This is a genomic window from Rufibacter radiotolerans, assembly GCF_001078055.1.
Classification (GTDB): Bacteria; Bacteroidota; Bacteroidia; order Cytophagales; family Hymenobacteraceae; genus Nibribacter; species Nibribacter radiotolerans.
Map to the genome: position 1 here is coordinate 2,362,234 of NZ_CP010777.1, position 57,671 is coordinate 2,419,904.

A 57,671-nucleotide genomic window follows, 5' to 3' on the forward strand; every position below is an offset into this window, starting at 1 on the left:
CCTGCTGTATTTTAAGTCCAGCCTGATCAAACAAGACGGGCATGAACTACTCTATATTGCCGCCCGAGCCGCCTCAGCCGAGGTAATGCCCGTAGGCGACATGTTCGCCTCAGAATCCAGTTACCGAAGCATCTTTGAAGACAGCAATGAGCCCTTGTTCATCCTTGACAAGAGCGGCATGTTCATTGACATCAACAAAGAAGCTCTGGGCTTCATCCAGATAGAGAAACAGAGCCTGCTGGGCAAGAGCGTCTTTGAGGCCTTTGACCTGAACCCCTCAGAAAAAATCGCCTTCCGGAAACGGATTCTAAAGGCTTGCGAAGGGAAAACCCAGCGCTTTGACTGGTGGTTTAAGGGAAATGACGGGACTCTGTTCCCGCTGTGGCTGTCTTTCAGGTGCGGAAAATACTTTGGCCAGGAAGTAGTGCTGGGGACCGCCAAGCCCATGGAAGACATGAAAGGTCACGCCGAGGCAGGCAGGCAGCGCCAGGAGCAGCAGGAGTTCATTAGCAAGCTTACCCCCAAACTCATCAACCTTAAAACCGCCGAGGATATTCTTTCGGTGACCCTGGAGGCCCTGTTGCAGCACCCCAATATCAGCGGCGGCGGCGTGTACGTGTTCCAACCGGCCAGCCGCATGGTGCAATTGGTGACCAGCAAGGGGGAAAACTCCATTTTACTGCAGGAACAGAGCGTATTGGCCTTAAAAACCGAATTCCTGGCCCAGTTGGAAAATAAAAGCAAAAACCGGTCTTTGCTGAGTATCTCCCGCAATTTCCAGCACTTATTCAACAAGCGCGAAGTGCTGGCCATGCCCATCTGCTCAGATAAGCGTTTCCTGGCCACCATCATTCTCCTGATTGATGATGCCAAGAACATGACCAGCACGCTCACGGAGTTCATTAACCTGGTGGGGTTTGAGATCAACTCTATTCTCTCCCGCTTTGAGCTCCAGCAGGAACTGCATTATTCAGAAGGCAAATACAAGACCCTGTTTGAGTCTTCTAATGACGCTATTTTCCTGCTGAACAATACCCAGATTGCCGACTGTAATTTCCAGGCCACGGTTTTGTTGGACTGTGACAAACAGGATATCATAAGCAAGCGGTTGGCAGACTTTTCCCCGGGCCTGCAGGCAGACAATTCCTCGTCCGTGGAAAAATCCCTGCAGATGATTGAAGGCACCCTGGCCGACGGGCAACCCCGCAGCCTGGAATGGCGGATTGAAAAAAGCGATGGCAACATCATTGATACTGAGATCAGTTTCAGTGCTATTCAGTTGGAAGGGGTGTCTTTTGTGCAATGTATAGTACGGGATATCACCTCTCGCAAGGAAGCCCAGGCGCTAGTGAGAAGGCAGGAGGTGTTGCGGGAATCCATGCACCAGTTCCGTTCCTTCCTGAGTCAGGTGAACCTGGCTTACGTGAGCATGGACCTGGACCTGCGTGTTTTGTACGTGAATGACTATTTCCTGCAATACACCGGCTACAAGCGGGAGGAAGTGGTGGGCCAGAACTATTATGAGCTCTTCGTGACGGAAAGGGAAAGACCCGGCCGCATACAGGAGATCAGAAAGGCCCTGCAGACGCAGTCGTTGCGCAGCTACTATGAGTGGGACCTTATCACCAAGTCCAAATCGGTAAAGATCCTGCGCTGGAACATCATGTTTGAGATGGACGCCGAAGGAACGGTGATTGGTATTACCGCCGTGGGTAAAGACATGACCGACAAGCGCATTGCCATGGAGGCCCTGAAAGACAACAAGATACGCCTGCAGGATCTTTTTGACAATGCCCATGACCTTATCCAGAACATCTCCACCGACAATAAATTCATCTTCGTAAACCGGGCCTGGAAAGAGAAACTGGGGTACAATGACTTTGACATTGAGAACCTTACGCTCAATGACATTGTGCACCCGTATTACAAGGCCAAGCTCATTTACCAGCTCCGCAACCTGTACAAAGGTGAGGATGTCAACAAGATAGAAACGGTTTTCCTGACCAAAAGTGGGAAGCCTATTCACTTGATTGGCAGTATTAACTGTAGCTGGCAAGACGGCAAACCTATTGCTACGCGTGCCATTCTCCATGATATCACAGACCGTATTAAGGCGGAGCGCCTGCAGAAGGTATACTACAGTATTGCCAACCTGGCCATCAGCTCCAAAGATTTACCGTCTCTATACAGCGCCATTCACCGGGAACTGAGCAAGATTATAGAGACGCACAACTTTTACATTGCGCTGTTTGATGAGGAGAAGAACGCCATCAACTTTGTATATTATGTAGACCAGCTTTCCAACATACCGGCGGCCCCAAGGCCATTCTCTCTGGGCATGACCGAGTACGTAATCAAGACCGGAAAGCCGCTTTATGCCTCTAAGGCAGATTTCATGAAGCTGGTGGAGGAAGGGAAAATTGAGGTGAACGGCATTGTGCCGGAAGTAATGCTCTCTTCCCCTCTTTCCATTGGCGAACGCATTATTGGCGTGATTGCGGTACGGGATTACAAGAACCCGGAAGCCTATGTGAAGACCGATATTGAGATCCTGCACTTCATCTCTAACCAGGTGGCCTTGGCCATTGAAAGGAAACGGAATGAGGAGCAAATCACCATTCAGAACGCTAGGTTAAAGGCTATTTTTGAGAGCGGTAACCACTTAATGTGGTCCATCAGCCGTAATTTCCAGCTTACTTCCTATAACCAGAATTTCTTCAATGATGTCTATTCCTGGTCTGGCAAGACAGCCACGGTAGGCATGAAACTAAGTACGCTTACGGGGGCTTTCATCTCAGAGGAGACCTTTGGTTTGATCAAGAGTGCCTATGAATTGGCGTTTGCTGGGGAGCCGCAGCAGTTTGAGATTGAGCTGGACAAAGGGAACGGCGTCAGTCAATGGCGCGAAGTGTTGCTGAACCCTATCTACCTGGAAGACGGCAGCTTTGAGGACGTTTCGGCTATTGCCCTGGATATCACTGAAAAGAAAATCTCCCAACTGGCCCTGGCCGTGAACGAGGAGAAATTCCGGCAGATCTTTGAATCCTTCCAGGACCTGTATTACAAAACCAGCCTGGATGGGGAATTCCAACTGATCAGCCCATCGGTGCAGGAGGTATTGGGCTATTCCCAAAGCGAGGCCATGCGTCTGAACGCCAGCAACCTGTATGTGCACGGGGAGGACAGAGAGCAACTGCTGGCCATGCTTTTCAAGCAAACCAGTGTACGTAACTTTGAAACCACGCTGCGTACCAAGAACCACCATGAGATTGAAGTCCTGATCAACTCGCGCCTTATTTTCAATGAAAACCGGGAAGCCATTGCCATTGAAGGGGTTTGCCGTGACATTACTGAACTGAAAGACACCCAGCGCGAACTCATCAGGGCCAAAGAACTCGCGGAGACCTCTTTGCAGGTGAAAAACCAATTCCTGGCCAACATGAGCCACGAATTGCGCACGCCTATGAACGGTATCATTGGCATGATTGACCTGTTGCACCATACCGTAGCCAATGAGGAGCAGCTGGATTATATTGACACCCTGCGCAAATCTTCAGATGCCCTGCTGGAAATCCTGAATGACATTCTGGACCTTTCCAAAATACAGGCCGGTAAGTTGCAGTTGAACCTCACGGGCATAGACCTTTTCTACAGCCTGGAGAAGATTCATTCCCTGTTTGCCAACCGGGCTACGCAGAAGGACCTTTCCTTTACCTATGATATTTCTGAAGACACACCACGGTACATCATCACAGATGAGACCAGGTTGCTGCAGGTGCTCTCTAACCTTACCTCTAATGCCATCAAGTTCACCAATGAGGGCAGCGTGCACGTACAGGTAAGCAGATTGGGCGGTGAAGGAGACAAACACCTGCTGGAGTTCCGGGTGAAGGATTCGGGGATTGGTATTAGTGAGGAAGACATTCAGTTACTGTTTACCAATTTCACCCAGTTAGACAACTCCTCTTCCAAATCATTTGGCGGCACGGGCCTTGGCCTGGCTATCTCCAAGCAACTTAGTGAGTTGCTAGGCGGAAGCATTGGCGTGGAATCTGAGGCAGGCCAGGGCAGTACCTTCTGGTTTACCATTGTCTGCCAGGAAGCCGAGAACATCACCCAGATTAATGAGCAGCTGATTTCTTCTAAGGAATTGGAGGAAGTGGGCCATTTTGAGCCTTCTCCTTACCTGCTGCTGGTAGATGACAACCAGATCAACCAGAAAGTAGCCCTCAAGCTACTGGAGCGCATGGGCTGCCAGGCCGATGTGGCCTCCAATGGGTATGAGGCCATAGACTTGGCAAGCCAGAACCGGTATGACCTCATCTTCATGGACATTCAGATGCCGGAAATGGACGGCGTAACGGCTACCCACGAGCTTAAAAAGCTATTGGGCACCAACTGTCCGCCAATTGTGGCTATGACAGCCTACTCCATGAAAGACGACGCCGAAAAATTCATGAATGAAGGCTTAGATGATTATATTTCAAAACCGGTAAAGATCTCTGACCTGTATGACCGTATTTCGCGGTGGTATGGCCATAACGTGGAGTCAGGCGCTCAAACAGCTGAGCCTGTTAGTGCCGCGGCCCCAGAGCAGAATGGCCTCCAATTAGACATGAATGTGGTGGACCAACTGCGGAGTATTGGCGGAGATGAATTTGCGTTGCAGTTATATGTGGACTTTGAAGAGGAAACCGCTGAACTTTTAGAAGAAGCCAGAAAAGAAGTGGCCGCACAACATTATACGGGCATTTTAAGTACACTGCATCAAATTAAGGGTACAGCTTCTACCCTTGGCCTGGATTCTGTCTCCACTATTGCCAAGGAACTGGAACATGATATCCTAAAAGGGAAATTAACATTAGTAAGTAATACCTTTTCTGATTTAGAGTCAAGTTTTACTAACTTTAGGACAAACTATAGAAACAAAATCTTATCAAACTAACCATGGCCGATTCTAAAACCATTTTAATTGCAGAGGATAGTTCTGTAATTCTGAATCTTACCAAGAAAATCCTTGAACTCCAGAACTACAAAGTAGTATCTGCCAAGAACGGCGGCGAGGTGCTCAAGAAGATTCAGGATCAGAAAATTGACGCTATTCTCATGGATCTTAACATTCCGGTGAAAAACGGGATGGAATGTACCAGAGAGATCAGGGCCAGTGAAAACCCAGATATTAAAAATATTCCTATCATTGCCGTGACCGGGAATGCCAACAACTACACCCTGGAGCAATTCAAGGAGGCTGGTATCAATGCTTACCTGCCTAAGCCGTTGGATTTTGACATGTTGGTACAGACGGTGAAGGAGTACGTTCACTAATAAGAAGTAATTATAGTCCTAGTTTATGCAGCTGAAGTATACCCGGCCTTTTTTGACCCGGTTAGAAGATATTTTTGCAGAGTCGGAGTACATGCTGCGTTATGAGAAAGGCACTTTTAAGTCGGGGTTCTGTCTCCTGAAAGACACCAAGGTTGCCGTAGTAAATAAATACTTCCCCCTGGAGGGGAAAATCAATTGCTTAGTGGAGATTCTCCGGGCCGTGGAAATCAGCCCGGAGAGCCTGCGCCCTGAAAGCCAGGAGCTTTTCCTGGCCATAAAAAACCAAACCTTAACCACCCCGTGAAAGTAACTTTCTTAGGAACTGGCACCTCTCAGGGCGTACCCGTTATAGGCTGCGAATGTGAGGTGTGCCGGTCCTTAGATTACCGCGACAAGCGCCTGCGGGTATCGGTGTTGGTGGAAGTAGACGGCAAAAGCCTGATCATTGACTCTGGGCCAGATTTCAGGCAACAGATGCTCAGGGAGCGGGTAAAGCGGTTAGACGCCGTCCTGTTCACCCATGAGCACAAAGACCACACCGCCGGGTTAGATGATATCAGGGCCTTTAATTTCCTGCAGCACATTGACATGCCCCTTTACGCCGACCAGCGGGTCTTAACCCAGTTACAGCAGGAATTCAGTTATATTTTCACTAATTCCAATTACCCGGGGGTACCTAAGGTAGAGCTTCATCCTATCCAGAATGAGCCTTTTGACGTGGAAGGCATTACCGTCACCCCTATACTGGTCATGCACCACCGGTTGCCGGTCTACGGCTTCCGGATTGGCGATTTCACTTACATCACAGACGCCAACTTTATTTCAGACGTAGAGAAGGAAAAGATCAAGGGGTCTAAGGTGGTGGTGGTGAACGCGCTCAGGAAAGAACCCCATATTTCCCATTTCTCGCTTTCAGAGGCCCTGGCCATGCTGGAGGAGGTGCACCCCACGCACGGGTATCTCACCCACATCAGTCACCTGTTGGGCCAGCACCGGCTGGTGGAGCAGGAATTGCCCGCTCACGTGCGCTTGGCTTATGACGGCCTTTCCTTTACTTTATAACCTGTGCATCAGAATTTCTTCTTTTTACGAAAACTAGCCCATAAACTGGATGCTACCATGCGGGGTTTTACCCTGCAGGCGGCTTTTAGCCAGGAAAAAGATGAGCTAGTGCTGGCCTTTGCTAAAGAGGGGCAGGAGTTTTTCCTGAAAGCCATTCAGACGTCCACCTTTTCCAGCCTCCAGTTCCCGCAGTCCTTCAACCGGGCCCGGCAGAACTCTGTGGACCTGTTTCCGGCTTTGCTAGGCGAAACGGTGCAAGAGGTGCGCGTGCACCAGCAGGAACGCAGCTTTTACATTAGGTTCACCCACCAAAAAGTGCTGCTGTTCAAATTGTTTGGGAACCGCTCAAACGTGGTGTTGTTTGTAGAGGAGGAGGCGGTAGAACTTTTCCACCGCAAGCTGATAAAGGACCTGACGCTGGATTACCGGCACATGGACCAGTCTTTCCAGTTGGAAAAGGAAACCTTCCTGAAAGACCCACTCCAACTGCGCAAAATGTTGCCAACCTTAGGCGATCTGCCTTGGGCTTATCTGGAGGAGCATGGCTATGGTGCCTTGACGCCTGAGCAGCAGTGGCAACTGGTGCAGGACATGTTGCAAGTACTGGAAAACCCTACCCATTATTACCTCACTACCTACCAAAAGCTTCTGCGCCTTTCCCTGCTTCCAGTTGGGAGCATACAGGAGACGTTTACTGACCCCATACTAGCTTTGAATGCTTTTGTACCTCAATACCGGTCACAGGAGTATTTCCAGAAGAACTACACAGCTACCCATAAGCAATTAAGCAAGCAGTTGGAAGGTGCCCAGAAGATCTGGTATCAGATACAGGAACAGCTGGAGCATTGGCACCACGGCACCCCCTACTCCCGCACCGCCGACGTGATCATGGCCAACCTCACCAACATCCCCGCCGGCAGCAAGGAGGTAGAGTTGTATGATTTCTACCAGGACGCCAACCGACTTGTCAAACTACACGCCACTGAGACGCCCCAGAAGACGGCTGAGCGGCTGTACAAGAAAGCCAAAAACCAACAGATAGAATTACGGCTTCTTCAGGAAAGGGCTTCCCGGAAGGAAGAGGAAGTAGAACGCCTTTCCTCTCACCTGAAACTCTTAGAAGGCCTGCATACCGCCCAGGAGCTACGGCAGTTCCTGAAGCAACACGCCCCAGCAACGGTCGCCCAACAGGTAGATTTGCCTTACTATGCCTTTGAGGTGATGGGATTTAAAGTATTGGTGGGCAAAAACGCCAAGTCAAACGACAAGCTTACGCTTAAACACACGCACAAAGATGATCTTTGGCTTCATGCCAAAGATGTGCCCGGCTCTCATGTGATCATTAAATTCCAACCTGGAAAGCCGTTTCCTATGCCGGTGATAGAAACCGCGGCACAACTGGCCGCCTTTTACTCCAAACGCAAGAACGACAGCCTGTGCCCTGTGCTTTATACGCCAAAAAAATACGTTAGGAAGCCAAAAGGCGCCGCTCCTGGTTCTGTGTTTGTGGAGCGGGAGAAAGTGGTTCTGGTGAAGCCGGAGAACCCTTTACGATAGCCTCACTTCTTTGACAGTCTTCTATTTTCTGGTTTGGGGCTATTTTTTAAGAAAACGGCTGTAAAACGGGAATCTATACTATGCGTTTCTCTCCCATTAAACTGAGGTTTAAGTCAGCGCAATGCTTCGGCCCACTTGAAAGTAAACCGGCCTAAAAGCAAAAAGCCCTGTAACTATTAAGTTACAGGGCTTTTGTTCATTGTGCGCGCGGGGAGATTCGAACTCCCACACCCGTAGGGCACCACCCCCTCAAGATGGCGTGTCTACCAGTTTCACCACGTGCGCAAAACTAAAAAAAGGCGTTAAAGCTTATTCAGCACCTCTTTTGTGGTACAAATTTATCTTATCCTTTTGGTTCCTGCAAGCCCTTTCTGAAATCTTTCCCCGGAAATCATGACAAAAAAAAAGCCTCATCTTACTTTTGCTCCGCATCTCCCACATTTGCGACTTTTTACTAACAGCTCTTATAACCCCCCTTTAATACGAACCATCGTATAGGCTGAGCCAATTTTCACTCCTAGAACGTCTTGGGGTAAGGGCAGAAATGAATCACCAAAAGTCACTCTTAAAACTTTTTGCGATTACTTCTCTTTGGATAAAACCTAAACATATAAGCAGGCTTGACTTCTGTAAGGATATCGGTAGTAAGTTGTTTTTAGGCTTCCTAATGTGCCGTCCACCAAAACTTTTAGGCTGCACCTTTCATGAGGCGAGCCGACTTAAAACACGTTTAACTCACGACAATTTTATCAGGTCATTTTGAGTTTTGATTATCAAGTAAACGCTTTGGTATTATTACTGTTATAATTATAAATTAAATTAATATTATCAATCAGATAAGACGCTATTTATCTAATTCAGAAAAACTCATTATAATTTCAAGTTATTAAACACAAACAACCTTAATAACGCTTAATAACGCAAACTAAAAAACACTATAATTAAATGCATATCTTATAAAAATAAATACCTAACGGCCGATTTAAAACAGTTTCTAATTCATTTTATCATTACCACTAAACAAACTTTATGCAATTTAATGTACTTACTATTTCAATCTAATTGAACAAACAAAATAGAAGCTTCAACTATTTTAGCAAGGCATTTGAATCGAAATTCTTTCAATCAGTAAAACAACAAAAATCGCATAAACAACTATATATTAGTTTAACCGTATTCAGGTTAACTTCTGGATTGATAGATTTCTCCTTCCAACTTGCCTCAAAGAGAAGCGAGGCATCAGGTAGAAGTTTGGACAGGGATATAGCGGAAAGGGTGAATCGTCTTGCTAAGGCCAGACTACTTCAATCATATCTGCAGATTGCATATTATAATAGTTTCCCCATCAGTTGTTTATGACACATATCTTAGCTACTGGCTTTAACAAGGTTTGAATTCCAAAATTGCTCCCTTCCCTGCCGCGTGGGTATTCCTTTATGTTTGAGAGGTTCGTTTGCTAAAAAACTTATCAAAAGATATTAGATGGCAATGCCCCATAAATTCATTTTCTGGAAATAATTTTTTAATTGTTTTTATTCCTTTTAAAGTAGCTGTCCAAGCCGTTTATTTGAAAGACTGATCTCAGGCTTACAGATTTCAAAATAAATTGCACCGTCAACTTAATTATAGCACTAACGTTTAACCCCGAGAACATTTCTCAATCCTTACTTCTCACCGAAAACACATCATGGACCAGCAGAAAAAACACTGGATAGAATCATTTGCCAAAGTAGGTTATATAGCAAAGGGAGTGGTTTATTTTTTGGTAGGCATCTTAACAGCCATGGCAGCCTTGGGTCTGGGCGGCGAAAAAGCCTCTAATTCTGATGCTTTCATGCAAGTAAAAGAGCTACCTGGAGGTGGTTTTTTATTATCCCTATTAGCCGTTGGCTTAGTGGGGTATAGCCTCTGGAGATTTACCCAGGCCATTAAAGACACGGAGCATAAAGGCACCAATGCAAAGGGAACCGGTAAAAGAATAGCCTATGCCTTTAGTGGATTGCTTTATGCTTCATTAGCTTTTTTGGCTTTTAAAATTGGAACAGGCAACGGGGGCGGATCAGTTGGGTCTTCAAAAGAACAAACTTTGGTAGCTGAATTATTGGAAAAGCCTTTTGGAAAATGGTTAGCCATTGCCATAGGATTAATGACCATAGGCAACGGAATTTACCAAATCACCAAGGGGGTCACCGCCTCTTTTATGAAAGACGTTTCCGGTTTACCCAGAGATAAATTTGACGTTCTTAAAAAAGCCGGACAGGCAGGTTATATTTCCAGAGGAGTGGTGTTTGGTATTATTGGTTTCCTTTTTGTGCGGGCAGCCTGGTTGCAGAGACCTAAAGTAGCAGAAGGCACCGAAGGCGCATTTTCCTTTCTCCAAACTTCGCCCTTCGGGAATATCCTATTGGCTGTTGTGGCCATTGGCTTAATGGGCTATGGCATTTTCATGTTTGTGCAAGCCAAATACAGTGACATTTCTATTGACTAAATTCTTTTAGCTTCCTAAACAGAGGCATTAAAAAAACGGGTGTCTGGCGGCAGTAAAAATGCCTACCAGATATCCGTTTTTTGTTTTGTACCCGTTTTCTAAAAAAAAGCCTTTTTTCTTATGGAAAGGAAAGGGAATGTTCTGCAATCTGCTCACCTTGGCTAAAGATTACCAGGTCTATGCAATACTGGTCCCCAGGAATAAAGGAAAGGGCTGTTTTTGAGAGTATTCTCTTCTGCCCGGCAGCTGCCATTGCTTTTCCAGATTGGCGGTTAACCATAGTACCTGATCTTCCGGTACAGGCACAATTGAAGGTATAGGCGAACTCCGCATTGCAGGTGCTCCTATTCTCTAAACTGTTTAGAACCAAAAGAGCTCCGTTTTTTAGAAAAGCCTCTATGTGAGCTATGATACGTTTAGAGGACTTCAATTCCTTTACATCCTTCATAAGAAATTAAGGCTGTGGAGTTGGCAATTAGGGCTTCTGCTGCCAGGTAAAACTGAAAATGCTATTGTCTGGTAACTGTAACCGGAGGAAGCCCCCAGTTACTTTGCTCAATCGTGATGTTCATGTTATTGCCTTGCTGGATGACCTGATAGGGTTTTGAAGAGGGAGCCGTTTCTACCTGATGGATGGAATTGTTATTTCCCAACTGAATTAAGGTGTATTCCAGGCTATTGCCTTCCACCCGTTGGTTTATGTTATTGGAGGAACCTTGCTGGAGCACGTTGGTCACGTTGTTAGATCCGTTAAACTGCCCCTTGTACTCATTGCCTGTCCCCACCTGCCGCACGGCGGCCCTGTTTCCCTGACCTTGTTGGACCAGACTGGCATTATTGTAGGCGCCAACCTGCACCAGATACGCCACATTTCTTTGGGAGGAAATGCTCCCTTGGGTAACAGTTGCTTTATTACCAGTCCCCTGTTGGGAAACCAAAGCCTCTTGCCGCAGAGTGGCGCCTGCCACCACCTCCGTGAATCGGTCAGATTTCAGTTGCTTTACAAGTTCTTCCTCATTTCTGGTAACCTGGCCAAAGGCTACCAGGTTGGATAACAGGAAAATAATTAAAAGTAACGTATAGGGGGTTTTCATAGTGGCTTTTGCTTTGCACATGTACTTAATATAAAATCTCTGGACATACCATTTAGGCATGCCCAGAGATTTAACAGACACCTAAAGCTTAAAATTGGGTAATAACTGCAGTGTTGCCTACCCCTACCTGGTTCATGAGGGCGGTATTCATTACACCGGCCTGGTTAATGGTACCAGTATTATACCAACCATTTTGGTACATGAAGGCATTATTGAGGGCGCCGCTCTGGTTGATAACACCTGAGTTCATTTCACCATTTTGTGTAATAACCCCAATTCCATCATAACCACTTTGATTCAGTTCAGCGTAGTTGCCAACCCCCAACTGTGTAACTAAACCTACGTTGAATTCACCAGATTGGGTGGTCATGGCATAGTTATAGTCACCTACTTGCCAGGTGCTGGCAGAGTTATAAAGTCCGGTTTGGGCTATATAACCCTGGTTGTTCCAGCCGGCTTGCAGAATAGTACCAGTATGGCCTTCTCCAACCTGATCAATGCCCGCCAAGTTGTCACCACCGCCTAATTGCAGGATATAGGCATCATTCAGGTATCCTTCCTGATCAACTTCAGCGTCATTATCCTCACCACCAATCTGTTCAATACTGGCAGAGTTGGCATCACCATCCTGGTCAATGTCCGCATCATTGAACTCACCCCCTTCTTGGTAGATAGCGGCAGAGTTATAGTCGCCATCCTGGTCAATGTCGGCATAGTTTTCGTCTCCGCCTAGCTGCTCGGTTTCAGCATAATTCTCCCAGCCGTATTGTCTTATGCTGGCCACATTTTCTTCGCCCCCAACCTGGGCAACCCAGGCTTCATTGGCAACCCCAGTCTGGTCAATTTGCCCATCATTAAATTCCCCTCCATCCTGGAAAATGCTGGCAACATTATAGTAGCCATCCTGGTCTATGTCTGCACCATTATCATATCCAGCCAACTGGTTGATAGCAGCCATGTTCCAAGCGCCAAACTGGTCCACGTCCGCTCTGTTATCTTCGCCAAAAGCTTGATAGACTGAGGCCATGTTTAAACCACCTTCCTGATAGATATCAGCTACATTGATGATGCCCCCAACCTGATCAATCCAGGCCATGTTATAGTAGCCTAGTTGATTCACGATAGCGGTATTTACCCAGCTACCTGTTTGAGTGACGGTTGCGTCATTTCCTTCACCAACCTGACTGATCATAGCCAGATTAAAGATTCCGCCTGCTTGCGTGGTGGAGGCCACGTTACCATCTCCATATTGAGAGGTAATAGCAGTGTTTTGAGCCATGGCTGAACTTGACAAAAGAATTGCCAGCACTCCTGCGCAGATAAATGATTTTTTCATAAGGTTTTAAAATTAGGGGTTAAGAAATGATAATTGAATAACATATAAGGATTACTTATTGCAATTATACAAACTTAAATTGGTATTGTTACAACAATAAATTTATAAATACAATTATTTATATTTTATATATAACTTTTTACTTAACATATTATATTTATATATAGCCCTTAGGTATTTTAACATACGATACTTCAAGTAAAACCTCTCCATCATAGTTATAAAATTTCTTTTATTTTTACTATTGATTATTAATTGCGTTTGGCCAAACGCAAGGTTCGCCTTGATTTCCTCTTTCAGGGGTAATACTTGTCCTTACAGAGATCCGTACACCCAACTTCACGTTTTCACCTTGATTAAGTAGAACCAAGGTTATTTTTTCCATTGGTCCAGTTAACTTTCCGGTATGCAAACATTACCTTTTTACATTGTTGACGTGTTCGCCAACACCCCTTACCGGGGGAACCAGTTGGCCGTCTTCCTCAATGCGGCAGGGTTAACCACCCAGCAGATGCTGCAGATAGCCCAGGAGATTGGTTTTGCGGAGTCTTCGTTCATTTTGTCAGATCAGGGTACCCAGGAGAATTTTGAGGTGAAGATCTTCACGGTGGAGTATGAAGTGCCCTTTGCCGGCCACCCTACCCTGGGCACTGCCTACGTGATCCAGCAGTTCCTGCTACAAAAGCCTGTGCCCGAGCTGAGCCTGCAGTTAAAGGTGGGTAGCATACCCGTCACCCTGGCTTACTCTGGAGACCGGCCAAATTTTCTGATGATGCGGCAGATGAACCCAACTTTTCAGGACCCGCTTCCAAAAAAGGAAATAGCAGAAGTGATGGGGCTGCCTTTAACGGCCATCCACCCAGATTTTCCGGTGCAGGAAGTTTCCACGGGTTTACCCTTCCTGATTATTCCGTTACAGACCTTAACGGACATACAGCAACTCACCCTCCACCCAGAGAAGGTCCTGGCCTTTCTGCAGCGGCACGGCCTGTACAAAACCCAACGCCCCGATGCCCTTACCGTGGCTTTCTATTTCTTCTGCCCGGAGACCTATACTCCAGACCACCAGGTAAACGCCCGCATGCTGGCCCTGGAGAATGGCAGGATCATTGAAGACGCGGCCACCGGAAGCGCCAACGGGTGCCTGTTAAGTTACCTGCTCAAGCACCAGTATTTTGGAAAGGACCACCTGAAGCTGTTGGTAGAGCAGGGCTATGAGATTCATCGCAACGCCACCGTCAAAGTAAGCGGCAGCGTTTCCGGAGACCAGTATGACATCAACGTTGGCGGCCAGGTGCAGTTAATCGCGAAAGGAGAATGGTATGTGCGTTAATCCATTCCATAAATTCCGGGGATTACTTTCTGCGGTGCTGTGTTTTCTCCTTGCGTTTCAGGTGTGTTTTGGCCAAAACGGCCCCAAAACAGACACGGTGTTCGTGTTAAAACCCAGCAGGGTCTTTGACGGAAACACCCTTCATACCAATTGGGAGGTTGTGGTGCAGGGCGAGTTCATTACCGCCGTCGGCCCCGCCAATTCTATTACCATTCCGGCTAACGCCAGAGTTCTGGATCTGCCAGGCCAAACCCTGCTGCCAGGCTTTATTGAAGGCCATTCCCACCTGTTGCTGCACCCTTATAATGAAACACCCTGGAACGACCAGGTATTGAAGGAAGCCGATGCCCTTCGGGTGGCCCGAGCCACCGTACATGCCCGCAACACGGTGCTGGCTGGCTTCACCACCGTGCGTGATCTGGGCTCTGAAGGCGCCGAATACGCCGATGTAGGCCTGAAACAAGCCATTGACCAGGGCATTATTCCCGGTCCCCGGATGCTGGTGGCCGGTAAAGCCCTTATTGCCACTGGCAGCTATGGCCCCAAAGGGTTTGACCCCGCCTTTGAGGTACCCCAGGGCGCCGAAGCCGCCGATGGCATAGACGCCATCTACCGCGCGGTACGTGACCAGATTGGCAAAGGTGCCGACATTGTGAAAGTGTACGCCGATTACCGCTGGGGACCTAACGGTGAGGCCATGCCCACTTTCACCCTTGCGGAGCTAAAACTGATTGTGGAGATCGCCAGCAGCAGCGGTCGGCCAGTGGTAGCCCACGCCAGCACCCCAGAGGGCATGCGCCGGGCCGCGGAAGCCGGCGTAGAGACTATTGAGCACGGAGACGGTGCCACCCCAGAGGTTTTGAAATTGATGGCGAAGAAAGACGTGGCTCTTTGCCCTACCCTCGCTGCCGGCGATGCCATTCTCCAGTACAACGGCTGGCGCAAAGGCCAGGACGCAGAACCTGCCCGCATCACGCAGAAAAGGGCCAGTTTCAAAGCGGCGCTTCAAGCCAGAGTCCCCTTGGTGATGGGCGGAGACGTAGGCGTGTACCCGCACGGTGATAATGCCCGCGAGATGGAGATGATGGTCAACTACGGAATGTCGGCGCTAGACGTACTTAAGGCCGCCACCGCGGGCAATGCCAAACGCTTCCATTTGGACCAGCGCCTGGGCATGATAAAAGCAGGCCTGCTCGCCGATCTTATTTCAGTTACCGGTGACCCTACTCAAGACATTTCCGCTACCCGTAAGGTGCAATTGGTCATGAAAGGCGGCCAAATCTTCCGGCAACCTTAGACTTTAGAATAAATACCAGCGCCGCCGTTTTAGGGCCGTTTTCCAGAAAACGGCCCTAAAACGGCGGCGCTTTCTTGGGCTACTGGTTGGCTACAAAGGCCAGATAATCGCCTTTAGGGCTCACCGCCAACCGGGTTATTCCCATGATGCCCGCACTAGCCAGGTCTGCTACCTCTTTCCACTGCGCGCCTGTACCTGGCCGGCAGACGTAAAGCTTGGTGCCCTGCGCCATGAGCAGCCGACCATCTGGGAACCACGCAACATCCTGGCTGCCCGCCAATCCCTCAATAAGCAACTCGCTTTGACTTGTTCTCATGTTCCACTGCCTGATAACACTTACAGAATCTGAGAGGGGTACTACGTAGCTAATGGCCGGTTGCCAGGGCACTTTCTGCAGGCTTCGGCCTATGGAAGGTTCTAAAACTACCCCTTCTCCTTCGCCGGGCTTGGTCAGATACAGGGCCATAGGAGGCTTATCGGGGAAGGCCGCAATCAGCAGCGAGTCCTGATTATACCAGACATGGTAGCCGACCAACTGCGAGAAATCCAGCAGCAGTTTGGGTTGCTCACTGTTTGGCTTTAACGGAAACGTCCATAGGTCCTGCTCTTTGCCGCGCACCACTGAAAAGCTTTTTCTGTCTGGGGTTACCAGCGGCGAATACTCATTTTCAGGGGTATTGGAGAGTTGGACCGTTTTCTCTTTTTTCAGCAGATACTGGTAGATATCGGTCTGTTTTCCATCGCGCTGGGACGTGTATAACACAGATTTTCCGTCTGGCGTGAAGCTGGGTTGATTGTCATAGCCAGACCGCTGGCTTACATTCATAGGCTTCCCTACCTGCACATCTTGCTGCTTGGTTTTAAGCGAAACCAGAAAGATCTCGGTATCTGGTATGGCTTGGGCCATGACCGGAAGGGTCCCTGCCCCCAACAGTAGGGTAAGGAAAATCTGAGGAATGAATTTCATAGAGGAAATGTAAAAACGATAACTTTATTTAACATATATTTTAAGATAAGGTCGATTTTCAGGCAATCAACTGAGACTCATATCCCCACTTAAATTTCTTAAGGACCAACGCGCCCAAAACGCGGCTCTGTCCTACAGATAGTCAGGCAAATTAGTTTAACCGCCTGAATTTACCCATCTTTGAGTACCTAAATATTGGCATGACGCATATTAAAGTCATTATTCCGGCCTACAATGAGGCCCTTTCTATTGGCAAGGTGGTAGCCGATATTCCCCTGGACCTGGTGCAGGAAATCATTGTGGTAGACAACAACTCCACTGATAATACAGGGCGGGTAGCCGCTTCGGCCGGGGCTACTGTAATACCGGAACCGCGGCAAGGCTACGGCCAGGCCTGCCTCACCGGTATTCAATACGCCCGGCAACAATCTCCGCCCCCAGAGGTTATCGTTTTCATGGACGGCGACTACTCAGATTACCCCGAAGAAATTTCCTTGCTGCTGCAGCCTATTCTAACCCAGGGCGCAGATATGGTCATTGGCTCCCGCGCTTTGGGGGTTCGGGAACGAGGCTCCATGACCGCGCCCCAGGTGTTCGGGAATTGGCTGGCTACCACCCTGCTACGCCACCTCTATCACGCAAATTTCACAGACCTCGGCCCATTTAGGGCCATTACCACCAAGGCCCTGGTGCAGCTCAACATGCAGGACCGTGACTACGGATGGACCGTGGAAATGCAGGTGAAAGCCGCTAAACACAACCTAAAATCAGTGGAGGTGCCCGTGACCTACCGCAAGCGGATTGGGGTGTCTAAGGTGTCTGGCACGGTGAAAGGCGTCATCATGGCGGGTTACAAGATCCTCTGGACCATAGGAAAGTATTACTTCAAAAAGTAGCGCCGCATGAGGGGTCTGGAAATATCGCTGCTGGTGCTTTACGGGGGTTGTCTGGTGTTCCTTTTCCTCTATAGCCTGGCCCAGCTGCACCTCACCCTTCTATATCGGTATTTTAAGGCTCATCAGAAGCTTCCTCCGCCATTATCCGTTTATCCTGCCGTAACGGTGCAATTGCCTCTCTACAATGAATTATATGTAGCCGAGCGCCTGCTGGAGAACATTGCCCGACTGGACTACCCCCGGGAGAAACTCCAGATTCTGGTGCTGGATGATTCCACGGATGAGACGGTGCAGGTGGTGGCCCATGAAGTGGAGAAATTGCAGGCCCAAGGCCTGAACATTGCGCAGATCAGGCGGGAGCAGCGCACCGGGTACAAGGCGGGCGCCCTGGAACATGCCTTGCCTCTTTCCACCGGAGAGTTCATTGTCATCTTTGACGCCGATTTCCTGCCGGAGCCTGATTTCCTGCAGAAGGCCCTGCCCTACTTTACCCATGACCGCATTGGCGTGGTGCAGGCCCGCTGGGGGCACCTGAACCGCAATTACTCGCTTTTGACCCAGTTACAGGCTCTTGGGCTGGACGCGCATTTCACCGTGGAGCAGGGCGCCCGCAACAGCGGCCACCATTTTATAAACTTCAACGGTACGGCAGGGATTTGGCGCAAACAAACCATTCTGGATGCCGGCGGTTGGCACCATGACACCCTCACCGAGGACCTGGATCTGAGTTACCGGGCGCAGCTGCGGGGTTGGGAGTTTGTATACGTCGAAGACATTGCCGTCCCCGCCGAGCTTCCCGTGACCATGCCCGCCCTCCAATCACAACAGTACCGCTGGACCAAAGGCGCCGCCGAGACCGCGCGTAAACATTTACTACACGTACTTACCTCTGGTAAACCACTCACCACCAAATGGCTGGCTTTCTTCCATCTGCTCAACAGCAGCGTATTTGTGGCCGTGTTACTGGCGGCGCTTTTGAGCGTGCCGGTATTGCTGGTAAAACCCCATTTCCCGGAACTGTCTAGGGTGTTAGCCTACTCGTCTGTCTTCAAAGCTAGCTTTGTGATCCTGGCCTTCTTCTATTGGACCTCGGAGCGGCGGCTACAACCTGAGGCTGGAAAAGCCATCACGTTTCTGCCGCGTTTTTTCCTCTTCATCACCATGTCGCTGGGTTTGTCGTTGCATAACACCGTGGCCGTGCTGGAAGGCTACGCGGGCCGCAAAACCCCTTTCGTGCGCACCCCAAAATTCAACCTTACAGCTACCCAGCGCAACTGGCGGCAGAACCGTTATAGGCTCCCGCAACTGTCGCCGCTTCTTTGGGCCGAAGGGTTCTTATGTGGCTACTTTCTGCTGGGCCTCTACCTGGGCATTTCACGGGAAGATTACGGGTTTCTTCCCTATCACCTTATGCTGTTGCTGGGCTTCGGGTTAGTCTTTTTCTATTCCCTGCGTCACCGGTCATGAAGTACCGGTTTGCTATTCCTTTTGCTACGCCAAACTGGCTGCTCTATGGTTCCCTGGGAGTTTCGGTGGCGGCCATTTACCGTTTGGGCTACCTCACGCCTCGCTCTCATTTTGCTGAGCTGCTGGCTTGGTTTGCGCTGGCGTTTCTAGCCTATTTTCTGCAAAACAGGTCAAAACTAACTTTAAAGCAAGGGCTGACATTGGCCGTTTTCTTGCGTCTGGTTTTGCTTTTCGCCACCCCGGCTTTCTCAGATGACTATTTCCGGTTTCTCTGGGACGGGCATTTACTGCATAACGGTCTCAATCCCTTTCTAAGCCTGCCTAGCACCTGGATGGAAAGTGGTCAACCGTTGCCAGCCGGACTGTCATCTGACCTCTACAAAGGCCTTAATTCTTCGCACTACTACAGCGTGTACCCGCCGGTGGCCCAAGCAATCTTCTGGTTCAGTACCTGGTGGGCTAAGTCCACGTTTTCCAGCCTTATTATCATGCGGCTGTGCCTTTTGCTGGCGGAGGTAGGGACTTTGTGGTTATTACCTAAACTGCTGGATAAACTGAAACTCCCCGCCCGGCAGGCCTTGTGGTACGCCTTGAACCCGGCTATTATTCTGGAACTCACCGGCAATCTGCACTTTGAGGCAGTGATGATTTTCTTTCTAGCAGCGGCGCTTTATGTATTGGTTTCCAACCAGTGGAAGTTGGCCGCGGTACTCTTCGGGTTGTCGGTGGGGAGTAAGTTAGTACCGTTGCTGCTGCTTCCGCTATTACCCAGGTTTTTGGGTTGGCGCCGGGCCATTGGGTTTGGCCTGCTGGTAGCATTGATGCTGGGACTGCTATTCTCGCCTTTCCTAAGCAAAGACCTGCTCTTGCACTTTGGCTCCAGCCTGAACCTCTACTTCCAGAAATTCGAGTTCAACGCCAGCGTTTACTATCTCCTGCGTGCTTTGGGAAGCTGGGCCGCTGGGTTCAATCTGATTGCCTTCATTGGGCCCGCTTTGTCTTTTCTTACTTTATTGGGCGCGCTATGGCTGGGTTTTTTTTACCAGCGGGAGCGACAAGATTGGAAGTGGTTGCTTTTCTGTTCATTGGCGCTCTTCACCTTGTATTTGCTGTTGGCCACTATTGTCCACCCTTGGTATATCAGTACGTTAGTGGCGCTTGGTACTTGCACCCGTTATCGTTACCCCATGGTGTGGTCTGGGGCAGCTGTGCTTTCTTATGCCGCGTACCAGAATGCGGCGTATAAGGAAAATTTGTGGTTAATAGCTTTGGAATATGCCATTATCCTGGGGTTCATGGTTTGGGAAATATGGAAAAGCCAGAAAACTCAATTGGCTATTGACACGAAGGCTACCACTTCCATTTAATTTAGATTTATTCGGTTTCTACTGCCTGTTTTCCCCATTATTAATTTATAACCTGACTCCTTTACTTAAAAAGAAAAAGCGTCTCCCTTGTTAAAGGGAGACGCTTTTTCTTTTTAAGTTTTAGGGCTGTTTTGGCTTAAACAGCCCTAAAACAGGAATTAAATTTCTTCGGCTTTCAGCTCTTTTAACTCCTTCATGGGTCTCAGGAAAAAGTCGTTGAGGGGTTTTACGGCTTTCATGGCGGCCAGGCATTCGTCATAGAGACGGTCGCTGGTCACTACTTCATCAGTGAGCATATAGGTGACGTTCCAGCTTTTATGGCGAAGCAAGTCAATGGCCGGGTTCTCACTGTCATAGCCCTTGGGCGTGGTCTTCAGTTTATCGCCGCTAATGCCGCCGTAGTATTTTTTGAAGGCCGGGTCGTTTACTAAGGCCTTCAGCTCCTCATAATTGTAGTCAATCTCCTGCCGGATGGCTTTCAGTTCAGGGGCTGGGGGCATCCAGACGCCACCTGCCAGAAAAGACCCGTCGTTAGGGCTGATGTGCAGATAGAAACCGGGGTTAATGGTCTTGCGACCGCCATCGGCCATGTAGGCGCAGATGTGGTCCTTATAGGGGCGTTTGTCATTTGAGAACCTCACGTCACGGTAAATCCGGAACATAAGATCTTTGGGCTGCTGGCCCTCTAAGGCTGGTTCAAAGGCGGCGGCGCCTTGAAGTAAAGTAGTTAAGAAAGAAACGAAATCCTGACGCGCGGCCTCATACCGGGAGCGGTTCTGTTCAAACCATTCCCGCTGGTTGTTCTGGCGCAAGTCACGGACGAAATCTAAGGTAGATTGGTCTAGGAATTTTTTCATGCGGTCTTTAGTGGTTGGCTTTATGCCGAAAAAACAACAAGCCTGCTTGCAAGTAAGTTCTTTGTCTTCTGGGAAAACAGGCTTAAGGATTAGCAGCGAGCACTTCCATGCCCCTTTCTGGCAATAGGCTATACATAAGAGACAGTAAGCGTTTTAAGCACGTTTTCAGGAGAACAGGCTTAAAACGAAATTTAGGTGATCAAGGCTTTGTATACCTTCACCAGCCGTTGCTGCGAGGCGCCCAGAAAGAACAGTAGCATGACCAGTCCATAAGCCATTTGCAGCCGCAGCGCTCCGTTTTGCTCATATCGGCGCGCCGAAACCTGCACTTCTTTGGGTACCACCTCAAATACGCTTTGCCGGCTTAGACGCCTGATCAGTTCATACTCTTCCATTACCTGCAGGCCTTCATCAAACCCGTTTACCCCTTCAAAAAGGCTGCGTTCCACAAAAAGCGTTTGCCCGCCGCCCCTGAATAACAGACCCGGAAAGCGGGTGAAATAGGAATTTATAAGCAGGAACCTGCTCTTGGTTTGGAATCGGCTTCTGAAGCAGCCGCACCGCTTACCCGCTGTTACGGACTTTAGAATGTCGGCGTCAAATCCGGCGGGAGGCCAGGAATCAGCGTGAATGAAGTGGAGGATCTGACCGGTGGCAGCGGTGGCCCCGGCGTTCATTTGGCGGGCCCTTCCCGGGGGTACGCACCTAATAACCTTTGCGCCCGCTTTTTGGGCCTGGTAAACAGTGTTATCCTGGCTTCCGCCGTCCACCAAAATGATTTCCTGCAGATGCCCCGCCGAATTCTGGAAGAGGTGCGTCACCAAGGAACCAATCAGGTTCTCCTCATTGAGGGCAGGTATAATGACGCTTATTTTCATTTAAGCAACAGGATGCAACAAAAGCGGCCACTGCTGCAGATCTTCGGCTTCATCCACATCCGCTAGCACCTGCAGTTGAGCTACTTTCAGATGCAGATTAGAGGCGGCTTGCAGGGTAGCCGGCAATACTTCTGCCGTGCTCCAAGGAATGGATGTGAACAGCTCAGGCACCAGGAAATTTAACCCCAGCAAGTAATACCCGCCATCCTGGGCTGGGCCGAGGACCACATCATGGGTCTCCAACTGTCGGAACGCTTCTTCTATGATTTCAGGCGAAATGTCCGGGCAATCGCTCCCTATGATTACCACAGGCGAAAATCCTTCCACTAACCCTTTGGCAAACAAGCTGTGCATGCGGTAACCCAGGTCTGGAACCTGAGGTTGTTCTTGTGGCAGAAAGCTCCCGGCAGACCAGATATCTGCTTCGGCCGGCACTTCATCAGAGTAGCAAATCCATTTGGTAGCTTTTACCGGGGCGGCGGCGGCGTGGGTTAGGTGTAGTAATTGCTTGTAGATTTGCAAGGCCTGATGCTCCCCCAGGGTGCGGGCCAGGCGGGTTTTCACTTTCCCCAGTTGAGGCGTGCGGGCGAAGACCAGCAGCAACCGCTTATTCATAGACTTTCTCTCCTTTGTTAAGCCAAATGCCCCAGGCTTTGGAATAGGCGTGTACTTTTTGGGTAGGTCCCTGGGCGTTGACAATAGGCTGACCCTGGTTTACCCATTCAAAAATGCCGCCGTACAGATTGTAAACATTCTTAAAGCCCATGGCTTTCAACCGTTCCCCTACCCGCTCGCTTCGGTATCCAACGCTGCAGTACACCACCAGCGTTTTGTCTTTAGGGAGCGCCTGCAGGTCACGGTCTTTCAAGGCATCATAGTTGATAAACCTGGCCCCTTTCAAATGACTGACTTTATACTCTTTGGGTGACCGACTATCAAGCAACACCACCTCCTCAGGCTTGGCCTTCAGCTTCTCAGAAAGGGCCGCGGGTGACAAGGTGGGAACGGTGTTTTTGTACATGGAAGCCAGCATGAGCGCGTACGCATGGCTGGTCTTGGGTTCCTGCGCCGAGGTACTGCCTGTTAATAGCAAAGGCAGGCTTACCAGGAAGGAGCAGAAAAGAGCGAGTGGATTTCTCATGGGTTCACGGTTTCTCCCCCACAGCTAGACCCCGCGCCTGCGGTACAACCGTAACAGTGTTGGTTAATGACAATGGCTCTCTCAGAAAGGCTGGCCAAATCAAAATCCCGGATATGGCGTGGAGCAGTAGCAGCTACCGGCAAGTCCAGCATCTGGTTGAAGTCACAGTCGTATAGAGAGCCTTCCCAGCCTACCGACACCGTGTTGCGGCACATGACATTGGCCGCCGCCGCAGGGTTAAAGGCATTGACCAGTTTTTCCATGTAGCCTTCATAATTGCCCGAGGTAATTAGGTAGTCCAGGTAGCGGCTGATGGGGAGGTTGGTGATGGCAAACAGGTTATTGAAAACAATTTGGTAGCCTTGCTGCAGCCGGCGTTTGAATTCAGCCTCTAAGGACTGTTGGCTGCTGGGCAGAAACGCACCCGCTGGGTTATAGACCAGGTCTAAAATGAGCCCGCTTCCCTCCTGCCCGTAGCCAACGGCATTGAGCATCTGCAGGGCCTTGATGGATTTCTCAAACACACCTTCGCCGCGTTGCGCGTCTGTGCGAGAGGCCGTGAAATAAGGCAAAGAGGACACCACCTGCACGCCGTGCAGCTTAAAGAACTCCGGCAGGTCATGGTATTTTTTGTTGGCCAGGATAATGGTCAGGTTGCACCGTACAATCACCTGACGGCCCAGCTTGGACAACTCCTCTACAAACCACCTGAAATGCGGGTTCATCTCGGGGGCGCCGCCGGTTAAATCCACCACCTGAATGGTGCTTTCGGCCAGGGCATCCAGGCAAAGCTGCATGGTTTCGCGGGTCATGATTTCCTTTCGGTCTGGCCCGGCGTCTACGTGGCAGTGCTTGCAGACCTGGTTGCACATCTTACCCAGATTGATCTGCAGAATGGAGATTTGGCTGGGCTTTAGCGGCAATAACCCGTTCTCCTGTAGCCGCTGCCCAAACGCCGGAAAAACCCTGCCCTGCGGAAGCGGCTGCGAAAGCACGTCCAGCTGGAAAGCAGCATCTGCCAGTAAACTATGTTGCGCGGCTAAAGATTTCATTAATTAATGTGCTAATTGGGTAATGTGCTGATGTGCTAATTGGGTATTGTGCTATTTGAATAATATGCTGAATTTTAAAATTAGCACATCAGCACATTACCCAATTAGCACATTAACCTTACATCATCACTTCTTTGACTTTGTTCATCATCTGCACGCCGTGCACCAGGGCGGCACCCCCTTTGATAGCGGCGGCTACGTGGATGGCTTCCATCATCTGGGCTTCATCGGCACCTTTCTCCAGGGAGCCGGTGGTGTAAGCGTCAATGCAGTAAGGGCATTGCACGGCGTGGGCCACGGCCAGGGCGATTAGGGCTTTTTCCCGTTCGGTGAGGGCCCCTTCTTTGAAGACCTCGCCGTAATAGTCAAAAAACTTGGAGGCCAGCAACGGCTGGAATTCGGCAATATTCCCAAACTTGGCTAAATCTTTGGGATCATAATAGGACTTCTCCATAATAGGTACGGGTAGAAAGATTCAAGTGAAGAAAGAGGCAAACGCCTTTTCTGTTTCAGGGCCGTTTTGGTGAAAACGGCCCTGAAACAGAAACAAGAGAAGTAGAAAAGGAGTTCTTTACCAGAGTTACAGGCTGGCGTTGCCCATCACATACATCTCCTCCATGGTGGGGTTCACGCTGCCGCCTTCGGGTTCCAGGGTCACCGCGAAGGCCTGGGCCTCCTGCACTTGTTTCATGCGTTGCAAGGTAGAGTCAACAGATTTTACCAGTCCGGCATCTATTGGTTTCCCTTTAGCTAAAGCCCAGAGCTGGTATTGTTTTCCGGCCGGGGCCGCTGGCAAACTGGAGGGGTCCATGTAGACTTCTTTGGTTTCCTGGTTCCAGTACACCCGGGCCTGGGCGTCTGTGTGTTTGGGTACGCCTTTCAGTTGCACGGCCATGGTTTGCGGGTTACGCAGCATGCCCAGTTGGTTTTCAGACTGCAGACTGCGTTGCTCCAGCTGGTTTACCTGCAGGGCATATTGCCGCACCGATTGGCGGGTACTGGCCAGTTCACTACGGGTTGTGCGCAGGTTGTTGTACAGGTACACGTTGGCCGCGGCACTGATCACCAATAAGATGACGGCTGCAATCTGCCACCACCGTTTGAGAGAGGTTTCTTCCGCTTCAGGGGTCACCATAGGCACCACGTTGGCCTCTTCAGCAGAAACAGGTTCGGTTGACGGCCCAGCTACTGAGCGTATATGTTGTATGATTCTTTCTTCTAATTCAGGCCGTGGCGCCTGGGCATGGATCAAGGCATAGGCCTCCATAGACCGCAGGCAATCTTCCAGGGCGATGCGCACTTCTGGGTACCGCGCGGCCATGTCCTCCACCTCCCGGCTTTCCTGATGGGTGAGTCCACCGGCTGCGTACAGTTCCAGTACTCCTGAATCAATATACTCCTGTGTATTCAACTCTATTTAATTAATTTGCTCAAAAACTTGATGGCATTGCGGGCCCGGGTTTTCACGGTGCCCAGGGGTATTTGCAATTCATCTGCCACCTCACTTTGGGTATAGCCGTTAAAGTACATCAAATCTATGATTACTTTTTGATCTGGGCTTAAATGTTCCGTCATTTCCTGGATACCTATATGGTCTGGTCTGATCCCATCTGCACTTACCATGTGCGAGGTGACCGTGTTTTCCATGGGTTGTGTTCTGGAACTTACGCGATATTGCTTTGAGCGGATTTTGTCAATGGCCAGATTTCGGGAGATATTGAGCATCCAGGTAAATAGCCTGCCCTTTTGCTCATCATAGGTAGGAAAAGCAGACCAGATCTTCACGAAGCTCTCCTGTAAAACGTCTTCGGCCACTTCTTCCTGCTTGACAATGCGCAGGATTACGCCGTATAAGGCAGCAGAATAGTTTCTATAAAGAAGCGTAATGGCCCGCTGGTCCTGGGCCCTAAGCTGGGCTACCAGCGCTTCTTCAGATGAATTGTGTAAAGTTGTATCCAACAAATATAAAGCGTTATGCCAACCAGTGAGGGGGTTGACGGTGTAGACTAAGCAGGGGCTAGAAACAAGTCATGCCTTACATTTTCAAACAACATGGCAAAGATGAGAATGTTTAAAGAAGAAACGGCATTGTTTGTAGACAAACTGCGTATTACTACGGAAAGAACACCCTCTTGTTACCAGCCAGGCCTAAAGTAATCATAAATAAAAAACCAATTTAAAATGCCTATCCAAACGCTAAACCCCTATACCAACAAAGTAGAGAAAACCTTTGAGCCGGCCACGGCCCAAGAAATAGAGGCTATGCTCCAGAATGCGGCTTCCACCTTTGAAACATGGCGCGCCACTTCCTTTGAGGAACGCAGCGCCCTCATGCAAAAGGCCGGCGATGAACTGGCGGGAAATACAGAGCACTACGCTCGCATCATCTCCCTGGAAATGGGTAAGCCCCTGAAGCAGTCCAAAGGCGAGATACAGAAATGCGCCAAGGTCTGCCACTACTACGCCCACCACGCCCAGGAATTCCTGAAAGATGAACTAATCCCCACCGGGGCCCTGCGCAGCTTCATCTCGTTTGAGCCGCTGGGGCCGGTGCTGGCGGTCATGCCCTGGAACTTCCCGTTCTGGCAGGTATTCCGGTTTGCCGCCCCTGCCCTCATGGCCGGAAACGTAGGCTTGCTCAAACATGCCTCCAACGTACCCCTCTGCTCTTTAGCCATTCAGGAAGTATTTCAAAAAGCCGGCTTTCCTTTGGGTTGCTTTCAGTCTTTATTAATAGACTCTAAGGACGTGGAGCAAATTATCAAAGACGAACGCGTGAAAGCCGTGACCCTGACGGGCAGCGAGGCCGCCGGCGCCAAGGTGGCCTCTGTGGCCGGGCAGGAAATCAAAAAGACAGTATTGGAATTGGGCGGCTCTGATGCGTTTATTGTCTTAGCCGATGCAGACGTAGAATCTGTGGCCCAGAAGGCGGCTCAGGCGCGGCTCATCAATTCCGGCCAAAGCTGCATTGCCGCCAAACGCTTTATCCTGGAAGAGCCCATTGCCGAGGCATTTCTGGCCTCTTTTTCCCAAAACCTGCAAAAACTGCGCACGGGCAATCCCCTGGAGGACGAAGACATAGACTATGGCCCGCTGGCCCGCGTGGACCTGGCCCAGGAACTTACCGAGCAGGTGAAACGCTCAGTAAAGGCTGGCGCCAAACTGTACCTTAAAGGCGGCCAGCCCGACCATGACAAAGCCCTGTTTCACCCGGCTATTCTCACCGAAATAAAGCCCGGCAACCCGGCTTATGAAGAAGAGTTCTTCGGGCCTGTGGCACTGGTGTTTGTGGCCAAAGATGCCGAAGACGCCGTCCGGATTGCCAATGATTCTCCCTTTGGTCTGGGAGGTTCCATCTGGACCAATGACATCCAGCGGGGGCAGGAGCTGGCCAGAAAAGTAGAGGCCGGCGCTGTTTTTGTGAACGCTATCGTGGCCTCAGACCCGGCCCTTCCCTTTGGGGGCGTGAAAAAATCCGGCTACGGCCGCGAGTTGTCTTATTTGGGCATCAGGGAATTTTTGAACCAGAAGACCATCTGGGTGAGCGAGCCTCAGGCGTAACCCAGCAGTTTGTAGGTAATGTAGCCCACCCATTCATGAATGAGGTGTGACCATTTCCAGAGGGATTCGGGGTCAGGAATCACAAAATCATCCAGGTGAAAGGAACGGTCGTGGGTATGGAAATCGGCGGGAAACGTACTAAACGCCAGGCCCACCTTTTCAAAGCAGCCCTGGGCGCGGCGCATGTGAAAGGCAGAGGTGACGAGCAATAATTTTTTTAGCTCAGGATGCTGCTGGAGGAGTTCTTTGGTGTACGTAGCGTTCTCGCGGGTATTACGGCTGCGCTCTTCCAGCAGAATATCTTGGGCGGGCACCCCTGCATATAACGCAGTCTGCTGTAGGTTACTGGCTTCTGTTCTGGCTACCTGTTTCAACGCGCCAGACCCGCCGGTGATGATGATTTTCTGCACCTTCCCCATTTTGTAGAGTTGAATAGCATCCAGAATACGCTCAGACCCCTCACGGTAATGCACCCGGTCATGCGGCGATTTGTTGACCTCCGTCACCCCCGTAAGCACAATGGCGGCATCATACGCGGGCACGTCTTTCATGAGCACCGGCTCCGGCTCCCAAGCTAGTAAGGCTTCATTGATCAGGAACGGATTGGTAAAGAAAAGCAACAAGCCAATACCAAGGGCGATGAAAATTCTCTTTTGGGGCTGTTTTCTGAAAAACAGCCCCAAAACGAAAAACGCGATAATCCAGAGTAACGGGGAAGCCAGGTATTGCAGCAGCTTGGAAAGCAGAAAGAACATATCAACTTAATAAAAACATCTTGGTCCGGCACCTAGTCTCCTCTGGTACCTGCAGAATTTCTTACGAAAAAAACTTTTTACGGAAAGGTTACCCAAAGAAACGCCGGATGACCCAAAGCACCAAACTCAGCAACAAACTCACCAGCAGCATGGACGTGAGCGGCGCGTAAAACCGGAAGCCCGGCTTTTCCACCCTTATGTCGCCGGGCAGGCGGCCAAACCAATCTAACCTGGGCCCGGCCAGCCATACCACTAATCCAATCACAACAATGGCTGCGCCGATAATCACCAGATATTTACCGAGGGGTTGCATGAAAGGGAAAGTAAGGTTAGTTTTTTAAAACTAGTTAAACTCAGGGATTAACAATTAATTCCTTTTTTCTTAATCATCAGCAGCCTCAAAAATCCTTAACAGCGCTCGTTCACCACAGACTCTCCCCTTGAGGGGAGTTAAAGGGGTGTTTACACAGGAGAGCGGATTTTGCAAATAAGCTTTATCAGATTCTGCATTTCCATTGTTTCAGGGAATTATCAGTAATACGTGCATCTAAGAATGTAAACACCCTTCTGCGCTCCCCTCAAGGGGAGAGTCTGGATCTTCTGCGGCATTTCACATTTGCCATGCAGAGAAGACAATTCCCTAACTCTCTCCAATTAATAAAGGGTTCAGTACAACCGGACGCTTCCGCCATTAAAATTAATTTTATGCTTAATCTCGGCACTACTTAATCAAAAAGGTACACCACTTTATACTCCTCATTCAACTTTAAAGCGGCTTCAAACTTGTTGCCGGTTTTAGGTGAGGTGAAGCCTTTGATCTTGGGCGTTTTACCTTTCAGGATCAAGGCCTGAATGTTGGTTTCCGATAAAGCCTTCCCGTGTATCTCAAAGGGCACCATGAATTGGCAACCTTCTCTAAAGCGGCTGCACCCGTATGCGGTCTTGCCTTTGAGCATCTGGCCCTGGCTGCATTTGGGGCAGATCAACACCACTGGTTTCTTCTCCTTCGCTTCGGCTTTCTCCGCCTGCAGTTCATGGGTGGCTGATAACGCCAAAGCGCCGTCAAACTTTTCGCCGGTGGCTTCATCCACCAGGCCTTTCACCACCGAGGTTTTGCCTTTCTTTAATAGCGCTTGTACCTGTTTCTCGGTAAGGGGCTTTCCTTTAAAGGACATAGGTAACCGGAATTGACAGCCTTCCCTGAACCGCGCGCAGCCGTAAGCCTGGCTGCCTTTCAGGATCTTTCCGGTGCCGCAGGCAGGGCAGTTTCCTAAGGCTCCGTCCGCCGAAGCAGGTTCGTTTTTGATTTCTTTTTTGGGTTTTTCCGCTTTTTTGGCCGGCTCCTTTTCCGCGGGTTTGGCGGCAGCCTCGGTAGGCTGAATGGTCACCCGGTTGGTGTCCTGTTTTACCTCCTGCACCATTTCCCACACCAGTTGCTTGAGCTCGTGCAGGAACTCTTCACTCGCAAACTCGCCAGCCTCAATCTGCCGAAGTTTCTTTTCCCACTGCCCCGTCATTTCCGCTGATTTTAGCGTCGGGTTCCGGATGACCTGAATCAGGTCAATGCCGGTCTGGGTAGGCAGGATTTTCTTTTTTTCCTTACGGATGTAATTGCGTTTGAACAGCGTTTCAATGATGGCCGCGCGCGTGGAAGGCCGACCGATACCGTTTTCCTTGAGGGCCTCTTTCAGTTCATCATCCTCTACCTGCTTGCCGGCAGTCTCCATGGAGCGCAGCAAGGTGGCCTCCGTGTAATCCTTGGGCGGACTGGTAGCTTTGCGTTCCAGCAGCGGTTCATGAGGACCGCGCTCGCCGGCCTCAAAATGGGGTAACACGGCCAACACTTCCTCTTCTTTTTCCTCGCCTTCGGCAGTGGGTTTGGCAGCAGGTTTTGGGGTGGCGGACAGAGGTTCTTCCGGCCCGTAGACCACGCGCCAGCCTGGGTCCAGAATCTGCTTTCCCTTGGCCCTGAATGCGTGCTGCGCCGCCTCACCGTTCACCACGGTGTTGCTCACAATACAGTCGGGGTAAAAGGCGGCAATAAACCGTTTGGCTATCACGTCAAAGACCTTGGCCTCGGTGCCATACAGCCCGCGGGCATCTGACCCGGTGGGGATGATGGCGTGGTGATCGGTTACCTTGTTATTATTAAAGACTTTTGCCGATTTCCTGATTTTCTTGCCCAGCAGTTCCTGGGTGAGATGCTGGTAATTGTGCAGTCCGCTCAAGATGCCCGGGATTTTGGGGTATTGGTCGTCGGGTAAAAAGGTGGTGTCTACCCTAGGGTAACTCACTACCTTTTTCTCATAAAGGCTCTGCACTGTTTTAAGAGTCTCATCTGCAGACAGGCCAAACTTGTTGTTGCACTCAATCTGCAGGGAGGTAAGGTCAAAAAGGCGGGGCGAGCTCTCGGTGCCTTTCTTGGTTTCCACATCCTTCACCTCAAACTCAGAGGGTTTGATCTGCTCCAAAATGGCCATAGCCTTTGCTTCGTCTTTGAACCGTCCCGAGGTGCTGCTGAACGTCACGTCGCGGTACACGGTCTTCAGCTCCCAGAAAGGCTCGGACTTGAAGTTCATGATCTCCAGGTGGCGGTGCACGATCATGGCCAGGGTAGGCGTCTGCACGCGGCCCAAAGAAAGCAGTTGCCGGCCCTGCGCATATTTCATAGTGAACAGGCGCGTGGCGTTAATGCCCAGCAGCCAATCGCCTATAGCGCGGCTTTTGCCGGCCTGGTACAACTGGTCAAACTCCTTGCCCTCGCGCAGGTGCTGGAACCCCTGCCGAATGGCGTCTTCGGTGAGCGACGAAATCCAAAGGCGCTTGAACGGTTTGCGGTATTTGGCCTGGTGCAAAACCCAGCGCTGAATCACTTCTCCTTCCTGCCCGGCATCCCCGCAGTTGATCACTTCGTCGGCTTCGTCCAGCAGTTTCTGAATGATCTTAAACTGCTGCTCCACCCCCTTGTTGCCAATCAGTTTAATGTCAAACCGCTCGGGCAGCAAAGGTAAATCAGGGAGGTACCAGCGTTTCCAGTTGGGGTTGTAGTCATCTGGTTCGCAGAGTTGACAGAAGTGCCCAAAGGTCCAGGTCACCTGGTACCCGTTGCCCTCAAAGTAGCCGTCGCGCTTGGTTTTTGCGCCAATCACATGGGCGATTTCTCGGGCTACACTAGGTTTTTCGGCGATGCAGAGTTTCAAGGCTATTTTGGGAAAATCAGGTCAAAAACAGAAGACAAAGATACGCAATTCCGGCCGCTAACACTAACAAAGGGCGGCCTTACCAGATATAGGAGATTACTAATATTTTAAAAATTATCCACTACTCCACCGGTTTCCATTACCATTTCATTATCAAACAATTACCCTTCTTATCACACTCACTAACCGCGCGCCCTCTTTTTCTTTAAATGGATTTTAGACTTAACCAAGCCAAAAGGGGCTCGTATAAACTAACCGGTGCCTTTGGTGGCATCTACATAATCCATCATTCACCTTAACTAAAAAACAACTATGAGAAATCACGAGAATTCAGGGTACGATAATTTCAATACGTACCGCTCTGGACACGAGAACACCAATCGTAGCGAGTGGGGTAGCATGGGCAACCGTACCGAAGGGTATGGCAACAAAGATTATCAGCCTTACGGGGGCAGCGGCAACCGCGGCAACTCTGGAGACAGAACCGAAAGCCCTTATAGCAGCCACACTTCCAACTACGGCGGTAACCAATATCGCTCAGGCAACCAAGACCCATATAGATCACAAGACCAAAACAGATCCAGCATGGGAGGCCAGCAAGGCAGCACCAGCGGCTGGAGCGGCCACTCCATGCAAAACAGAGGTGGCTCTTCCAATATGGGAGGCTCTTCTTACGGCTCTGGTTCTTCCATGGGCTCAGGCTCTTCTATGCGAGGCCAGGGCAGCATGAACCAGGGAGGTTATGGCTCTTACGGGTCAGGATCATCTAGCAGTTACGGCTCTCCCCGGAGCAGCTCTGAACATTCATATGGCTATGGCCAGGGCAGCTACTCCAGCGGTGCCGGCTCTACCCCTTCTTCTAACATAGGTACTTACGGTGGCGCCCGTTCCGGCTACGCCGGATCTTCTTCTGGCATGAACCCACAAGGGGGTGCCATGGACAGAGGCAGCGCCTACGGCAACTATGGCGGCTCTAACGACTACCGTGGTTCAGGATCAGGCTATGGCTCTTCCAGCTACGGAAGCTCACGTGGCGGACAGTCTAGCGGCTCTTCTAACTACGGCGGGTCTTATGGCCAAAGCGGTTCCCAGTATGGATCTGGTTCCGGCTCTTCCTACGGACAGTCTTCCAGAGGTGGTTCCGGAGGATATGGCATGAGCCATGACACTGGAAGAAGCGGCACGTCTAATGCCTGGGACCGTGACCGTCATAGCGGAGGCACCTCCAACATGTATGGTACTCACAACCAAAGCAGCTACCGGGGCGGAAGCAACTGGATGAACGAGGATGACCGCGATCACGCCCGTTTCAGCCACGGCAACGCCAATGAGAACCGTTACTCAGATGATTATGCGCATCCATCCAACATGGGCCGCGGCAGCATGAGCAGCATCCATGATGAGGATAGGTACAGCTATAACCGGGAAAACGAGAACCGTGACCGTGAGGACGAAGGCTTTTTTGAAAGAATAGGGCACGGCATCAAAGACGCCTGGAACAGCATTGCCGGCGACGATGAAGACCGCGACGAATACGGCAACACCCGCAGAAGTTCTTCGGCGGGCAGCCCTCCCTATAACTATGGATCAGGATCTAACAACGCAGGTTGGTAATCCTTCCAGGGTTTAAAAAAAGAAAGCCCCACCAAAATGGTGGGGCTTTCTTTTTTTAAACTAAACTAAAACTAATAAAACTAAACTAAAGGGTGATGTGAGGTTTATTGCATGCCGTAAATGTGCTCAAACCGTTTTATGAGGTTGGTCTGCACATTGAGGTTATGCAGGATACCGTCATGCAGGTCATACACCAAGCCATGCAATTGCGGGGGCTCTTCGTATCTCATGGCATTCTGGATAATAGACGTTTTGGAAAGGTTGATCACCTGCTCTATCACGTTTAGCTCAACCAATCTCCTGAATCTTTTCTGCTCATCATTGATCATGTTGAATTCACTTTCATGAAGCCTGATCACGTCTTTGATATTGGTAAGCCAGTTGTCAATCATACCAAACTGCTTGTCACTAATGGCGGCGGCTACTCCCCCACAACCGTAGTGACCAACCACCATGATATGTTTCACCTTAAGTACCTCTACGGCATATTGCAACACAGACAGCAGGTTCACGTCTGTGTGCACCACCATATTGGCAATGTTGCGGTGTACAAACATCTCGCCGGGCTCTGTGCCGGCAATCTCATTGGCCGGTACGCGGCTGTCTGAGCAGCCGATAAATAAATACTTGGGCGCCTGGCCTTTGGAGGAGCGCTCAAAGAAACCAGGGTCAGATTCGTTTTTTTGCTCCACCCACTTGCGGTTGCCTTCAAAAATGCGTTGCATGTCTGGGTGCGCCATCTGCGTTTGATCTATAGGTGCCATATTATTTTAAAGTTAAGGTTAATGTCCGTTGGTAGAAACCACTGAAGGGATATCGCGAAGAGTTAACCGGATATCACGTTCATGGGCGACTGTCTTAAAATTCTGGATTGCCTCCAGCACATCATAATCTATGTAGGTAGACTGCGAGCCGTCAATGAGAACCTCGCTGTTCTCTGGTAAATGGTCCAGGGTGAGCGCCACGCTGGCCTTGTTCAAAAACGTCACGTTCTCGCTCAGCTTGATATGGATTTTCTCCTGGTCTCCGTCTTTCACCTTCTTGTAGAAGTACGGCGATTTGTAGTTCGCTTTCAGGATGTAGAACACGCCAACCACCAGACCAATGGAGATACCTTTCAGAAGGTCAGTGAAGAGAATGGCTATAATGGTAATGATGAAGGGAAGGAACTGATCAAGGCCTAATTTCCACTGGGTTTTGTAAAGCATTGGCTTGGTAAGCTTAAACCCTACCATTAACAAGACCGCCGCCAACGCCGCCAAAGGCACCAGCCTTAAGACCGTGGTTAAAAACAATACGCTTAGCAGCAGGAAAATACCATGGAAGAAAGAGGCCAGTTTAGACTCACCACCAGCATTCACGTTAGCCGAGGAACGGACAATTACCGCCGTAAGCGGAATACCGCCAATCAAACCGCTTAACATGTTACCCACCCCCTGGGCTTTCAGCTCGCGGTTGGTGGGGGTGCGACGTTTGTGCGGGTCTAGCTTATCTACCGCTTCTACGCTCAGTAAACTCTCAAGGCTAGCCACAATGGCCAGGGTAAAGGCCAGCACATACACCTCCGGGTTAGAAATAGCTGACCAGTCTGGGAACCGCAGCTCGGCCAATAAGGAGGCCGGGCCCGAGATATCAGGCAACTGTACCAGGTGGGTAGAAGCAATGGCCAGCGCCGGGTAACTGCCCTGGAACAACAGATTCAGGCCAACGGCTACCAGAACGGCAATCAAGGCGCCCGGTACCAGTTTCAGGGCTTTAATCCGTTGGATAAACGGGCGCTCCCATAAAATCATGATAAATAGCGAAACCACCCCTACAATCAGGGACCCTATCTGGAAACGGCTGAAGGCATACCCAATCTCAGAGAATGTATTACGGCCATCAGACTGCAGGAAATTAAGGTCACCCAGGAAGTCTTCATCGGCCCCCAGGAAATGCGGGATCTGTTTCAGGATCAAGATAAGACCAATGGCCGCCAACATCCCTTTGATCACCGAGGAAGGGAAATAAAGCCCGATGATCCCGGCCTTCAGGTAACCCAAAATCACCTGAATAGCGCCTGCAATCACTACGGCGAGCAAAAAGGAATCAAAGGCACCCAGGGTGGTAATGCCGTTCAAGACAATAACGGTAAGGCCCGCTGCAGGCCCGCTCACGCTCAGCTGGGAACCACTCAGCCATGAAACCACCAGGCCGCCAATAATACCGGCAATAAGCCCGGAAAATAGGGGCGCCCCAGAAGCCAGCGAAATACCAAGGCAAAGAGGCAATGCTACCAGAAACACCACCAACCCCGCTGAAAGGTCTTTTCCTACTGTATTAAATAATCCTTTTTCTCTCATATGCACGTTCTTTCCTTATGAAAACCAGTTATTGGTTAAAAGATGAGCCAACTGTTCTAAGTTTTCACAAAGGTGCAGGCGCGCCATTAAGACGGTATTAAAACCAGATTAAAATTCGATTAAAATTGAAAGTTTATTGAAGAATTGCTTGAAAGGAAACCATAATGTAAAAGGCATGATCAGCTCACACAGAAAATAAAATTGCTTACCTGGAATGGCTGTACAGGTAATTTCCGTTTTGAGCCTGTTTTCAGGAAAACATGCTCAAAACGGAAATGGCCCTAACTCCATAGACAGATTTACACCTTATAGGTTTTGTAGAGCTTGGGCAAAGTGATGGTGACTTCGGTTCCCTGGTTGAGCTGGGAATGCACGGCAATGGTGCCTTTATGCGAATGGATGATTTTCTCGGCCAAGGGCAGGCCTATCCCGTGCCCGGAGATCTCGCGCACGTTCTCTGCCCTGAAAAACGGCACAAACACCTTGCTCACATCATCAGGCCCCATGCCAATGCCCTGGTCCCGGACCCTGAACACCAGAGATTGCGGCAGCACCTCAATGGAGGCCGAAATTGACGGTTTTTCGCCGGAGAACTTGGCCGCGTTTTCCAGCACGTTCACGGTGGCAATCAGCAGCAAGGCTTCATTGCCCTGGATAATCAGTTCTTTTTCGTCTTCGGGCAGGTTAGTGAACTCCACGTCCAGCACCATGCCGGGTTGGCGTTTGCGGGCCTCGGCGCAGGCTTGCCACACCAGCTCGTCCATGCGCAGCTCTGTCATCTGGATCTTGGAGGAATCTGAGCTAGCCTGCACCATCTGCAACAGCCCGTTGGAAAGTTGGGTTAATAAGCGGGCATCGTCCAGAATGGAGTGTAATACCCGTTCGTATTCCTCGGCCGGGCGTTGTTTCATTAGGGCCACCTGCAGCTCTCCAATCATGGCCGTAAGGGGCGTGCGCAGCTCATGTGAGGCGCTGGAAACAAAGGTGCGCTGCGCCTCAAAGGCGGTTTCCAGACGGTCCAGCAGACTGTTGAAGGTCTGGGCCAGGTGCGCCACCTCATCGGTTCCCTCAGCCTGCGACAGGCGCCGGTGCAGATCAGAGGCTTTTATTTTTTCCACCTCAGACACCACCTTCAAAAAGGGACGCAACGCCGCCCTGGAGAATGCCATTCCGCTCAACACCACAATAATGACAGCAACCACAAAGCCTGTGATAAGCAGGGTGCGCAAGTGCTGCAGCTTGTTGAGGTTGTAGAGGTCAATGGAAGAGGCCAGCACATAAAAATATTCTTTCCGGTGCAGGTACTTAATGCCCACCAGTTGCCGGTCTCCTTGCTCCAGGCGAACCTGGCCCTTTTCCCGCAGGTTCTCCAACAAAGCAGGGGTGAGGTCTACCCTATCATCGCCCTCGCTGAACACCAACTTGCCTTCCTGGGTATAGACGCTTACCACCTCGCGGGGCAGCATCTGATAGTAGAGGCGTTGGTCCAGAGCATGCTGCTGGGGGTTTACCGTATCGGCGTCAAGCACGTAATGCGCCGTGGCATAGGCCCGGTTCAGAATCCGGCCGTAGTAATCTGTCTTGCGGTACAGCGAACTGAAGTAATACACTGACAAGGAAAAGAAAAGCAGGATCACCGTAAAGATGACCGTAAACTGCAGGGTAAGCCGGGTCTTTATCTTCATTTCTCTTCCATTTCCTTTAGCACATAGCCCATGCCCACCAGGGTATGAATGAGCTTGGGGTTAAAGTCTTTGTCAATCTTCTTGCGCAAGAAATTGATGTACACGTCAATCACGTTGCTGCCGGTGTCAAAAGAGGTTTCCCAGACCTGCTCAATAATATCTACCCGGGAGACCACGCGTTCTTTGTTGCGCAACAGGTACTGCAGCAGGGCAAACTCACGGGCCGTCAAAGAAATAGGAACGCCGCCGCGGTGCACGGTCTTCTTCTGCACGTCCAGCTCCAGGTCGGCAATCTTCAGCACCTCAGTGCCCACGCTTTCCTGTGACCGCCGGGTAAGCGCCCTGATGCGGGCCAGCAGTTCCTGAAACTCGAACGGCTTCACCAGGTAATCATCTGCCCCCGAGTCCAGACCCAGGATCTTATCATCGGTGCTGCCCAGGGCGGTAAGCATAAGAATAGGCAAGGTAAGGTTTTGCTGCCGGATGATCTTACACACCTCCACCCCGTTCATGCGGGGCAGAATCACGTCCAGGATCACCAGGTCATATTCGTTCTCGGTGGCCAGCTTGGCGCCATAGAACCCGTCATAGGCCTGCTCCACCTCATGCATCTGCTCCTCCAGCCCTTTCTTAATGAAAGCGCTTACTTTGGGTTCGTCTTCAATGAGGAGTATTTTCATGGGGCTAAGTTAGCAACAGGAACAGGAAATAACAGGAGCAAAGCTCAGGGGCTTATGTTTTGAGCGGGCTGCCCGAAGATTTCCAGATAAAACCATCCAGGATGTAATGGGTCATCTGAGGAAGGGCCAGGAGCGGTACCAAAATAGATAGCAGTAACTTATCCTCTACCTGCGGTAGCATTTGGAAGAAGGTAAACACCTGCGGATGGTCCCTCCAGACCAAAGCGTCCCACAAGCCCTCCTCAATATACGCCAAGGCGACCACCAGGCCTACAAAAAAACCAATCCCCACCAAACCCAGGGACCACCGGTCATGCCAGGCAGGCTTTCCTTCCAAACTGGCCTTTGTTTGGCGCTTGTGTCCATAAATCCAGACCAGGGCCAGGTACGGGATTCCGTGCGAGATCACATTGAAGGAGGTAAAAATAAGGTCTCCGTTGTAATAAACTATACCAATGTACCAAGCCAGGAATGTGCCTATGATAACCAGATTACGGGGTACGTTTAAGGTTCTTGTTTGGTATAACACCCAACCTTCCTTTAGCAGGTACACCCCAAAAACCAGCCCGTTAAAAGCCGTAATGAAGGGAGCAACCGCCGGGAAAGACAGGTACACAAAATCACGGTCAATAAACCAATTGAAATTCCGCTCTCCCTCCACGTGCCATAATAATAAAGGCAGCAAAGTAGCCGCGTAGATGCAGAAAGTATCCAGGTGACGTTCCCAGGCCGGCCGTTTCTCCTTCCTTGAATAAAGGCGCATAAATCCGTATTGCTGCCTGATAAAATGAAACACTGCCAGGTACGCCAACACCCTCCAGAAGATGCCTCCACCCAGCGCGTATAGTAGCATGCCGCCTACCCAGGCGCCAAACGGCGCCCACACCAACAATTGCCTCCTTTGTGCCAGGGTTTCCTTTTCCAGATAGGTCCTGAACAAGGTGCTGTATACATGCCCCACATCAATTAAGAGAATGAGCAGGACCCAGGCAGGAACCGGGAGGTTGTGCACATGCTGCTGGAAAAAATCAGGGAAAAGAACAATGGCCAGCAAACACAGGAAAGGCGGTGACAGGATAAAGACAGTGTCTATCCAGGCAGAATGAAGCCATGGCTGTTTTGATGGATGCATATTTAAGACAAAAGTTGTTGGGCCGCTTTGATGCCTTGGTAAAAGGCCTCTTCAAAAATTGAAATCCCGCTCAGGTCTGAGTGCGCAAAGGCAATCTTCCCTTCCAGTAGCGCTCCTTCTTTCTTGCGGTCCTCTCCCCAAAGGAAGCCTGGTACCGGTTTTATCATTCCGTGGCCCCACACCCACACGTTTAGCTCCTCTACCTCTTCCCTGATCGTTGGGTGCGCTTTCTCTAGTTCCTGGAGTACTTGCTCTGCCCATTGGTCCTGCTTCTTCATAAAGACTGCCTGCCGGCCTGCAGCGGAGGAATCTGGCAAGGGTAAATAAAAGGTAATCACCTGTTTTTTGGGGAACCCTTCTACGCTTTGCTGCTGGGCATTCACATACCCCAATGACTGGCTACCGTAAATCACATTATCCCAGCTTAGGGCCGTTCCTTTCCCTTGGGGTACTTGCTTTACCGTAAGGTTGGCCACTACCCAGGGCGCATAGGCAAAGGGCTTCTTATTACCTGTTGGTGAAACCTGGAGCAAGTCTTTCAGAAGTTTCTCCCTCACAAATTGCGGAGTGGCCATGACACATTTCTGCGCGATCAAGCGCTTGGTTTGGTCGTTGTGCAGGTTGAGGTAATCTATAATGACTTTTCCGTGGGAGAACCCTACATAGTACACCAAAGACCCTGTCCTTATATCTGGACCAGCCTGTTCACGGAGCCTTTCCGCAAGCCAATGGTTTCCTTCAGGCCAGGTTAGAACCCGGTCAGCATCTGAGTTGGCTGCTTTTGCTTTACGGCCGGCAAAATAATGGATACCCGCCCAGGCGGAGGTCTGCTCTAAGGTAGCCCCGAAATCGTCTAGGCAGCAATATTCCACATACCAGCGTAAGTAGAGAGAGGTAAAGTTTTGCTGGACCATCCACTCCTGCATGGTCAGGGCATCCAGGTTCCGGAAGCTGGCATCTGTGGAAGAATTATCCAGAGGGATGTCAAAAGCATAGCGACCATCCGCTCCCTTTGCTTTCTTCATTTCATCCATAAGCGCCACGAACCATTCTATCTGTTTTAAATCCGCCGGAGGCACTCCCCAGGTAGGTATTAACCCCTCTTGCCAAAAGCCATTGATAAAAAGACGTTCCTCAGGGTCAAAATTGAGATGGTACTCATTGTACACCGGCAGCCCTGACTCATCAAAGCCGGTAATTACCTTGGCTTCCGCCAGAAAATCTAGAAGGTCCTGGTTGTTATTATTGGGCAAGGGCAAATAATGGGCTCCCCAGGGGAAAGCGCTATGTTCGTTTTTCCCTGATTGGCTGTTGCCGCCAGTTCTGTCTTCCAATTCTAGCAAACAGACTTGGGTAGCACCGTTTTTTCTTAGCCACCGGGCCGCCGACAAACCCGAGATGCCTCCCCCAATCACCACTATGTCTACTTCTTCAGTGATAGACGGTAGGGTGGTAATGCCCGTTCTTAGCAAATGACCCGCTTTGAAAGAAGGGCCGAACAGGCGACCGGCAGGAGCCTTTTTAGTTTCTGCTACACAACTCACCAGCGAAGGACCAGCCAGTGCCAGTGCTCCAATTGCCAGGGCACTTTTCTTCAAAAACCTTCTCCGCTCTTCCCGTTCCCGCATTTAGTTTATGTAAGTGGCCCATTCGTCTTCAAAATAACGGACCAGGGCCTGGTTGTTCAACTTATTGATTTCGGTTTCACGGGCGGGCATGTCTTTGGGAAAGGTGCGCATCTGTTCAAAGGTAGGGCCGTCCAGAAACTTTAGCTGCGCCAGAAACTGCCCTTTCACTTGCACCTTTTGTTCCGGAGAGGCCAGCACAAATCCCCAATCCCCAAAGGAAGGAACATGGGCGTGGTACGGCAGTGTAGCAAAGCCGCAACTGGTCAAGGTATTCACCACACACCAGTAAGCATTGGGGGCCACGAACGGGGAAGTGGCTTGAATCACGGCCGCCCCATCGGGTGCTATGGCCTGGCGCAATACTTTGTAGAAGGTATTGGTGTAAAGCTTTCCAATGGCATAATTGGCAGGGTCTGGGAAGTCAATCACTACAAAATCAAACTGCTCCTTGTTGTTCTTGAGCCATTGAAAGGCATCTGTGTTAATGACCGTTACCTTTTTAGACAGCAGGGCCTGCTGGTTCAGGTTCTTTAAAACCTCATGGCTAGAAAAAAGCTCCGTGACGGCTTTATCTAAGTCTACCAATACCACTTTTTCTATGCTGGGGTAGCGCAAAATTTCACGGACCGCCAAACCATCTCCCCCACCCATTACCAGTACCTTTTTAGGGCTGGCAACCGAGTTTAACCCCGGGTGAACCAAGGCCTCATGATAGCGGTATTCATCAGCGCTGCTAAACTGAAGGTTTCCGTTCAGAAACAGCCTGAACCCTTGGTCATTTTTCGTGAGCACAATCTTTTGGTACGGTGACTGAACAGAATAAATGATCTTATCTGCGTAAGAAAGGCTTTCTGTGAACGCTAGAATTCTGTCACTCATGATAAAACCGGCCACTAAAGAAAGGATGGCCGCCGCGCAGGAAGCGCGTAGATAATAAATGCCCCTAAGCTCTTTTGTAAAGTAGAAACATAACCAAAGGGCCACGCCCGCATTAAGCAACCCAAAGAAATAGGAAGTCCGGAGCAGGCCCAGATGCGGCACCAATACCAAAGGGAAGATCACAGACGCCAGCAGGGCCCCTATGTAGTCAAAGGTGAAAATTTTGGACACCAGTTCCTTGAACTCAAACCGGTCTTCCAGAATACGCATGATTAACGGAATCTCCAGGCCTACCAGAATTCCCGTAAGGGACACCAGTAGGTAAAGCACCATCTGGAAAGAGGCCACCCGGTCAAACAGCAGAAACAGGATGGTAGAGCTGAAACCGCCCACCAATGCTACCAGCACTTCTATCTGGATAAACCACGCAATCAGGTTCTTGTTGAAGAACCGGGAGAGGTAACTCCCAATACCCATAGAGAACAGGTACAGCCCAATAATGGTGGAGAATTGCGTGACAGAATCTCCTAAAAGATAACTGGCCAACGTACCCGCCACCAACTCATATACCAACCCGCAGGTAGCCACCACAAACACTGAAAAAAGCAGGAGGGCCTGTACGCTTATTCGCATGTAACGCTGGGCTTAACCGTGTACAGATGCGCCAATGATAATGGCAATGGCAATAATGAAGGCCGCAAAGATGGTGGCCAGCGCCATGTTTTGTTTCTCCAGAATCTCCTTCCAAAGGTTTTCTGGGGTTACCTTCTCCAGCAGCCAAAACGTGAAAAACAGAATAGCGATCCCTATAAAGGAATAAAGCAAGGATGCCGAAACCAGCTTGTAGTTGATGAGTGATTCCATAGTTTTTATTTGTGGTAATAACGGTGTGTGCGGTAACTGCCTGTTCTGGAGCCGCCGGCCTCAGATTCTTCTTTGTCGTCTCCCAGAAAACGGGTGCCAGAAAGTCCGGCATAGGTAAAGAAACCTACCACCAGCACCAGGTAACCCAGAAATAGAAGCTTTAAACTTTTCTTCATAAAGGAGTATAGCTATTCGTCATAAGGGGAGTAATCACTGTTCATCCAGCGGCTTCTTTCAAAGGAATATTCCCTGAACCCCTGTACCGCAGGCACCGCCGCCAACAATAACAAAGAAATCCAGAAGTTAGACCAGATGGGTACGTCCTGCATCAGACGTAAATGGAACGTATCTGGTACCCCACTCTGGAAGGGCTGCATGTCACGGGAAGGTTGCAGGTAAACCTGGTAAGTGCCGCTTGGGATGGCAGACAGGATCTGATCCGTACCTGGGCTCCCCTCGCTCCAGCTTTCGCCGCCCTCCACGCCATTGTAAAACTCTACGCCCACCTCTACATAATATTCGCGGCCAGTTTTGGTATTCAAGAGGGAGATTCCGGTGGCAAACCAGGAGTTCTCTACCGGAGCCCGTAGGCGCACTTCCAGGTTGGTGCTTCCTAATAGCGAGGACCCTATGTCTATGGTAGGACCAGGAAGAGGCATTAAAGTACCTTTGCCTTCTTCTTCAGTCAGCAGGTAGGTCTTATCTAACAAAACCTTATTCTGGTGGAAGACAGAGAGAAGTACCTGAATACCAAGCAATACCGCAGCCGCCACCAAGGCCAGATTTCTTACTTTATGAAAGGGAAAATCCTGGGAGAAGGGTTCGGCCCCGCCTACCCCAACCTGGTATGGCATGGGACCCTCAAGGGCGAAGAGTTCCTGCACCAGGTCCGGCTCCATATGCTCCCCAAGCATGTAGTTTTGCTCCTCTCTGCCAATTGACATGGTAAGCGTGTACGGGGCAGCTACATATTCACTATACTGGTTTTCATCTTCTGTGATCTGCCAAAAAAACTCGCCGCGGGCATAGGTGACCGTAGTGCGGTATTTATTATATAGCTTGAAGTTTTTGCCCAGGTATCTTATATCTGACGATATGTGTTTATTCACATTGATAAAATCAGAGATAAACCGGAAAAAGGTCCAGTGACCGTCTGACTCTGCCATAAAAGCATACCCGTGCACCGGATTGAACAGCACATATTCGCGCCACCGGTATTTCAGGTTTCGTTCTTTATAAACCAAAAACCCCACTACCGCATACAGCACCCCATTTACCCGGCCTTTTCTGCCAAGGGGCAATAAGGGCTCCTCCTTTTCTCTTCCAACAGATTGAATGGGAACAAACCCCTTTTCCTGCAGTTCAGAAAGATGGGCACAGTGCGCGCAAACCACATTCTTAGCCTGGGCGTGCGTGATCAGGTGCAGGTTCTTTTTACAGGAAGGGCACGTCACCTCCAGGGTGCCGGGCAGTTGGCCCTTCTCTTTCACGTCAAAGCCATTCATCGTGTGTGCGGGTCCCTTGTAATGACATTTCGTTTAACTCCACATAAGAGCCCAGATAGGCATGTGGTACTCGGGAATTTGTAACCTGAAGGATGCCCATCTGACCATCTGTTCTGAACAGTTCAATGGAGGCAAAACCTAATTCCTGCAGCCCTTGTTCGGGCACCTCTCCCTCCCAGAAAATCTGCTTTACTTTATCTTTCACCTCTATGCTAAGGATAACTGCCCCTATAGTAGCCGTATCGCCAATGCACAGGGAACCCACCGGGGAATGGCCGGTGTAGGATGACTCCTGGAAAAAGCAGTAGTTGCCGGCCCAATCGCCCAACCAGCCCGTAAGCCCGCTCTCGTACAGAACAAACCAGTGATTGCGGTATCCTTCCAGAAAGAAATACTGGATACGGCCAATCACCTCAAATTTATCCCCTGCCCTGGTACCTGTCATGCCTATCTGAATAATGCTCATGACCTCCCGCATAGGGACTGCCTTTTGCGGAACAGCGCCAGGCACCATGGTTTTTCTCACCACAGACAAGCAGGAGGGACATACCTGCGCCAGGCTTACTTCCGTTCTGAAAACCAAAGGAGTTTGACACGAAGGACAAGGGAAAGGGGTGGCGAGGGAAGCCATCATAGAAATAAAAAGCGGGCTGATAAAAGAATGGGAAGTAAACTGTTTTAAGGTTGGTTTCAGGAAAACATGCTAAAAACGGAAGGTAATATCACGTAGCCAGCTTTGTGAAACTAAATTACTGCTTACATTTCATTTTCCAACTATTTACCTGCCCCCTTCTTCCCATAATGGGTTTTCTGCTGTCTCTGGTCGAGCAGAAGCACCTTGGCAAAGAACGTTGCCCATAAGGTTGAAATCTGGTTTAGTGCCGTTTTCCCAAAAACAACTCATAAACAGGCAATCCTTTAAATACCAATGGTTACCTATCCTCCCTCTCCTTTAAAATAATTGCAGGCAACCTATTGCAAGCTTTAAAAGTATATTTAACTTTGAAACTCAAAGTACTTTACATATTTACTAACCCAAACTCAATCCTACTAAGAAATCCAAATCATCTTTCTATACCCCAAACTCTAACCAAATTTTTTTTAGCTATGAACTTTGAAATACAAAGTACTTTACAAGAAAACAAATTAGAAATTCTTCCCCTACGCCAGTCCCCAAAACCGCTGCTGGTCACGGGTCTTGTCTGTATTGTGGTTTCCTTCGGCATTTTCCTTCTCCAGGATCTAGACATGCTAAGCGAGGTAGACAATGCCGATGGGATGTTCCTGTTCAACTACCTCATTGCGGCGGGTTATTTCCTGACCATCCTCCTGCGGAAGCGCTTCAGCAAAAATAAGCCTCTTCCGTTTCTGGACCATCTCATGCTTTTCCTGGTGCTGGGGCTGATCAGTGACTTTGCGCTGAACAAAAGCATGTCCATTTTTCAGCCGTCGGTGCCGTGGTTTTCCGGGTGGCTGGTGGTGGTGTCCTGCGCCATGGCGGCATTTCCTTTCCGGCAGTTTTTACCCAAGGGCTTGCAGTACGTGATGGTGTTTTTGCTGGGCACGGGCGTGGTGCTGTTTGGGTATTTTGCGCTCTACCTTTTGCCGTATTATGCCATTGGGGCCATTGGCGCCATTGCGCTGGGCATTGGCCTGCACATTTTCATTCCGCTGGCGGCCCTACTTTGCCTGTTGGGGGCCGCCCGGCGGTTGGCTAAAAAAGACAAGGCGGTAAATAGGGTTTTCGCGGTGGGCATGCTGGTGCCGGTGCTGTTTTCCTTGGTCTACCTGAGTGTATGGCAAGCCGGCCTGGAGAAAATAAACCGGTTGCTGAGCGCGTACCAGGTGCAGGACCAGCAGGATTTGCCGCGGTGGGTTTTCCTGAGCCAGCGGGTACCGGCCACGCCGATCTTTGAACGACTGGTGCAGACAGATCTGGTGTACCAATCGGCGTCTACTGACGGTTTTGACTTCTTTGGCCTGCCCAACCGCACCTTTGCCGAACTGCAACGCCATGACCCTTTGGTGATGTTGGCCACCCGCCTGTTCCGGAAGCCCGAGTTAACCACCCAGGAGCGCATCAAAATCATGGAAAGCCGCCTACAGCTGCGGCACCAGGCGCAGGAGCGGCTGTGGTCTGGCACGCACCTGTCTACTAGCAACGTCATTACCCAGGCCCAGATTTTCCCCCAGCACCGCCTCAGCTACACAGAGAAAATCCTGAACGTCTACAATAATCGGCCCGGCAGCTGGGGGCAGGAGGAAGCCATTTACACCTTTCACCTTCCTGAGGGCAGCGTGGTGACCTCCCTCTCGCTCTGGATCAACGGGCAGGAAGAAAAAGGCTACCTCACTACCCAAAGCAAAGCCGAAAAAGCCTACAAAACCATTGTGGGCGTAGAAGCCCGGGACCCTTCAGTAGTACACTGGCAGGAAGGCAATACCGTAAGCGTGCGCGTTTTCCCCTGCACGCCCCAGGAAAGCCGGCAATTTAAAATTGGCATCACCTCTCCGTTGCGGCTGGTAAATGGGCAATTGCTCTACCAGAACATCCCCTTTGACGGACCATCTGCTATAAACGCCCCCGAAACCGCGGTCATTCGCGTAGAAGACCCGGCCGCCAAAATAAATGTTCCTCAGGATTTCACGCTTTCAGGCGCTAACCGGTTTGAGCGCCATGCCTCCTATGACCCCAACTGGAGTTTCAAGCTTCCGGCCCCGCCCCTAAGCACCCAAGGTTTCTCTTTTGCCGGCCATACCTACCAAATGGCGCCATATACCCCCACGTTTGCGCCTTTCAATCCTGCCCGTATTTACCTGGACCTGAACCAGGCTTGGGCCGAAGAAGAATTCAATGCAGTATACCAAGCGGCTCCAAAGCCGAAGTGTTCGCCTTTACGGGCACGGAAATGACCTTACTCACGGACCAAAACCGGGAGGAGATTTTCCGGCAGAGCCAGGCGTTGACCTACTCGCTGTTCCCACTGCACTTGGTAGCAAACCCCGAGCAGGCCTTGATCATCAGCAAAGGCACCGAGAATTCGCCTAATCTGAAAGATTTGCAAGACAGCCGTTTTGCGGCTGATTTCGCGAAAACGGCCCCAAAACGCCAACCCATCCGGTTCTTCCAGTTGGGCACCCTTACATCGCCTTACATTAAAACCATCAAGGAACTTAGCGTCATCCAGCATACCCATGGCACCACTGCCCACCTGGCTTCTTTGCTCCGGGAGCAGCGTTTCCCAGAGCCGAAGCAAAACGATAATTCCGTAGTGCTGGAAGAAGCCGGAGTTACTATTACCCGCACCAGCCTGTCAGAAATTGAATCTAAAAAACCTAAAGCCCCGGCCTCCGACCACCTGCTGCGGCTTTTCGCTTACAACCACCTTTTGCAGCAGATTGGCCCTAAATATTTCCAGAAGGAATACCTGGAGGAAAACCTGATTGAAGAGGCTACCCAGGCCAACGTAGTGAGTCCGCTGTCAAGTTTGGTGGTGCTGGAAACCAAAGAAGACTATAAACGCTTCGGGATCACGGACAGCAAGAACAGCCTGGGCAACGCCAGCCTGAAATCTTCGGGCGCGGTGCCCGAGCCGCATGAGTGGGTGCTGATCATTCTGGTGGTGTTGGTAGTGTCCTTCACTTTGCTTAAGCAACGGGTAATTTCATGAACAGGACCCTCCCCCCACTAAAAGCCATCCTGCAGGCCCGGCGTCTTCCGCTGGTGCTGGGCCTGGGGTATGCGCTGGTGGCCTTCATCTTCCTTAGGGAGTACCTGCTATGGGACCTGCCCTGGCTTTTGGGTTTGGCGCTGGTCCCGCTGGTGGCGCTCCCGGCCCAGCCTCCTGTCCGGTCGTGGCCCTTGTTCCTGGGCGCGGCGGCCCTGGCTGGGTTGGCGGCCTATACCCAGATCACTACGCTCTACTTTTTTGCCGTATTGCTGGCAGGCTGGTGGGCGCTGCATACCTTGGGGGGCAGAAACGGGCTTTACCCGCTACTGTTACTCTTGATTGCCTCCCCACTTTTCTCGTACCTGGCAGATGTCTGGAGCTTTCCGCTGCGGTTGCAGCTAAGCCAGGCCGCGGCCCAGTTGCTGCAGTTTATCTACCCCCAGGTAGAGGCCGCCGGTAACCTGATCTTGGTGGAAGGCAAGGAATTCTCCGTGGACCCTGCCTGCGCTGGCCTGAGCATGCTTTCTTTCTCGCTTCTACTCGCGGTCTTTTTGATGGCGCGGCTGGCCCGGCAAAATTCCTGGCCCTGGTGGGCGCAGGGCGGTTTGCTCCTGCTTATGTTAGGGCTGAACCTGACCTGTAACCTGATCAGGATTCTGCTGCTAGTCGTCTTTCAGATTGGTCCCGACCATGTAATGCACGAGGTGGTAGGGCTATTGTGCCTGGTGGCGTATGCGGTAATCCCCTTTTATTTTGGAAGTGGGTTTATGGCCCGTTTTCTCCAAAACAGCCCTAAACTAGAAAAGCCAGCGGTTCATCCCCATCAATCCAGAAAATGGGGGCTACATGTTTTCCTGTTGTTGCTGCTCACCGTGGCGGGCCTTAGGATTATGTTTAAGGAAGTGGTTCCGCAGCCGGCCGCGCCCTTGCACGTGGCAGGGTTCAAGGCTGAGGTTCTGCCCGACAACGTGCACAAGTTCACCAATGGCCAGGCGCTCATCTACATGAAACCCGTGCGGGGCTTTTACTCCACAGAGCACCATCCACTCATCTGCTGGGAGGGCAGCGGGTATCAGTTCAGGAAGGTGCGGCAGGGACAGGTGGCTAACCGGCAGGTGTTCATGGGTATGCTGGTGCGCGGCAAAGATCGTCTGCACACTGCCTGGTGGATGGACAACGGGCAATACCAGACCATAGCACAGTCTGACTGGCGCTGGCGCATGTTCAAAGGCGAACCGGCCTTTCACCTGGTCAACATCACGGCCGGTTCTGAGCAGGAGTTACAAAGGCAGATACAGGCTTTACTGGCCTCTTATACCTCAGCCACGGTCCCGGCCAAGACCGCTTCCTGGTAATGGGTGGCGGCCCGCTGGCCCGAGTAAAAGACCGTAATGCCCAGCAGCGTGCAGCAGGCCATCACCCCTACCATGGGCAGGGCGGTGCCGTTATGGAACAAACTGACCGCCCCGGAAACCAGTGCGCCAATGCCCATCCGGAAGCTTCCGCCCAGCGCCGAAGCACTGCCGGCAAACCTGGAAAACGGCGCCAGCGCCAGCGCCGAGGCATTGGGTGCGGTAAGGCCCTGCCCTATCAAGAACAGAAACAAAACCACAATGAGGCTGGTCTTGCCGTACCAACCCAGGTACACGCCTACCACCATCAGGGAGCCAATCACGATCTGGTATACCAGGGCTATGTTAATGATCTGCTCACTTTTCAGGCGTCTGAGTAACAGGTGGTTGAGCTGCGGCGAGCCGATCATAGCCACCGACAGGATGGCGAAGATCCAACCGTATTCCTGCTCGCTCACTTTGTAGATGTTCATGAACACATCTGGTGAGCCCGAGATGTAGGCGAACGGAGCCGCTGCCGCAATACCACCCACCAGGGTATATACCAGAAACTGGGGGTTGCGGAGCACGGTCAAAAAGTTACGGAGCACCGGCTTGGGCTTCAAAGACATGGTAGGGTCCGGCTTCTTGCCCTCGGGCAGGGCGAAAAACACACCAATGAGTATTACCAGGGTGATTACCGCCAGGGCAATGAAAACGGAGTGCCAGCCAAAGGCCGCCGTCATGTAACCGCCCACGGTTGGCGCCACCATAGGCGACACGGCAATCACCAGAATAAGCCAGGAGAAAACTTTAGCGGTCTCGGTAACCGGGAACAGGTCGCGTACCAGGGCCTGAGCCGCCACCATACCCGCGCAACCGCCCACCGCCTGCAAGAAGCGCATAAAGATTAAGGTGTCTGCAGAAGTGGTAAAGGCACAGCCAACCGAAGCCAGAATATAAACTGCCAACCCGGCGTACAAGGGGTACTTACGCCCGAACCGGTCCAGCAAGGGGCCATACAGCAGCTGCCCCACCGATATACCTACCAGGTAGGCCGTGAGCGAAAGCTGAATCTTGGAAATGGTGGTATTTAGGTCTTCGGCAATGGCCGGAAACCCCGGCAGGTACATGTCAATGGAGAAGGGACTGATGGTGGAAAGGGATCCCAGAATCAGGATTATGATGAAATATTGTTTACGCGTCATGAGGAAAAGCAAACCGCAAAGGTACAACTTATGCCCCACTTCCCGGGGGACCGTTTTTCTTTGTCGGTATCACCAAAGAAACCAGATTATACTTCTCTGGGCACGTTTGTGTTTCCTCTAATCCTATAGAATGGTATTTAAACGCTCTCTGGTTCTGGGGCTTACCATTAAATAAACCTCTCTAAATCACCTTTCTCTCCTCTAAAATAACGGTTACCTGTGTTTTGTGCCTGTTTTTCTTAAAACAGGCACAAAACACAATTTTACCGCAATCTGTTGGCCTGGCGTTTTCTTACCTCCATCATGACCCTGCGCCGCATCTGGGCTTCAGACCTGAACAGGGTCATGATCTGCTGCGGGGTAAGTACGGTTTTGAATTCCTGGTAATAGTTCTTGCGGAGGGTGCTCAGTTTAATGGCGTTGTCCAGCTGCGCCTGAATCATTTTATCTGCCTCCTCCGCCGAAAGGTCGTTGGGGGTTTTGCCCGCCGGCAGGTTGGGCCGCGCGAAATGGATGGCCGTCAGCTCCGCGTCATAGCGTTTGTAGATGGGGCTCAGCGCTTTCATTTTCTCATCGCTCAGGGCCAGGTGTTTCTGAATCTCGGTGAGCTTTACCTGGGTAATGCGTTCGCGCAGTTTGGGGTTGTTGCTCAGATCCTGGGCTTGCGCGAAAAAAGCAAATAGAACGCCGGCACTAATGATGACTAGGGTTAAAAAGGGTTTCATTACTCTATAGTTTCTCCGTAAACGTATTCCTCAGATTCAGCAATGGCGGCCAATTGCTGCAATTCCTCATCTGAAATGGTAGCTAATAACTCCTCCAGCGTCTCTGTTCTTTCAGGCTTGGAGACCTGGGGCTTTGGGTTTGGTAACGCGGCCCTGGCAGGGGCAACAGTTCTGGCCGGTTTGGTAGCGGTTGCCACTTTGGGCTGGTTGGCAGGAACAGGGGCGGTTACCGTTTCAGGGGTTGCCTGCGTTTCAGGGGCAGCCACAGGAGCGGTTTTCACCTGGGCCATTTTAGGGGCCGGGTCTTGTTGGCGCAGGAAGAAGACATATCCCGCCAACAGCAGAACCGCCACACTGGCCGCAATGGAAAGCATTTTCCAGGAGCCTAGGGAAAAGCTCTTAGAAGGAGCCGAACGTCTTTTGGCCTCGGCCAAGGTTTTACTGGTGATCTCCTCAAAAAATCCGGAGGGCACCTGATAGGGCATCTGTTTGCCCATTTTCTCTATATCAAATTCTTCTTTCATTATTCCTGAATCATAAATTCTTTGATCTTACCGCTGGCGTAGTGGTAATTGGTTTTGAGGGTGGCTACCGAGGAATCCAAGATCTTGCTTATCTCTTCATAGGGCAGCTCATCATAATAACGCAGGTTAAAAACCAGCCGCTGCTTTTCGGGGAGCCGTAAGATGGCCTCCTGCAGTCGCACCAGAATTTCATCGCTGTCCTGGGGGCAGGAACCATGCAGGGTGTCTATTAATTTCTCACTGATTTCCTCAGAGGAGACCAGAAACCGTTTCCGTTCCTTAAACAACCGCAGGCACTCATTGGTGGCAATGCGGTACAGCCAGGTATACAGTTTGCTGTCACCGGCAAAACTGTTCAGGTGTTTGTATACATTGATAAACGTTTCCTGCAGGAGGTCCTGCGCATCTTCATGAGACACCACCAACCGCCTTATATGCCAATAGATCCTGGTCTGGTACTGGTTCATTAACATGGTAAAGCCTTTGTCTTTGGTGCGCGGCTCATGAAACAAGGACAAAATTTCCTCGTCTGTCGGTTCTGTCATTCCATCTGGGCGGTAAAAATTCCAACCATGCTCTTTAGAGGCATTAAAGGAACAAAGGTTAAACGGGAGGTTAGAAAAACAATTTTTTTTGAGGTTTAAAGAATCAATACCTCTGTTTTAAACGCCGTCAGCGCAATTCAAAAATATTTTTAGTTATCCCTTTTAACTTTAGCTCGCTTCTCTCCTCTTAGTGATATATTCCGGAAGATACTTACCAACAGGCATAGGTGGTATTCCTGGCGGCCATTTTATAGGGGCGGCCTCCTCTTGCCGGAGTTTTACCTAAAGCGCTTTCAAATCCTTATTTTTTTAACCTTAACCAAAACCACAACGCACATGAAGAACTTGAGACTCACCTGGGGCATGCTGGCTTTTTCAGTGTTCCTGACGTTTACCGCCTGCCAGAAGAATGACGTGGATCCGGCCACCGAACTGACCGGCACCGAATTCCAGATGGCGAACCTTACCGAACTGGAAGCCCCCGAGGTAACCAGCCAATCGGAGACAGACGAGTTCAGGTGCAAACCCGGAGACAGCACCAGAGTGCACGCCCTGGTGAATATCTTAAAGCAACTTAACCTGGACGAAAACCAGCGGAAAGCAGTAAAAAACTTCGCCCGCCAGCACCAGCAATGCGTGGCCGAACACATCATCAAAATTCACCAGCTGCACAAAGAGCTGCTTCATAAAGCCAACGTGGCGCGGGAAGAGCAGCTGAAAGCCTTCAAAGAAGGTAAGATCACCAAGGCACAGCTGGAAGAGAGACTGATGGCCATCCGGGCCAATTTGCGGGAGGAACTAATGAAGCATGAGGTGAAACAACTACACATGCGTATTGTGCGCAGATGCAGAATGGAGCTTCTCACCAAGATTGAGTCTATCCTGAACCAGCAGCAATTGCAGAAGTGGAATACCTGGAAAGCCAGTCTTCTGTAACAGAGGGAATTCTTTCCAGTAACAAGAAAGCGTAGCTGGGGGCTATGCTTTTCTTGTTTTATACCTCTTTCATGGCGCAAGTGTCCGCTAGAGTTTGCAGGCATACTGGTTTCTCCTTGGCGTTCTTTTCCCACTAATCCTTTTCCCTCTATTCCTTTTCCCCTCTTTGTCATCCTGGAAGGATCTTGGTAGCGAACGGTAATGACAATTAATACACGCTACTACAGTCCGTCCACAATTTCCTTTCAGGATGACAAAAAAGAAATAGTAACAGGTGAATAACAATCAGCCATATGCGCAGCCACCAGCAGAGGCTTGCGCCAAATAGAAAACGTTAGATCATAGTAAAACGTCAAAACCAGCGGAAAGCTTCAAAACCTTTCTCCCCTAAAAACTGCCTTAGCTTACCTGGGTGGCAGCCACTTCAGGTTTTACCGGATAGGTAGCTGCCGCCATTTCCTGGTACATGATGCGGTAGTACTCATCTGCCATGCGTTCAGACCCGAAATAGGCGTTCACCTCCTTCATGCTGTTCTCCATCATTTCCACCCACTTGTCCTGGTCCAGGTAGTAGGTAGGAATGACCTCATTCTCCAGAATATGCATCATGTTGGTGTAGTCGGTCTGGTCCTGCTCAAGGTCTGGCAAGTTGGTGTCTACAATAGGGAAAAGGAAACTGTTGTGCCCATGCTTGCCAAACTCAGGGAGCCAGCCGTCCTGCACCGAAAAGTTGATAGCCCCGTTCATGGCGGCCGTCATGCCGCTGGTTCCGGAGGCTTCGCGCGGCCGGCGCGGGGTATTCAGCCACACATCAGCGCCTTGCTTCAGTTTGGCAGACAGGTCCAGTTCATACCCTGTGAGCACCGCCACGTTACTTTTGTGCCGGGAAATCTCAATGATCTTATTGAACAGGTTAATGGCGCCGAAGTCAAAGGGGTACGGTTTCCCGGCCCAGATCACCTGCACGGCCTGGCCTTCGCGGTTAATCAGCTCAAAGAAACGGTGCAGGTCAAACAACAGCAGGTCAGCGCGTTTATAGCCGGCAAAACGGCGGGCCCAGACAATGGTGAGCACCTCGGGTTTGAAAAGTTTACCGGTCTGGTCAGCGACCACCTCAAAAAGCGGTTTCTTCATCTGGGCCTTCAGTTCCAGCATCCGCTCCTTGTCTTTGGCTTCCATGGCCAGCTTCAGGGCGGGGTTCTGCCAGTAGGCCACGTTCTGGGCATTGGTGATGGACTTTATCTCGCAGACGCCGTCATAGCCATACCACATGTCACGGGCCACCTCGCCGTGCAGTTTAGAAACGCCGTTGGCCACCTTAGCCATTCTAAGCGCGGTAAGCGTGTAGTTGAGTACCCCGTCATGGCAGCCAATCAGTTCACAGGCCTCTTCTACCGGCAGGGTCCCGAAGAAAGACATCTGGTTCAATAGTTTCACCTCCTGCTCCTCATTGCCGGCCTTTTCTGGGGTGTGGGTAGTAAAGACAAACCGCTTCTTCACTTCCTGCAGGTCACGGTACTTGTCATACAGATGGAACACCAGCGGAAGGGCGTGCGCCTCATTCATATGGAAAACGGCCGCGCCGCCCAGGGCCTCCACCACCTTGGCGCCCCCTATCCCCAGCACAATGCTCTGGGCAATACGGGCCGGCAACTCAGGGTCATAGAGCCTATGGGTAATGGTGCGGCTCAGGTAGTCGTTCTCCGGGATATCGGTGGTCAGGAAGTACATAGGAGCCGTCCCGAAGGTTTCGGCGGGCAGCACCAGGGCCTTTACCCACACCGGGTTATTATGAATGTTGACCTGCACCGTTATGCCGGTGTCTTCCAGAAAGGTGTAATACTTTTTCTGGAACTGCACCCGCATGGAGGTATCATCGTTGCGCACCTGGTCATAGTATCCGTATTTCCAGAGCACCCCAATGCCAATCAGGTTCTGCCTGAGGTCAAAGGCGCTGCGCATATGGGAGCCCGCCAGGTACCCAAGCCCCCCGGAATAGGTCTTAAGCGCCTGGTGAATAGCATATTCCATGCTGAAATACGCCACACGCTCACTATATTTCTCATTGATGGTATACGGATGATACCACTTGCTATAATTTCCCATGGTTGTAGATCAGGTTTAGGTGACGGCAGGTTTAACATGTGACCAGCAGCTAGCTTGTCTCCTTGGCCAGGCATAAAAAGCATTGCTCCAAAAGCAACTGATATTAATGTTAGGAATAATACACTAGAGAAGCAAGTCCAGAATGCGGCCATATTATTTTGCTCCTTTTCCTACCCTCCTACCGCCCAATCAGTTACCAACAGATTTTCTTTAATTTTGGTACCTTCCGCGGTTATTCGCAGCGTTTTCTTCCAGAACAGAGGCTTCTTCCAAAACAAAAATCCGTTTCAGGGCCGTTTTCTGAAAAACGGCCCTGAAACGGATTCAACAAAATATTTTTCCTTTAAACGGTATTACCGGCCAAAGTCATCCTGCACGCGCACAATGTCCTCTTCGTTAGACGGGTTGGCCGCGTCTGTGTGTTGCCAGATCTCCGCCAGCACGCCCCAGCCGTCCAGGCCCACCAGGCGGTGGCGCTCAGACTGTTTTAACGTGATGAGCGCACCAGGTTCCAGGCGTTGCAAATCACCTTCCTCATCTGAGGGGCTGGTCACAACGCCTACCTTGCCCTTCACTACTTTCCAGATTTCAGCGCGGCGGTGATGGTACTGCCACGAAAGCCGTTTCTCCGGGGCCACTACCAGAATCTTGGGGCTCAATTTCCCGGATATCTTCAGGTCTTCCACCGAGATGCCGTCAAAATAGGTATCGGCAAACTGCTGGGCCTGGCTTTCGTCTATCACAAAAAAGCCACCCCAGGGCCGGGTTTGGTCCTGGCTGGCTACCTGAAAGCCTTTATTTGTCAATTCTTCTTCTATTTCCTGAAACAGGGCTTTTTTCTGCTGGTTTTCTTGCATGGGGTATATCTGTAACTTCCGGGCCCAATTTAAACCCAACTACTGGATTTCTCAAATTAACCTCTTTCCTCTCCTTTCGCTTAAAAACCTGGGCAAAGTCAAGGGCTTTCTGAATGCGGTGCATTCACCTACTTCTCCTTCTCCCGCAGGGAGAAGGAACCTTGCTTTTCCGTTTTGAGGCCGTTTTCCGGAAAACGGACCTAAAACCCAGTTTAACTTCCAAAACTCTCCTCCGCCTATTAAGCGCTGACTCCTACTTTAGGATTGCCCAAACGAGGGTTGAAGGCCGCAAGCGTAGCTCTGAAGGGGATGTTTACAAAGGAGAGCACACTTGGCTAGTTAAGCTTGGGCTGTTCGGGATTTGCAATCCCGAACTTCTGAAAAGCGGATTTGCAATCCGCCTGCCGGGAACTGTGGGCCTATACCCACGGGGATTACAAATCCCCTCCTTCCTGCTTCCGGAGTGCAAATCCGGAAGAGCAGTATGGGCTAGGGAACCACAAAAGAGATGCTCTTTTCTACCCATTACTTTGGAAGCCCATCCCACATGCTTCCATTTTTTTATTGCTTTTCAACTATTTTTTAACAAATATTAGAACTTAAATATGTTTAGATAGTATTAAAAATCAGATTTTAAAAAGCTTCTATGAAAACCCTTTTCTCTCTACTTATCCTTTTTACTTTAGCCTTGGGTCAGGTCTCGGCGCAGGCCATAGCTTCTCTTTCTAAAAGAGCCATTGAAAGTTTTCATGACGGGGATTACAAGCAAGCCATTCAGGATTATACCAAAGTACTGGAAGTGAACCCCAAAGACTATTTGGCCTACCAGTTACGGGGCGAGGCAAAATCTAACCTGGGCGAGGACAAAGCGGCAATTCTGGACTTTGATGCGGCCTTACAGTTGAATCCTGCCCTTGCCTCAGCGTACACCCTGCGCGGAAATTCCAAAGCCTACATTGGCAATGACAAAGGCGCCATAGAAGATTATGACCTGGCCCTGAAATACAACCCTAAAGACATTATCCTGTACTTTTACCGGGCCACCTCTAAATTTAATCTAAAGGATTACAAAGGCACCATTGAAGATTATTCAGCTTTCCTGGCCTACAGTGACCAGTGGTATAGTGTCTCTGAACTCTCAGACGCCCTTATCAATCGCGGGCTGGCCAAGGAAAAGCTCTCAGACCAGGCAGGCGCATGCGACGATTGGGAAAAGGCCCTGGTACTAGGCGGCTATGATGCCCTTGCTTTCCTGAAGAAAAAGTGCGGCAAGTAAACTGCCTCAGCAGCCAGTTTTCGTCAATATAAAAATTGCGTTTTGGGCCTGTTTTCCTAAAAACAGGCCCAAAACGCAATTTTAGTTTACTCAATCAATCACAAAAGGCTGTGGGCTGAAGCACAGCACAAAGACCAGCAGGGCCAGCCAGCCCATGAAAATACGGCCTTTACTGAGCGGGCGCTCATCTGGGCAATGCGGATGGAAAATACCCATGGCCCGCGCCAGCACCAGGCCAAATACCAGCCACCCGTGGTAACCGGTCACCCCGGGCCACCACAACTGCACCGCTATCTGCGCACTGAACACCCCGGCCGCTATCAATACACTGCGCCGCACCTCAGGGAACATAGGCTTGAAGACAATGAGCAGGTACAGTGCGTAGCCGCCCCACAGCCACCAATATTCCAGCAAGTCGGTGTCTAAAGGGATTAACCCCAGGCCTGCGTAGAAAATAAACAGCGTGAAGAGCATGGGTGACAGCCGGTTAAAGCGCTCGTAGCCCATCATACCGTACAGAATGTGCCCCC

General features: G+C 50.5%; 51 protein-coding genes and 1 tRNA gene (2 of these 52 only partly in view). 18 read left to right on the top strand and 34 right to left on the bottom strand.

Going from position 1 to position 57,671, the window contains the following annotated elements:
- The 5 genes in view from TH63_RS09860 to TH63_RS09880 are tightly spaced (at most 25 nt apart) and all read left to right on the top strand, a layout consistent with a single transcriptional unit that may run on beyond the window.
- Positions 1–4,945, top strand: the 3' portion of a protein-coding gene (locus tag TH63_RS09860) for a PAS domain S-box protein (protein ID WP_082161618.1). It extends 314 nt beyond the left edge of the window; the window shows 4,945 of its 5,259 coding nt (coding positions 315–5,259); the start codon falls outside the window, past its left edge; it ends in the stop codon at positions 4,943–4,945.
- 2 nt (positions 4,946–4,947) lie between these two features.
- Entirely contained in the window at positions 4,948–5,325 is a 378-nt protein-coding gene (locus tag TH63_RS09865; protein WP_048920804.1) for a response regulator, read from the top strand.
- Positions 5,326–5,350: 25 nt separating this feature from the next.
- Positions 5,351–5,629: a hypothetical protein gene (locus TH63_RS09870; protein ID WP_048920805.1), complete on the top strand. Its 279-nt coding sequence runs from the start codon at positions 5,351–5,353 to the stop codon at positions 5,627–5,629.
- Complete coding sequence (locus TH63_RS09875) at positions 5,626–6,387, top strand: MBL fold metallo-hydrolase (protein WP_048920806.1); 762 nt, start codon at positions 5,626–5,628, stop codon at positions 6,385–6,387. Before TH63_RS09870 ends, TH63_RS09875 begins: the two co-directional genes overlap by 4 nt.
- Positions 6,388–6,390: 3 nt before the next feature.
- Positions 6,391–7,944 (top strand): NFACT RNA binding domain-containing protein, encoded by a 1,554-nt coding sequence (locus tag TH63_RS09880; protein ID WP_048920807.1) that lies wholly within the window; start codon positions 6,391–6,393, stop codon positions 7,942–7,944.
- Positions 7,945–8,146: 202 nt separating this feature from the next.
- On the opposite strand, the gene TH63_RS09885 is transcribed toward TH63_RS09880, so the two are convergent.
- Positions 8,147–8,229, bottom strand: a tRNA-Leu gene (locus TH63_RS09885).
- Between the two features lie 1,402 nt (positions 8,230–9,631).
- Here TH63_RS09885 and TH63_RS09890 point away from each other — a divergent pair.
- Complete coding sequence (locus TH63_RS09890) at positions 9,632–10,432, top strand: DUF1206 domain-containing protein (RefSeq protein ID WP_048920808.1); 801 nt, start codon at positions 9,632–9,634, stop codon at positions 10,430–10,432.
- Between the two features lie 118 nt (positions 10,433–10,550).
- On the opposite strand, the gene csgH is transcribed toward TH63_RS09890, so the two are convergent.
- The 3 genes from csgH to TH63_RS09905 all read right to left on the bottom strand — a co-directional run bounded on the left by csgH (position 10,551) and on the right by TH63_RS09905 (position 12,862).
- Entirely contained in the window at positions 10,551–10,880 is a 330-nt protein-coding gene (gene csgH / locus TH63_RS20545; RefSeq protein ID WP_048920809.1) for a curli-like amyloid fiber formation chaperone CsgH, read from the bottom strand.
- A 61-nt stretch (positions 10,881–10,941) separates the two neighbouring features.
- On the bottom strand, positions 10,942–11,526 hold the full coding sequence (locus tag TH63_RS09900) for a hypothetical protein (RefSeq protein WP_156180515.1): 585 nt from the start codon (positions 11,524–11,526) through the stop codon (positions 10,942–10,944).
- Between the two features lie 88 nt (positions 11,527–11,614).
- A complete protein-coding gene (locus TH63_RS09905; RefSeq protein ID WP_082161620.1) occupies positions 11,615–12,862 on the bottom strand; it encodes a hypothetical protein in 1,248 nt (415 codons plus the stop codon).
- A 406-nt stretch (positions 12,863–13,268) separates the two neighbouring features.
- On the opposite strand from TH63_RS09905, the gene TH63_RS09910 reads away from it, so the two are divergent.
- Positions 13,269–14,195: a PhzF family phenazine biosynthesis protein gene (locus TH63_RS09910; protein WP_076606457.1), complete on the top strand. Its 927-nt coding sequence runs from the start codon at positions 13,269–13,271 to the stop codon at positions 14,193–14,195.
- On the top strand, positions 14,185–15,492 hold the full coding sequence (locus tag TH63_RS09915) for a metal-dependent hydrolase family protein (protein ID WP_082161621.1): 1,308 nt from the start codon (positions 14,185–14,187) through the stop codon (positions 15,490–15,492). Before TH63_RS09910 ends, TH63_RS09915 begins: the two co-directional genes overlap by 11 nt.
- A 79-nt stretch (positions 15,493–15,571) precedes the next feature.
- Here the strand turns inward: TH63_RS09915 and TH63_RS09920 are convergent, their stop codons facing one another.
- Positions 15,572–16,459: a TolB family protein gene (locus tag TH63_RS09920; RefSeq protein ID WP_048920814.1), complete on the bottom strand. Its 888-nt coding sequence runs from the start codon at positions 16,457–16,459 to the stop codon at positions 15,572–15,574.
- Between the two features lie 200 nt (positions 16,460–16,659).
- Between TH63_RS09920 and TH63_RS09925 the strand changes: the two genes are divergently transcribed.
- The 3 genes from TH63_RS09925 to TH63_RS09935 are packed head-to-tail and all read left to right on the top strand — an operon-like array spanning position 16,660 to position 20,189.
- Entirely contained in the window at positions 16,660–17,355 is a 696-nt protein-coding gene (locus TH63_RS09925) for a glycosyltransferase family 2 protein (protein ID WP_048920815.1), read from the top strand.
- A 6-nt stretch (positions 17,356–17,361) separates the two neighbouring features.
- Positions 17,362–18,822, top strand: a complete 1,461-nt coding sequence (locus tag TH63_RS09930) for a cellulose synthase family protein (protein WP_048920816.1) — start codon at positions 17,362–17,364, stop codon at positions 18,820–18,822.
- Positions 18,819–20,189: a hypothetical protein gene (locus TH63_RS09935; RefSeq protein ID WP_048920817.1), complete on the top strand. Its 1,371-nt coding sequence runs from the start codon at positions 18,819–18,821 to the stop codon at positions 20,187–20,189. The genes TH63_RS09930 and TH63_RS09935 overlap by 4 nt, the downstream gene beginning before the upstream one ends.
- A gap of 158 nt (positions 20,190–20,347) precedes the next feature.
- On the opposite strand, the gene TH63_RS09940 is transcribed toward TH63_RS09935, so the two are convergent.
- From TH63_RS09940 to TH63_RS09975, 8 genes are all read right to left on the bottom strand, one after another.
- Positions 20,348–21,046, bottom strand: coding sequence for a DUF2461 domain-containing protein (locus TH63_RS09940; RefSeq protein WP_048920818.1), 699 nt, complete (start codon positions 21,044–21,046; stop codon positions 20,348–20,350).
- Positions 21,047–21,237: 191 nt separating this feature from the next.
- Complete coding sequence (locus TH63_RS09945; RefSeq protein WP_048920819.1) at positions 21,238–21,924, bottom strand: TIGR04283 family arsenosugar biosynthesis glycosyltransferase; 687 nt, start codon at positions 21,922–21,924, stop codon at positions 21,238–21,240.
- On the bottom strand, positions 21,925–22,539 hold the full coding sequence (locus tag TH63_RS19825) for a TIGR04282 family arsenosugar biosynthesis glycosyltransferase (RefSeq protein ID WP_053093777.1): 615 nt from the start codon (positions 22,537–22,539) through the stop codon (positions 21,925–21,927).
- Complete coding sequence (locus TH63_RS09955; protein ID WP_053093778.1) at positions 22,532–23,065, bottom strand: rhodanese-like domain-containing protein; 534 nt, start codon at positions 23,063–23,065, stop codon at positions 22,532–22,534. Before TH63_RS09955 ends, TH63_RS19825 begins: the two co-directional genes overlap by 8 nt.
- Positions 23,062–24,117: an arsenosugar biosynthesis radical SAM (seleno)protein ArsS gene (gene arsS, locus TH63_RS09960; protein ID WP_048920820.1), complete on the bottom strand. Its 1,056-nt coding sequence runs from the start codon at positions 24,115–24,117 to the stop codon at positions 23,062–23,064. The genes TH63_RS09955 and arsS overlap by 4 nt, the downstream gene beginning before the upstream one ends.
- Positions 24,118–24,235: 118 nt before the next feature.
- Entirely contained in the window at positions 24,236–24,571 is a 336-nt protein-coding gene (locus TH63_RS09965) for an arsenosugar biosynthesis-associated peroxidase-like protein (RefSeq protein ID WP_048920821.1), read from the bottom strand.
- Positions 24,572–24,697: 126 nt separating this feature from the next.
- On the bottom strand, positions 24,698–25,528 hold the full coding sequence (locus TH63_RS09970) for an anti-sigma factor (protein WP_048920822.1): 831 nt from the start codon (positions 25,526–25,528) through the stop codon (positions 24,698–24,700).
- Between the two features lie 2 nt (positions 25,529–25,530).
- Positions 25,531–26,076 (bottom strand): RNA polymerase sigma factor, encoded by a 546-nt coding sequence (locus tag TH63_RS09975; RefSeq protein WP_076606636.1) that lies wholly within the window; start codon positions 26,074–26,076, stop codon positions 25,531–25,533.
- 222 nt (positions 26,077–26,298) lie between these two features.
- Between TH63_RS09975 and TH63_RS09980 the strand changes: the two genes are divergently transcribed.
- Positions 26,299–27,678: an NAD-dependent succinate-semialdehyde dehydrogenase gene (locus tag TH63_RS09980; RefSeq protein ID WP_197088667.1), complete on the top strand. Its 1,380-nt coding sequence runs from the start codon at positions 26,299–26,301 to the stop codon at positions 27,676–27,678.
- Here TH63_RS09980 and TH63_RS09985 read toward each other — a convergent pair.
- From TH63_RS09985 to TH63_RS09995, 3 genes are all read right to left on the bottom strand, one after another.
- A complete protein-coding gene (locus TH63_RS09985) occupies positions 27,669–28,433 on the bottom strand; it encodes a YdcF family protein (protein WP_048920824.1) in 765 nt (254 codons plus the stop codon). The genes TH63_RS09980 and TH63_RS09985 overlap by 10 nt on opposite strands.
- Positions 28,434–28,521: 88 nt before the next feature.
- Positions 28,522–28,746: a DUF2905 domain-containing protein gene (locus tag TH63_RS09990; RefSeq protein WP_048920825.1), complete on the bottom strand. Its 225-nt coding sequence runs from the start codon at positions 28,744–28,746 to the stop codon at positions 28,522–28,524.
- 412 nt (positions 28,747–29,158) lie between these two features.
- Entirely contained in the window at positions 29,159–31,633 is a 2,475-nt protein-coding gene (locus TH63_RS09995) for a type IA DNA topoisomerase (RefSeq protein ID WP_048920826.1), read from the bottom strand.
- 312 nt (positions 31,634–31,945) lie between these two features.
- On the opposite strand from TH63_RS09995, the gene TH63_RS10000 reads away from it, so the two are divergent.
- Positions 31,946–33,247: a hypothetical protein gene (locus TH63_RS10000; protein ID WP_156180517.1), complete on the top strand. Its 1,302-nt coding sequence runs from the start codon at positions 31,946–31,948 to the stop codon at positions 33,245–33,247.
- 104 nt (positions 33,248–33,351) lie between these two features.
- On the opposite strand, the gene TH63_RS10005 is transcribed toward TH63_RS10000, so the two are convergent.
- The 11 genes from TH63_RS10005 to TH63_RS10050 form a co-directional block, all read right to left on the bottom strand.
- The gene (locus TH63_RS10005; RefSeq protein WP_231583578.1) at positions 33,352–34,011 is read right to left on the bottom strand and encodes a carbonic anhydrase; all 660 of its coding nucleotides are present in this window, start codon (positions 34,009–34,011) and stop codon (positions 33,352–33,354) included.
- Positions 34,012–34,029: 18 nt separating this feature from the next.
- The gene (locus tag TH63_RS10010) at positions 34,030–35,589 is read right to left on the bottom strand and encodes a SulP family inorganic anion transporter (protein WP_156180519.1); all 1,560 of its coding nucleotides are present in this window, start codon (positions 35,587–35,589) and stop codon (positions 34,030–34,032) included.
- 299 nt (positions 35,590–35,888) lie between these two features.
- Complete coding sequence (locus TH63_RS10015) at positions 35,889–37,274, bottom strand: HAMP domain-containing sensor histidine kinase (protein ID WP_048920829.1); 1,386 nt, start codon at positions 37,272–37,274, stop codon at positions 35,889–35,891.
- Positions 37,271–37,954, bottom strand: a complete 684-nt coding sequence (locus tag TH63_RS10020; RefSeq protein WP_048920830.1) for a response regulator — start codon at positions 37,952–37,954, stop codon at positions 37,271–37,273. The genes TH63_RS10015 and TH63_RS10020 overlap by 4 nt, the downstream gene beginning before the upstream one ends.
- Before the next feature lie 52 nt (positions 37,955–38,006).
- Positions 38,007–39,086: a hypothetical protein gene (locus TH63_RS10025; RefSeq protein WP_048920831.1), complete on the bottom strand. Its 1,080-nt coding sequence runs from the start codon at positions 39,084–39,086 to the stop codon at positions 38,007–38,009.
- Between the two features lie 2 nt (positions 39,087–39,088).
- Positions 39,089–40,714, bottom strand: a complete 1,626-nt coding sequence (locus TH63_RS10030) for an FAD-dependent oxidoreductase (RefSeq protein WP_048920832.1) — start codon at positions 40,712–40,714, stop codon at positions 39,089–39,091.
- Positions 40,715–42,226 (bottom strand): polyamine aminopropyltransferase, encoded by a 1,512-nt coding sequence (locus TH63_RS10035; protein WP_048920833.1) that lies wholly within the window; start codon positions 42,224–42,226, stop codon positions 40,715–40,717.
- A 12-nt stretch (positions 42,227–42,238) separates the two neighbouring features.
- Positions 42,239–42,457: a DUF350 domain-containing protein gene (locus tag TH63_RS10040; protein WP_048920834.1), complete on the bottom strand. Its 219-nt coding sequence runs from the start codon at positions 42,455–42,457 to the stop codon at positions 42,239–42,241.
- A gap of 5 nt (positions 42,458–42,462) precedes the next feature.
- Positions 42,463–42,633: a hypothetical protein gene (locus tag TH63_RS20320; RefSeq protein ID WP_156180521.1), complete on the bottom strand. Its 171-nt coding sequence runs from the start codon at positions 42,631–42,633 to the stop codon at positions 42,463–42,465.
- Positions 42,634–42,645: 12 nt separating this feature from the next.
- Positions 42,646–43,962 (bottom strand): DUF4178 domain-containing protein, encoded by a 1,317-nt coding sequence (locus TH63_RS10045; RefSeq protein ID WP_048920835.1) that lies wholly within the window; start codon positions 43,960–43,962, stop codon positions 42,646–42,648.
- Positions 43,949–44,545 carry a hypothetical protein gene (locus TH63_RS10050; protein WP_048920836.1) on the bottom strand — a complete coding sequence of 199 codons (597 nt, stop codon included), beginning with the start codon at positions 44,543–44,545 and terminating at the stop codon, positions 43,949–43,951. The genes TH63_RS10045 and TH63_RS10050 overlap by 14 nt, the downstream gene beginning before the upstream one ends.
- Positions 44,546–45,069: 524 nt before the next feature.
- Between TH63_RS10050 and TH63_RS20780 the strand changes: the two genes are divergently transcribed.
- From TH63_RS20780 to xrtN, 3 genes are read left to right on the top strand one after another with little or no spacing between them, the layout of a single operon-like run.
- Complete coding sequence (locus TH63_RS20780) at positions 45,070–46,875, top strand: XrtN system VIT domain-containing protein (RefSeq protein WP_048920837.1); 1,806 nt, start codon at positions 45,070–45,072, stop codon at positions 46,873–46,875.
- Positions 46,872–47,633 (top strand): XrtN system VIT domain-containing protein, encoded by a 762-nt coding sequence (locus tag TH63_RS20785; RefSeq protein WP_048920838.1) that lies wholly within the window; start codon positions 46,872–46,874, stop codon positions 47,631–47,633. Before TH63_RS20780 ends, TH63_RS20785 begins: the two co-directional genes overlap by 4 nt.
- On the top strand, positions 47,630–48,988 hold the full coding sequence (gene xrtN / locus TH63_RS10065; protein ID WP_048920839.1) for an exosortase N: 1,359 nt from the start codon (positions 47,630–47,632) through the stop codon (positions 48,986–48,988). Before TH63_RS20785 ends, xrtN begins: the two co-directional genes overlap by 4 nt.
- Here the strand turns inward: xrtN and TH63_RS10070 are convergent.
- The 4 genes from TH63_RS10070 to TH63_RS10085 all read right to left on the bottom strand — a co-directional run bounded on the left by TH63_RS10070 (position 48,946) and on the right by TH63_RS10085 (position 51,966).
- Positions 48,946–50,172 (bottom strand): Bcr/CflA family multidrug efflux MFS transporter, encoded by a 1,227-nt coding sequence (locus TH63_RS10070; RefSeq protein WP_048920840.1) that lies wholly within the window; start codon positions 50,170–50,172, stop codon positions 48,946–48,948. The genes xrtN and TH63_RS10070 overlap by 43 nt on opposite strands.
- 263 nt (positions 50,173–50,435) lie before the next feature.
- On the bottom strand, positions 50,436–50,897 hold the full coding sequence (locus tag TH63_RS10075; protein WP_048920841.1) for a hypothetical protein: 462 nt from the start codon (positions 50,895–50,897) through the stop codon (positions 50,436–50,438).
- Entirely contained in the window at positions 50,897–51,421 is a 525-nt protein-coding gene (locus TH63_RS10080) for a hypothetical protein (protein ID WP_048920842.1), read from the bottom strand. Before TH63_RS10080 ends, TH63_RS10075 begins: the two co-directional genes overlap by 1 nt.
- Positions 51,421–51,966, bottom strand: coding sequence for an RNA polymerase sigma factor (locus TH63_RS10085; RefSeq protein ID WP_048920843.1), 546 nt, complete (start codon positions 51,964–51,966; stop codon positions 51,421–51,423). Before TH63_RS10085 ends, TH63_RS10080 begins: the two co-directional genes overlap by 1 nt.
- 336 nt (positions 51,967–52,302) lie before the next feature.
- On the opposite strand from TH63_RS10085, the gene TH63_RS10090 reads away from it, so the two are divergent.
- Complete coding sequence (locus TH63_RS10090) at positions 52,303–52,902, top strand: hypothetical protein (RefSeq protein WP_048920844.1); 600 nt, start codon at positions 52,303–52,305, stop codon at positions 52,900–52,902.
- A 399-nt stretch (positions 52,903–53,301) separates the two neighbouring features.
- Here the strand turns inward: TH63_RS10090 and glgP are convergent, their stop codons facing one another.
- Positions 53,302–55,008, bottom strand: coding sequence for an alpha-glucan family phosphorylase (glgP, locus tag TH63_RS10095; RefSeq protein WP_076606458.1), 1,707 nt, complete (start codon positions 55,006–55,008; stop codon positions 53,302–53,304).
- Between the two features lie 353 nt (positions 55,009–55,361).
- Positions 55,362–55,865, bottom strand: coding sequence for a phosphoheptose isomerase (locus TH63_RS10100; RefSeq protein ID WP_048920845.1), 504 nt, complete (start codon positions 55,863–55,865; stop codon positions 55,362–55,364).
- Between the two features lie 646 nt (positions 55,866–56,511).
- Between TH63_RS10100 and TH63_RS10115 the strand changes: the two genes are divergently transcribed.
- Positions 56,512–57,141 (top strand): tetratricopeptide repeat protein, encoded by a 630-nt coding sequence (locus TH63_RS10115; RefSeq protein ID WP_048920848.1) that lies wholly within the window; start codon positions 56,512–56,514, stop codon positions 57,139–57,141.
- Positions 57,142–57,231: 90 nt separating this feature from the next.
- On the opposite strand, the gene TH63_RS10120 is transcribed toward TH63_RS10115, so the two are convergent.
- Positions 57,232–57,671, bottom strand: the 3' end of a protein-coding gene (locus TH63_RS10120; protein WP_048920849.1) for a site-2 protease family protein. Its footprint extends 685 nt past the window's final position; 440 of the gene's 1,125 nt are visible here — the last part of the coding sequence; its start codon lies off the right edge, out of view; it ends in the stop codon at positions 57,232–57,234.

Excerpts from the sequence above, each read along its gene's own strand:
- TH63_RS09865 (WP_048920804.1), top strand. The coding sequence starts at position 4,948 with ATGGCCGATTCTAAAACCATTTTAATTGCAGAGGATAGTTCTGTAATT.
- TH63_RS09870 (WP_048920805.1), top strand. The coding sequence starts at position 5,351 with ATGCAGCTGAAGTATACCCGGCCTTTTTTGACCCGGTTAGAAGATATT.
- TH63_RS09890 (WP_048920808.1), top strand. The coding sequence starts at position 9,632 with ATGGACCAGCAGAAAAAACACTGGATAGAATCATTTGCCAAAGTAGGT.
- csgH (WP_048920809.1), bottom strand. The coding sequence starts at position 10,880 with ATGAAGGATGTAAAGGAATTGAAGTCCTCTAAACGTATCATAGCTCAC.
- TH63_RS09900 (WP_156180515.1), bottom strand. The coding sequence starts at position 11,526 with ATGAAAACCCCCTATACGTTACTTTTAATTATTTTCCTGTTATCCAAC.
- TH63_RS09905 (WP_082161620.1), bottom strand. The coding sequence starts at position 12,862 with ATGAAAAAATCATTTATCTGCGCAGGAGTGCTGGCAATTCTTTTGTCA.
- TH63_RS09910 (WP_076606457.1), top strand. The coding sequence starts at position 13,269 with ATGCAAACATTACCTTTTTACATTGTTGACGTGTTCGCCAACACCCCT.
- TH63_RS09915 (WP_082161621.1), top strand. The coding sequence starts at position 14,185 with ATGTGCGTTAATCCATTCCATAAATTCCGGGGATTACTTTCTGCGGTG.
- TH63_RS09920 (WP_048920814.1), bottom strand. The coding sequence starts at position 16,459 with ATGAAATTCATTCCTCAGATTTTCCTTACCCTACTGTTGGGGGCAGGG.
- TH63_RS09925 (WP_048920815.1), top strand. The coding sequence starts at position 16,660 with ATGACGCATATTAAAGTCATTATTCCGGCCTACAATGAGGCCCTTTCT.
- TH63_RS09930 (WP_048920816.1), top strand. The coding sequence starts at position 17,362 with ATGAGGGGTCTGGAAATATCGCTGCTGGTGCTTTACGGGGGTTGTCTG.
- TH63_RS09935 (WP_048920817.1), top strand. The coding sequence starts at position 18,819 with ATGAAGTACCGGTTTGCTATTCCTTTTGCTACGCCAAACTGGCTGCTC.
- TH63_RS09940 (WP_048920818.1), bottom strand. The coding sequence starts at position 21,046 with ATGAAAAAATTCCTAGACCAATCTACCTTAGATTTCGTCCGTGACTTG.
- TH63_RS09945 (WP_048920819.1), bottom strand. The coding sequence starts at position 21,924 with ATGAAAATAAGCGTCATTATACCTGCCCTCAATGAGGAGAACCTGATT.
- TH63_RS19825 (WP_053093777.1), bottom strand. The coding sequence starts at position 22,539 with ATGAATAAGCGGTTGCTGCTGGTCTTCGCCCGCACGCCTCAACTGGGG.
- TH63_RS09955 (WP_053093778.1), bottom strand. The coding sequence starts at position 23,065 with ATGAGAAATCCACTCGCTCTTTTCTGCTCCTTCCTGGTAAGCCTGCCT.
- arsS (WP_048920820.1), bottom strand. The coding sequence starts at position 24,117 with ATGAAATCTTTAGCCGCGCAACATAGTTTACTGGCAGATGCTGCTTTC.
- TH63_RS09965 (WP_048920821.1), bottom strand. The coding sequence starts at position 24,571 with ATGGAGAAGTCCTATTATGATCCCAAAGATTTAGCCAAGTTTGGGAAT.
- TH63_RS09980 (WP_197088667.1), top strand. The coding sequence starts at position 26,299 with ATGCCTATCCAAACGCTAAACCCCTATACCAACAAAGTAGAGAAAACC.
- TH63_RS09985 (WP_048920824.1), bottom strand. The coding sequence starts at position 28,433 with ATGTTCTTTCTGCTTTCCAAGCTGCTGCAATACCTGGCTTCCCCGTTA.
- TH63_RS09990 (WP_048920825.1), bottom strand. The coding sequence starts at position 28,746 with ATGCAACCCCTCGGTAAATATCTGGTGATTATCGGCGCAGCCATTGTT.
- TH63_RS10000 (WP_156180517.1), top strand. The coding sequence starts at position 31,946 with ATGAGAAATCACGAGAATTCAGGGTACGATAATTTCAATACGTACCGC.
- TH63_RS10005 (WP_231583578.1), bottom strand. The coding sequence starts at position 34,011 with ATGGCACCTATAGATCAAACGCAGATGGCGCACCCAGACATGCAACGC.
- TH63_RS10010 (WP_156180519.1), bottom strand. The coding sequence starts at position 35,589 with ATGAGAGAAAAAGGATTATTTAATACAGTAGGAAAAGACCTTTCAGCG.
- TH63_RS10015 (WP_048920829.1), bottom strand. The coding sequence starts at position 37,274 with ATGAAGATAAAGACCCGGCTTACCCTGCAGTTTACGGTCATCTTTACG.
- TH63_RS10020 (WP_048920830.1), bottom strand. The coding sequence starts at position 37,954 with ATGAAAATACTCCTCATTGAAGACGAACCCAAAGTAAGCGCTTTCATT.
- TH63_RS10025 (WP_048920831.1), bottom strand. The coding sequence starts at position 39,086 with ATGCATCCATCAAAACAGCCATGGCTTCATTCTGCCTGGATAGACACT.
- TH63_RS10030 (WP_048920832.1), bottom strand. The coding sequence starts at position 40,714 with ATGCGGGAACGGGAAGAGCGGAGAAGGTTTTTGAAGAAAAGTGCCCTG.
- TH63_RS10035 (WP_048920833.1), bottom strand. The coding sequence starts at position 42,226 with ATGCGAATAAGCGTACAGGCCCTCCTGCTTTTTTCAGTGTTTGTGGTG.
- TH63_RS10040 (WP_048920834.1), bottom strand. The coding sequence starts at position 42,457 with ATGGAATCACTCATCAACTACAAGCTGGTTTCGGCATCCTTGCTTTAT.
- TH63_RS20320 (WP_156180521.1), bottom strand. The coding sequence starts at position 42,633 with ATGAAGAAAAGTTTAAAGCTTCTATTTCTGGGTTACCTGGTGCTGGTG.
- TH63_RS10045 (WP_048920835.1), bottom strand. The coding sequence starts at position 43,962 with ATGAATGGCTTTGACGTGAAAGAGAAGGGCCAACTGCCCGGCACCCTG.
- TH63_RS20780 (WP_048920837.1), top strand. The coding sequence starts at position 45,070 with ATGAACTTTGAAATACAAAGTACTTTACAAGAAAACAAATTAGAAATT.
- TH63_RS20785 (WP_048920838.1), top strand. The coding sequence starts at position 46,872 with ATGACCTTACTCACGGACCAAAACCGGGAGGAGATTTTCCGGCAGAGC.
- xrtN (WP_048920839.1), top strand. The coding sequence starts at position 47,630 with ATGAACAGGACCCTCCCCCCACTAAAAGCCATCCTGCAGGCCCGGCGT.
- TH63_RS10070 (WP_048920840.1), bottom strand. The coding sequence starts at position 50,172 with ATGACGCGTAAACAATATTTCATCATAATCCTGATTCTGGGATCCCTT.
- TH63_RS10075 (WP_048920841.1), bottom strand. The coding sequence starts at position 50,897 with ATGAAACCCTTTTTAACCCTAGTCATCATTAGTGCCGGCGTTCTATTT.
- TH63_RS10080 (WP_048920842.1), bottom strand. The coding sequence starts at position 51,421 with ATGAAAGAAGAATTTGATATAGAGAAAATGGGCAAACAGATGCCCTAT.
- TH63_RS10085 (WP_048920843.1), bottom strand. The coding sequence starts at position 51,966 with ATGACAGAACCGACAGACGAGGAAATTTTGTCCTTGTTTCATGAGCCG.
- TH63_RS10090 (WP_048920844.1), top strand. The coding sequence starts at position 52,303 with ATGAAGAACTTGAGACTCACCTGGGGCATGCTGGCTTTTTCAGTGTTC.
- glgP (WP_076606458.1), bottom strand. The coding sequence starts at position 55,008 with ATGGGAAATTATAGCAAGTGGTATCATCCGTATACCATCAATGAGAAA.
- TH63_RS10100 (WP_048920845.1), bottom strand. The coding sequence starts at position 55,865 with ATGCAAGAAAACCAGCAGAAAAAAGCCCTGTTTCAGGAAATAGAAGAA.
- TH63_RS10115 (WP_048920848.1), top strand. The coding sequence starts at position 56,512 with ATGAAAACCCTTTTCTCTCTACTTATCCTTTTTACTTTAGCCTTGGGT.